This is a genomic window from Stenotrophomonas maltophilia group sp. Smal32 (assembly GCF_030237085.1).
Lineage (GTDB): Bacteria > Pseudomonadota > Gammaproteobacteria > Xanthomonadales > Xanthomonadaceae > Stenotrophomonas > Stenotrophomonas maltophilia_Q.
On sequence record NZ_JASJSI010000004.1, the window covers coordinates 56,507 to 105,592 of the forward strand.

Annotated in this window: 44 protein-coding genes (1 of these 44 running past the window's edge); 18 read left to right on the forward strand and 26 right to left on the reverse strand. The window is 65.6% G+C overall.

Annotated elements, in window-relative coordinates; all coding sequences use genetic code 11:
* From QRO91_RS01740 to QRO91_RS01780, 9 genes are all read left to right on the forward strand, one after another.
* A protein-coding gene (locus QRO91_RS01740) for an alpha/beta hydrolase (RefSeq protein WP_285310207.1) crosses the window boundary here: on the forward strand, window positions 1-698 show its 3' portion. The gene continues 331 nt to the left of window position 1, outside the view; 698 of the gene's 1,029 nt are visible here — the last part of the coding sequence; its start codon lies beyond the left edge, outside the window; the stop codon is at window positions 696-698.
* A gap of 122 nt (window positions 699-820) precedes the next feature.
* On the forward strand, window positions 821-2,197 hold the full coding sequence (locus QRO91_RS01745; RefSeq protein WP_197619142.1) for a YncE family protein: 1,377 nt from the start codon (window positions 821-823) through the stop codon (window positions 2,195-2,197).
* Between the two features lie 51 nt (window positions 2,198-2,248).
* Entirely contained in the window at window positions 2,249-3,295 is a 1,047-nt protein-coding gene (locus QRO91_RS01750) for a hemin ABC transporter substrate-binding protein (protein ID WP_197650002.1), read from the forward strand.
* Window positions 3,292-4,335 carry an iron ABC transporter permease gene (locus tag QRO91_RS01755; protein ID WP_197619147.1) on the forward strand — a complete coding sequence of 348 codons (1,044 nt, stop codon included), beginning with the start codon at window positions 3,292-3,294 and terminating at the stop codon, window positions 4,333-4,335. The genes QRO91_RS01750 and QRO91_RS01755 overlap by 4 nt, the downstream gene beginning before the upstream one ends.
* Window positions 4,332-5,093 (forward strand): heme ABC transporter ATP-binding protein, encoded by a 762-nt coding sequence (locus QRO91_RS01760; protein ID WP_100443516.1) that lies wholly within the window; start codon window positions 4,332-4,334, stop codon window positions 5,091-5,093. The genes QRO91_RS01755 and QRO91_RS01760 overlap by 4 nt, the downstream gene beginning before the upstream one ends.
* A 62-nt stretch (window positions 5,094-5,155) precedes the next feature.
* Window positions 5,156-5,905 (forward strand): hypothetical protein, encoded by a 750-nt coding sequence (locus QRO91_RS01765; protein ID WP_197650003.1) that lies wholly within the window; start codon window positions 5,156-5,158, stop codon window positions 5,903-5,905.
* A 426-nt stretch (window positions 5,906-6,331) separates the two neighbouring features.
* On the forward strand, window positions 6,332-8,368 hold the full coding sequence (fusA, locus tag QRO91_RS01770) for an elongation factor G (RefSeq protein ID WP_197650004.1): 2,037 nt from the start codon (window positions 6,332-6,334) through the stop codon (window positions 8,366-8,368).
* A 205-nt stretch (window positions 8,369-8,573) separates the two neighbouring features.
* The gene (locus QRO91_RS01775) at window positions 8,574-8,846 is read left to right on the forward strand and encodes a hypothetical protein (RefSeq protein ID WP_005409616.1); all 273 of its coding nucleotides are present in this window, start codon (window positions 8,574-8,576) and stop codon (window positions 8,844-8,846) included.
* 110 nt (window positions 8,847-8,956) lie between these two features.
* Window positions 8,957-9,712: a SapC family protein gene (locus QRO91_RS01780; RefSeq protein ID WP_012480151.1), complete on the forward strand. Its 756-nt coding sequence runs from the start codon at window positions 8,957-8,959 to the stop codon at window positions 9,710-9,712.
* On the opposite strand, the gene QRO91_RS01785 is transcribed toward QRO91_RS01780, so the two are convergent.
* The 12 genes from QRO91_RS01785 to QRO91_RS01840 all read right to left on the reverse strand — a co-directional run bounded on the left by QRO91_RS01785 (window position 9,713) and on the right by QRO91_RS01840 (window position 21,567).
* Window positions 9,713-12,019, reverse strand: a complete 2,307-nt coding sequence (locus tag QRO91_RS01785; RefSeq protein WP_285310208.1) for an ATP-binding protein — start codon at window positions 12,017-12,019, stop codon at window positions 9,713-9,715.
* Between the two features lie 14 nt (window positions 12,020-12,033).
* Window positions 12,034-12,660 carry a response regulator transcription factor gene (locus tag QRO91_RS01790; RefSeq protein WP_049429297.1) on the reverse strand — a complete coding sequence of 209 codons (627 nt, stop codon included), beginning with the start codon at window positions 12,658-12,660 and terminating at the stop codon, window positions 12,034-12,036.
* A gap of 261 nt (window positions 12,661-12,921) precedes the next feature.
* Window positions 12,922-13,428 carry a GNAT family N-acetyltransferase gene (locus tag QRO91_RS01795; RefSeq protein WP_049429301.1) on the reverse strand — a complete coding sequence of 169 codons (507 nt, stop codon included), beginning with the start codon at window positions 13,426-13,428 and terminating at the stop codon, window positions 12,922-12,924.
* 96 nt (window positions 13,429-13,524) lie between these two features.
* A complete protein-coding gene (locus QRO91_RS01800; protein ID WP_197650006.1) occupies window positions 13,525-14,058 on the reverse strand; it encodes a lipocalin family protein in 534 nt (177 codons plus the stop codon).
* A gap of 8 nt (window positions 14,059-14,066) precedes the next feature.
* Window positions 14,067-15,140, reverse strand: coding sequence for a cyclopropane-fatty-acyl-phospholipid synthase family protein (locus QRO91_RS01805; protein ID WP_285310209.1), 1,074 nt, complete (start codon window positions 15,138-15,140; stop codon window positions 14,067-14,069).
* On the reverse strand, window positions 15,137-15,922 hold the full coding sequence (locus tag QRO91_RS01810; protein ID WP_100443512.1) for a DUF1295 domain-containing protein: 786 nt from the start codon (window positions 15,920-15,922) through the stop codon (window positions 15,137-15,139). Before QRO91_RS01810 ends, QRO91_RS01805 begins: the two co-directional genes overlap by 4 nt.
* Window positions 15,919-16,467: a DUF2878 domain-containing protein gene (locus QRO91_RS01815; RefSeq protein ID WP_197619153.1), complete on the reverse strand. Its 549-nt coding sequence runs from the start codon at window positions 16,465-16,467 to the stop codon at window positions 15,919-15,921. Before QRO91_RS01815 ends, QRO91_RS01810 begins: the two co-directional genes overlap by 4 nt.
* A gap of 1 nt (window position 16,468) precedes the next feature.
* Complete coding sequence (locus tag QRO91_RS01820; protein ID WP_049429292.1) at window positions 16,469-17,728, reverse strand: cyclopropane-fatty-acyl-phospholipid synthase family protein; 1,260 nt, start codon at window positions 17,726-17,728, stop codon at window positions 16,469-16,471.
* The gene (locus QRO91_RS01825) at window positions 17,725-18,492 is read right to left on the reverse strand and encodes a DUF1365 domain-containing protein (protein WP_049429291.1); all 768 of its coding nucleotides are present in this window, start codon (window positions 18,490-18,492) and stop codon (window positions 17,725-17,727) included. Before QRO91_RS01825 ends, QRO91_RS01820 begins: the two co-directional genes overlap by 4 nt.
* Window positions 18,489-19,766 carry an NAD(P)/FAD-dependent oxidoreductase gene (locus QRO91_RS01830; protein ID WP_049429290.1) on the reverse strand — a complete coding sequence of 426 codons (1,278 nt, stop codon included), beginning with the start codon at window positions 19,764-19,766 and terminating at the stop codon, window positions 18,489-18,491. The genes QRO91_RS01825 and QRO91_RS01830 overlap by 4 nt, the downstream gene beginning before the upstream one ends.
* 1 nt (window position 19,767) lies before the next feature.
* On the reverse strand, window positions 19,768-20,718 hold the full coding sequence (locus tag QRO91_RS01835) for an acyl-CoA desaturase (RefSeq protein WP_197650007.1): 951 nt from the start codon (window positions 20,716-20,718) through the stop codon (window positions 19,768-19,770).
* Window positions 20,719-20,799: 81 nt separating this feature from the next.
* Window positions 20,800-21,567: a hypothetical protein gene (locus tag QRO91_RS01840; protein WP_197619157.1), complete on the reverse strand. Its 768-nt coding sequence runs from the start codon at window positions 21,565-21,567 to the stop codon at window positions 20,800-20,802.
* A 132-nt stretch (window positions 21,568-21,699) separates the two neighbouring features.
* On the opposite strand from QRO91_RS01840, the gene QRO91_RS01845 reads away from it, so the two are divergent.
* Genes QRO91_RS01845 through QRO91_RS01855 form a run of 3 tightly spaced genes read left to right on the forward strand, consistent with a single transcriptional unit; the run spans window position 21,700 to window position 23,701 of the window.
* Window positions 21,700-22,323 carry a sigma-70 family RNA polymerase sigma factor gene (locus QRO91_RS01845; protein WP_049429288.1) on the forward strand — a complete coding sequence of 208 codons (624 nt, stop codon included), beginning with the start codon at window positions 21,700-21,702 and terminating at the stop codon, window positions 22,321-22,323.
* On the forward strand, window positions 22,320-22,991 hold the full coding sequence (locus tag QRO91_RS01850) for a ChrR family anti-sigma-E factor (protein ID WP_049429287.1): 672 nt from the start codon (window positions 22,320-22,322) through the stop codon (window positions 22,989-22,991). The genes QRO91_RS01845 and QRO91_RS01850 overlap by 4 nt, the downstream gene beginning before the upstream one ends.
* A 17-nt stretch (window positions 22,992-23,008) precedes the next feature.
* On the forward strand, window positions 23,009-23,701 hold the full coding sequence (locus QRO91_RS01855; RefSeq protein WP_100443511.1) for an oxidoreductase: 693 nt from the start codon (window positions 23,009-23,011) through the stop codon (window positions 23,699-23,701).
* A gap of 2 nt (window positions 23,702-23,703) precedes the next feature.
* Here QRO91_RS01855 and QRO91_RS01860 read toward each other — a convergent pair whose 3' ends face one another.
* Genes QRO91_RS01860 through QRO91_RS01870 form a run of 3 tightly spaced genes read right to left on the reverse strand, consistent with a single transcriptional unit; the run spans window position 23,704 to window position 28,815 of the window.
* Window positions 23,704-26,103 carry a hybrid sensor histidine kinase/response regulator gene (locus tag QRO91_RS01860; protein ID WP_197650008.1) on the reverse strand — a complete coding sequence of 800 codons (2,400 nt, stop codon included), beginning with the start codon at window positions 26,101-26,103 and terminating at the stop codon, window positions 23,704-23,706.
* Window positions 26,096-26,563 carry a response regulator gene (locus QRO91_RS01865; protein ID WP_100443510.1) on the reverse strand — a complete coding sequence of 156 codons (468 nt, stop codon included), beginning with the start codon at window positions 26,561-26,563 and terminating at the stop codon, window positions 26,096-26,098. The genes QRO91_RS01860 and QRO91_RS01865 overlap by 8 nt, the downstream gene beginning before the upstream one ends.
* Complete coding sequence (locus tag QRO91_RS01870; RefSeq protein ID WP_285310210.1) at window positions 26,560-28,815, reverse strand: ATP-binding protein; 2,256 nt, start codon at window positions 28,813-28,815, stop codon at window positions 26,560-26,562. Before QRO91_RS01870 ends, QRO91_RS01865 begins: the two co-directional genes overlap by 4 nt.
* A gap of 266 nt (window positions 28,816-29,081) precedes the next feature.
* Here QRO91_RS01870 and QRO91_RS01875 point away from each other — a divergent pair, with 266 nt between their 5' ends.
* On the forward strand, window positions 29,082-29,375 hold the full coding sequence (locus QRO91_RS01875; protein ID WP_049429282.1) for a hypothetical protein: 294 nt from the start codon (window positions 29,082-29,084) through the stop codon (window positions 29,373-29,375).
* 16 nt (window positions 29,376-29,391) lie between these two features.
* On the opposite strand, the gene QRO91_RS01880 is transcribed toward QRO91_RS01875, so the two are convergent.
* Together QRO91_RS01880 and QRO91_RS01885 are read right to left on the reverse strand one after the other, a co-directional pair.
* Window positions 29,392-29,877 carry a TspO/MBR family protein gene (locus QRO91_RS01880; protein ID WP_049429281.1) on the reverse strand — a complete coding sequence of 162 codons (486 nt, stop codon included), beginning with the start codon at window positions 29,875-29,877 and terminating at the stop codon, window positions 29,392-29,394.
* Between the two features lie 74 nt (window positions 29,878-29,951).
* Entirely contained in the window at window positions 29,952-32,135 is a 2,184-nt protein-coding gene (locus QRO91_RS01885) for a hypothetical protein (RefSeq protein ID WP_049429280.1), read from the reverse strand.
* 582 nt (window positions 32,136-32,717) lie between these two features.
* Between QRO91_RS01885 and QRO91_RS01890 the strand changes: the two genes are divergently transcribed.
* Window positions 32,718-34,862 carry a serine/threonine-protein kinase gene (locus tag QRO91_RS01890; protein ID WP_197619159.1) on the forward strand — a complete coding sequence of 715 codons (2,145 nt, stop codon included), beginning with the start codon at window positions 32,718-32,720 and terminating at the stop codon, window positions 34,860-34,862.
* Window positions 34,859-35,419 carry a hypothetical protein gene (locus QRO91_RS01895; protein ID WP_049429278.1) on the forward strand — a complete coding sequence of 187 codons (561 nt, stop codon included), beginning with the start codon at window positions 34,859-34,861 and terminating at the stop codon, window positions 35,417-35,419. Before QRO91_RS01890 ends, QRO91_RS01895 begins: the two co-directional genes overlap by 4 nt.
* 17 nt (window positions 35,420-35,436) lie before the next feature.
* Here the strand turns inward: QRO91_RS01895 and QRO91_RS01900 are convergent, their stop codons facing one another.
* The 4 genes from QRO91_RS01900 to QRO91_RS01915 are packed head-to-tail and all read right to left on the reverse strand — an operon-like array spanning window position 35,437 to window position 39,878.
* Window positions 35,437-36,021 carry a phage tail protein gene (locus QRO91_RS01900; RefSeq protein ID WP_049429277.1) on the reverse strand — a complete coding sequence of 195 codons (585 nt, stop codon included), beginning with the start codon at window positions 36,019-36,021 and terminating at the stop codon, window positions 35,437-35,439.
* Window positions 36,018-38,828 carry a hypothetical protein gene (locus QRO91_RS01905; protein ID WP_285310211.1) on the reverse strand — a complete coding sequence of 937 codons (2,811 nt, stop codon included), beginning with the start codon at window positions 38,826-38,828 and terminating at the stop codon, window positions 36,018-36,020. Before QRO91_RS01905 ends, QRO91_RS01900 begins: the two co-directional genes overlap by 4 nt.
* On the reverse strand, window positions 38,809-39,216 hold the full coding sequence (locus QRO91_RS01910; protein WP_197650012.1) for a hypothetical protein: 408 nt from the start codon (window positions 39,214-39,216) through the stop codon (window positions 38,809-38,811). The genes QRO91_RS01905 and QRO91_RS01910 overlap by 20 nt, the downstream gene beginning before the upstream one ends.
* A 53-nt stretch (window positions 39,217-39,269) precedes the next feature.
* Entirely contained in the window at window positions 39,270-39,878 is a 609-nt protein-coding gene (locus QRO91_RS01915) for a hypothetical protein (protein ID WP_049429274.1), read from the reverse strand.
* A 280-nt stretch (window positions 39,879-40,158) separates the two neighbouring features.
* Here QRO91_RS01915 and QRO91_RS01920 point away from each other — a divergent pair, with 280 nt between their 5' ends.
* Both QRO91_RS01920 and QRO91_RS01925 read left to right on the forward strand, forming a co-directional pair.
* Window positions 40,159-41,688 carry a sigma 54-interacting transcriptional regulator gene (locus QRO91_RS01920; protein ID WP_157804744.1) on the forward strand — a complete coding sequence of 510 codons (1,530 nt, stop codon included), beginning with the start codon at window positions 40,159-40,161 and terminating at the stop codon, window positions 41,686-41,688.
* A gap of 118 nt (window positions 41,689-41,806) precedes the next feature.
* Complete coding sequence (locus QRO91_RS01925) at window positions 41,807-42,850, forward strand: ComEC/Rec2 family competence protein (RefSeq protein WP_049429272.1); 1,044 nt, start codon at window positions 41,807-41,809, stop codon at window positions 42,848-42,850.
* Window positions 42,851-42,939: 89 nt separating this feature from the next.
* On the opposite strand, the gene QRO91_RS01930 is transcribed toward QRO91_RS01925, so the two are convergent.
* The gene (locus QRO91_RS01930) at window positions 42,940-44,448 is read right to left on the reverse strand and encodes a S1 family peptidase (protein ID WP_285310212.1); all 1,509 of its coding nucleotides are present in this window, start codon (window positions 44,446-44,448) and stop codon (window positions 42,940-42,942) included.
* Window positions 44,445-44,897, reverse strand: coding sequence for a hypothetical protein (locus QRO91_RS01935; RefSeq protein ID WP_285310213.1), 453 nt, complete (start codon window positions 44,895-44,897; stop codon window positions 44,445-44,447). The genes QRO91_RS01930 and QRO91_RS01935 overlap by 4 nt, the downstream gene beginning before the upstream one ends.
* Window positions 44,898-45,290: 393 nt before the next feature.
* On the opposite strand from QRO91_RS01935, the gene QRO91_RS01940 reads away from it, so the two are divergent.
* Window positions 45,291-45,731, forward strand: a complete 441-nt coding sequence (locus QRO91_RS01940) for a hypothetical protein (protein WP_197650014.1) — start codon at window positions 45,291-45,293, stop codon at window positions 45,729-45,731.
* Between the two features lie 755 nt (window positions 45,732-46,486).
* On the opposite strand, the gene QRO91_RS01945 is transcribed toward QRO91_RS01940, so the two are convergent.
* The 3 genes from QRO91_RS01945 to QRO91_RS01955 all read right to left on the reverse strand — a co-directional run bounded on the left by QRO91_RS01945 (window position 46,487) and on the right by QRO91_RS01955 (window position 48,933).
* Window positions 46,487-47,038: a hypothetical protein gene (locus tag QRO91_RS01945; RefSeq protein ID WP_197650034.1), complete on the reverse strand. Its 552-nt coding sequence runs from the start codon at window positions 47,036-47,038 to the stop codon at window positions 46,487-46,489.
* 1,046 nt (window positions 47,039-48,084) lie between these two features.
* The gene (locus tag QRO91_RS01950; protein ID WP_197650035.1) at window positions 48,085-48,549 is read right to left on the reverse strand and encodes a hypothetical protein; all 465 of its coding nucleotides are present in this window, start codon (window positions 48,547-48,549) and stop codon (window positions 48,085-48,087) included.
* A gap of 72 nt (window positions 48,550-48,621) precedes the next feature.
* Window positions 48,622-48,933 carry a hypothetical protein gene (locus QRO91_RS01955; protein WP_197631968.1) on the reverse strand — a complete coding sequence of 104 codons (312 nt, stop codon included), beginning with the start codon at window positions 48,931-48,933 and terminating at the stop codon, window positions 48,622-48,624.
* Window positions 48,934-49,086 lie beyond the last annotated feature (153 nt).

The window sequence follows — 49,086 nt, forward strand, 5'->3', positions numbered from 1 at the left end:
GCAAGGCGCCGCCGGTGCTGGTGCTCATCGGCTACGACAACGATCTGCGCATCGATTCGAAGGCGCGCACCCGTGACTACACCGCGTGGATCGACCGCGCCGACGACGAGAGCGGCAGCACGCAGGCAGTTGGCGGCGGTGCAGCGGCCTTCCTCGATGTGATCGAGCGCCGCATCAAGCCGGAAGTCGAGCGCCGCGCACGCATCGATGCGCAGCAGCAAGCGCTGTGGGGCCACTCGCTGGGGGGACTGTTCGTGCTCAATGCGCTGTACACCCGTCCTGCCGCGTTCCAGTCCTATCTGGCCGCCAGCCCGTCGCTGTGGTGGAGCCAGGGCGCTGCGCTGGGCGATCCAGAGCAGCAGTTCGTGCAGAACGTGCATGGCCAGCAGGCGAAGCTGTGGCTGATGCTCGGCGGTGCCGAGCGCGTTGGTGATCGCGGCAAGCGCGACATGAACAACCCGCGCGTGGTCGCGCACCTGCGCCGCATTGGCGGTGCCACGCCGGATGCAGCCATGCAGTTGTCCGAGCGGCTGGCCAGGGTGCCGGGACTGAGCGTGCAGTACCGCGAGTTCGAGGGTCTGGGCCACGGCCCGATGCTGCCGGCCTCGTTCCACGCGGCGCTGCACGAGCTGTACGGCGTGACCGATCGCAGTGCCGGTGGCGGGGGCGCCACCGGCGGTGACAACGCCGCCGAATGAATCCCTTCGCACGCAATGCCGTGCGTCCCCACTACCCAGGCGAGGCTGCCGGCGTGCAGCGGCCCAGGCAACCGATGAATCCCGCGCCATGTGGCGCGGCCTACGTGTGCAAGGAGCCTTCCATGTCGTTCCGTCCGTCTTTCCGTCTCACCTCTCTCGCCGCCGGCCTGTTGCTGGCGGTGACTGCCACCGCGCAACCGGTGTTCGATCAGCCGGCCAACGCCACCTTCAAGGGTGAGGTCGTCTCACGCGGTGAGAACGTGGTTCCCGGAAGCACCGCCGACGTGGTCGGTCGTGGCTTCGTGCCCGGCCAGAAGGTCAGCCTGCTGCGTGGCGACAGCGTGCTCAACGCACAGCCGGTGGTGGTCGATGCCGATGGCAACTTCAAGACCCAGCTGAGCATTCCGGCCGATGCGGTACCTGGTACCCACCCGGTGGTGGTGCGCGCCAGCCAGCCGGCCGCGGCCACGGTGCTGAAGCTGCGTGTGTCGCCGCAGCTGCCGCTGTCGGGCCAGGCGCAGTTCGCCACCCAGTCCAACAAGCTGGTGCCGGGCCTGTACCAGTCCGCCTACAGCGCGGCCAGCAATGCCGTGTTCGTCACCTCGGCCGTGGGCCGCCCGCCGGTGACCCAGTCGCAGCTGCTGAAGCTGGACCCGAAGACCCTGAAGGTGACCAAGGCGATCACCCCGGCGCAGGTGCCAGGCAGCACCAACGGTGCGGTGTACGCGGTCTATGGCGTGGGCGTGGATGACACCAACGGCAATGTCTGGGTCACCAATACCCGCCAGAACTCGATCGCGGTCTATCGCCAGAATGACCTGTCGCTGGTCCACCAGTTCCCGGTCGACACCGTGCCGCACGCGCGCGACGTGGTGGTCGACGGCGCCCGCGGCAAGGTGTTCGCCTCGGCCACGGGTGAGGACCACCTGTCGGTGTTCGACGCCAGGACCTTCAAGGAGCTGCCGCAGGTGACGCTGGAATCCGGCGTCGATGACGGCAAGTTCACCCCGATGAGCCTGGTGCTGGACGAGAGAAGCAGCAAGCTGTTCACCGTCAGCATCGGTACGCCGGAAGCAGCGGTGATTGATGTGGCCAGCGGGAAGGTCGACAAGGTCATCGACCTGGGTAATTCGATCAGCGCCTCGGGCGTGGCCTTCGATGCGGCGCGCAATCGCCTGTACGTGGCTTCGCAGGGCACCGACAACCTGCTGATCGTCGATGTGGCCGCCGGCAAGGTGCTGCACGATGTCCCGGTCGGCGCCGGTGCGCTGAACGTCGCCTTCGATGATGCCTCCGGCCTGGCCTATGTCAGCAACCGCGGCGCCGGTACCGTCACCGTGGTGAACGGCGACGGCAAGGTGGTCGCCAACCTCGACGGCGGCACGCTGCCGAACCATGTCCGTGCCGATGGCAAGGGCAATGTGTTCGCGGTGAACAAGTCGCGCGGCGCTGAAGACCCGAAGGGTGACCGCATCACCCGCATCACCCCCAAGCAGTAAGTCACCCGGCGGGGCGGCGTGCACGTCGCCCCGCCAGCAAGGAGAACCTCCATGAACATCGCGTCCCGTCTGCGCCTGTGTGCGCTTCCGCTGGCTGTTTCGTTGGCGCTGGCTGCCTGTGGCGGACCCTCGGCTCCTTCGGATGCCGCGAAGCCTGTCGAGCCGTCGGCCACAGCGTCGGCTGCGGAAACCGCGTTGCCGGCAGGCTGGCAGCGCGTGGCCGGTGCCAAGATGCCGGCGGTGCACGACCAGAAGGCCGTGCTGCCGGCCAAGGTGCATTCCGATGATGGCGCCGACGTCCAAGTGGCCGACACCAGCCGGATCATTGCCGGTGGCGACGATGTCATCGCGGTGATCGAGGCGCTGGGGCTGGGCAGGCAGGTGTTCGCTGCGCCCACCAACACCACCACCCAGGCTGGCCTCGCCGCGCCGCACCAGTTCCTGTTCAACCGCACCACGGGCGTGGAAGGCGTGCTGAGCCTGAAGGGCTCGCTGTTCCTTGGCAACAGCCTGCGCCGCCACACCGAGCTGGCGAAAAAGCTGCGCGAGGTGGGCGAGCCGGCGGTGGTCATCGATGACCTGCAGCCGGCGCCGGACAAGGTGCGCAAGGTCGCCGCGGCACTAGGGCTGGCCGAAGCGGGGCAAACACTGGCCACGCAGGTGCAGCGGCAGCTGGACGAGGCTGCAGCGATTGGCAAGGGCCTGGGCCATGCGCCGCGAGTGATCCACGTCTCGGCCACCGGCGCCGGTGGCTCTCCGACCGTCGCCGGTGCCGACAGTGCGTCGGCGCAGCTGATCGCACTGGCCGGTGGCGTCAACATCGGCACCGAAGCCGGGGTGAAGAACTACTCGCAGCTGAGCAACGAGGGCGTAGTCGCTGCGGCACCGGAGGTGATCCTGGTGACCGAGCATGACCTGCAGCTGTTCGGCGGCGCCGAGGGCCTGTGGAAGGCGTACCCGACGTTGAAGCAGACGCCGGCCGGGCAGGCCAACCGGGTCTGGGTGATGCCGGATGTGCAGCTGAAGTACACCAGTGTCGGTTCCGGTGCTGGCGCACTGGCGCTGGCCAAGGCCCTGGCGGCGTTGCCGAAGGCATGAGTCCGGCGGATCGGCGCCGCCGTCGCGGGCGGACGATGTTGATGGTGGCGTTGCTGGCACTGCTGGGGGCAGTGCTGGCGTCGTTTGCCGTGGGGCCGCTGCGCTTGCCGCCGCTGGAGGTGATGCAGGCGCTGGCGGTGAAGCTGGGCCTGCTGGATCCGCAGGCAGTCAGCAGCCGCGATCTGGCCGTGGTCTGGCAACTGCGCATTCCGCGTGCCCTGCTGGGTGCGATGGTGGGCGCGTCGCTGGCGATGGCCGGTGCCAGCCTGCAGGGCCTGTTCGGTAACCCGCTGGCGGATCCGGGCATCGTCGGTGTCAGCCAGGGGGCTGCACTGGGCGCGGTGGCCGCCATCGTGCTGGGCGCGGCGGGCGCTGCGGGTTGGCTGGTGCCGGTGGCCGCGTTCGCCGGCGGTGCGCTGGCGATCGGCCTGACGTATGCGTTGGCCCGGCCCGGCAAGGGCATGGGTAACGCCACGCTGCTGCTGGTCGGCATCGCGATGGCCGCGTTCTGCTCGGCGCTGATTGGTTTCCTCACTTACATCGCCAGCGAAAGCGAACTGCAGTCGCTGGTGTTCTGGCAGATGGGCTCGCTGGCGCGTGCCAACTGGGCCGACGTGGCGGCGGTGGTGCCGTTGTTCGCCATTGGCGTGTGCGCATTACAGCGGCTGGCCACGCCGCTGGACATGCTGGCGCTGGGCGAGCGCCAGGCACAGCACCTCGGGCTGGATGTGGCCCGCACGCGTCGTCGCCTGGTGGCGTTCAGTGCGCTGCTGGTGGGCGCGGCGGTGGCCTTTGCCGGTTCGATCAGCTTCGTTGGCCTGGTGGTGCCGCACGTGGCGCGCCTCCTGGTCGGCCCCGGCCATCGCTGGCTGCTGCCACTGTCCGGCCTGCTCGGCGCGCTGCTGATCGTGGTGGCCGATACTGCAGCCCGCACGCTTGATCCGCCGGCGGAGATTCCGCTGGGCCTGTTCTCGGCTGCGCTCGGCGCGCCGTTCTTCCTCTGGCTGGTGCTGCAGCAGCGCCGCAAGGCGACGCCATGAGCGTGTTGCTGAAGCTGCACGACGTGGTGGTGCGTCGCCAGCAGCGCGTGATCCTGCATGGCATTTCGCTGGCGTTCGAGCCGGGTACGGTGACGGCGCTGGTTGGCCCGAATGGCGCAGGCAAATCCACGTTGCTGGCGGTTGCGGCCGGCGATCTGCGCGCCGATGCGGGCGAGGTGAGCCTTCTGGGCAAGCCGCTGGCCAGCTACAAGGCCGGGCCACTGGCACGTGAGCGCGCGGTGATGCCACAGGAGCACGGCGTGCGGTTTGCCTTCAGTGTCGAAGAGGTGGTGGCGATGGGGCGCCTACCGCACCCGCCGGACGCGGTGGCCGATGATGCCCAGGTGGAAGCGGCGATCGATGCCGCTGAACTGCAGGCATTGCGGCTGCGCGAAGTGCAGCAGCTGTCCGGTGGCGAATCCGCGCGGACCACGTTCGCGCGCGTGCTGGCGCAGGACACCCCGTTGCTGCTGCTGGATGAGCCGACCGCCGCATTGGACCTGCGCCATCAGGAGCGTACGCTGCGCAGTGTGCGTGCCTGTGCCGAGGCAGGTGCCTGCGTGATCGTGGTGCTGCATGACCTGAATCTGGCGGCCGGCTATGCCGATCGCATCGTGCTGCTGGAGCAGGGCAGGGTGGCGGCCGATGGCACGCCCTTGCAGGTGCTGACCGAAGACAACCTGCAGCGCGTCTACCAGCAGGATGTAGTGGTGCTGGAGCATCCTCGGCGCGGGGTGCCGCTGGTGGTGGTTGCCTGAGCGAAGGTCGCCAAGTTGCTCCGGTATCATGGTTGCTTCGTTTTCTTCAATGGACTGATGCCATGATCCGTACCGTTACGCGCGGCGTGCTGCTTGCTGCGATGGTTGCTTCGGTGTGCGCTGCCAATGCAGCGTCGACCTCCCAGGTTTCGCTGGCCAATGCGGCCGAGAACGCCTCGCTGATCGAGACCCGGCATGCCACTGGCGAGGGCGCTGCCGTCACCTCGATCAGGACGCAGTACTTCGCCAACGAGGAAATGTCGGTGAGCTGGGACGACCAGCAGGTGCTGGTGCTGTGCAAGGAGGCGGCGTACCTGAAGATTCCTGCTGCCAAACTGGAGGGCGGTGCGCTGACCACCGAGCAGCGGCAGATGATCGTCTATCAGGCGCTGATGTCCGGTCTGGGGGCTGTCGCGGGCATTGTCGGGCCGGCAGGCGAAGTGGTGGCCGTGGCCGATGACGGTAGCGAGACCCGCAGCGTTGGCGAAAATAGCTGGGCCTACGGTGTTGAGCGATACGAGGTGATCACCCAGCGGCTGCCGGACGGTGCACTTCGGGTCCGGACCCGCAAGACAGAAACCGTGAATACCACGCCTCCGGCGGGCCCGGACGATATGTTCAGCACCGAGGACGACCAGGCGGCGCGCTTGTCCGAACTGGCGCCGGTGGGCAGCTGGACCGAAGTAGTGGTGCGCGGTGGCGCGCGCCAGCCGCATGTGGATCCGGCGATGTCGCTGCAGGGCTGGGTCTCGATGGGGGATGACCGGGCTGCAACGGTGGCCGAGGCGCGCAAGCTGCACGGCTGCAAGTGAGGGCTGCCAGGGGTCAGATCCCTTTGCCAGAGGCAAAGGGATCTGACCCCGATCGTTGTCGGCCTCATCGTTCTATTTATGTTTGCAATATCCACTTGCGCGCCAGATTGGCAGGTCTAGAATGCGCCCCATGAACCGGATGCCGCTCCTGAAGTTTTTCACCCTGACCCGCGCAAGCGCGGAACGGGCGTGTCTGCCTGGAGCCCCACGGGGCCGTTGAAACGGCCATCGATGGACCTTCGACAGAGCGCCCTCCGGGGCGCTCTTTTCGTTTCTGCTTTCCCGGAAGTCGACCAACAGTCGACTCTACCCAGTACCCAAGGAGAACGTGCCATGCACCAGATCGCCGAGACCGAACGCTAGCCGCGCACCCTGTCGCCAACCGGGGTGCGCGGCCCCCGAAGTTGGCTTTGCAGGAATCCTTACATGAACACCCAAGTCCTTTCCCGCCGTCGCAACCTTGGCATCATTGCCCACATCGACGCCGGCAAGACCACGCTGACCGAACGCCTGCTGTGGAAAAGCGGCGAGATCCATCGTGTCGGCGAAGTACACGACGGCAACGCGACCACCGATTTCTCGGCGATCGAGCGAGAACGTGGCATCACCATCGGCGCGGCCGCCGTGCAGGCGCAGTGGGCGCCGCGCGACCTGCCGCCGCATCGGCTGACCCTGATCGATACGCCCGGCCACATCGACTTCGCCATTGAAGTTGAGCGTTCGCTGCGCGTGCTCGACGGCGCCGTGGCCGTGTTCTCGGCCGTAGACGGCGTGCAGCCGCAGTCGGAGACGGTGTGGCGCCAGGCGCGCCGCCATCGCGTGCCGCTGATCGCCTTCGTCAACAAGATGGATCGCGTCGGCGCCTCGTTCGAGCGCGTGCTGGAGCAGTTGCAGAGCAAGCTGCAGGCACGCCCGTGGGCGCTGGGCGTACCGCTGGGCAGCGAAAGCGCGTTCAACGGCTGGGTCGATCTGGTCGATGAGCGCGTGCTGCAGTGGCAGGAGGGCGACGCAACCACGGTGACCCCGTGGGACGAAGCGGCGCGGGCCCAATGGCAGGCCCAGCGCGATGCGCTGGTCGAAGCTGTGGCCGATCATGACGAAGAACTGGCCGATGCCTGGCTGGAAGGTCGCGTGATTGGTGCCGGTATGCTGCGCGCGGCGATCCGCCGGGCGACGCTGGCAGGTGCAGGCGTGCCTGTGCTGGCCGGTGCTGCGTTCAAGGACAAGGGCATCGAGACGCTGCTGGATGCCGTGGTCGATTACCTGCCGTCGCCGCTGGATCGCCCTGCTGTCAGCGCCGAAAGCGATGAGGGCGAGGTGGTGCTGCCGCCGGACCCGGAGGGCCCGCTGGCTGGCCTGCTGTTCAAGATCACCCACCAGCAGCACGGCGCGCTGAGCTTCGTGCGGCTGTATTCGGGCACCTTGAAGGTGGGCGATGCGGTGGCCAGCTCGCAGCATCCGCATGGCCGGCGTGTCAGCCGGCTGGTGCGGGTGCAGGCCGACCAGACCCACGACATCGAGCAGGCCGTGGCCGGGGACATCGTTGCGGTGCTGGGCTGGAAGGATGCGGTCAGCGGTGAAACGCTGAGCGACCGTGCACAGCCGCTGCGCCTGGAGAATATCCAGGCTCAGGCGCCAGTACTGGCCTGGCGGCTGGAGCCCGCGCGTGCGGCGGACCTGATCCGGATGGCGCAGGGACTGGCCAGCCTGGCCCAGGAAGATCCCTCGTTCCGCGTCGAAACCGATCGCGACACGGCGGAGACCCTGGTCTGGGGTATGGGTGAGCTGCACCTGGAGGTGATGGTCGAGCGCCTGCGCAGCGAGTGGAAGGTTGATGTGGGCGTGGGTGCGCCGCGCGTGGCCTACCAGGAGACACCGATGCGCGCGATGTCCGGTGTAGTCGGGCGGCTGGTCAAGCAGACCGGCGGCCAGGGCCAGTTCGCGCACGTGGTGCTGGATGTGGCGCCGCGCGACGACGACCAGGTGGTGTTCAACGACCGCATCGTCGGTGGCGTGGTGCCGCGCAGCTTCATCGCGGCGGTGGAGAAGGGTGTGCGTGCTGCGCTGTCGGAGGGTCCGCAGGGCCATCCGGTGGTCGGTATCGAGGTCAGTCTTGTCGATGGCCAGACCCATGCGAAGGACTCCTCCGAAATGGCGTTCCATCGCGCGGGTGCCGAGGCGATCAAGGCGGCGCTGGCCGAGGGTGGCACGCAGCTGCTGGAGCCGGTGATGGCGGTGACGGTGCATTCGCCGTCGGCGTCGGTGGGTGACGTTGTTGGCGACCTCAACCGCCGCCACGGCCGCATCACCCGCATCGACGACCAGGAAGGTCGGGCTGAGGTCAGTGGCTTCGCGCCGTTGGCGCAGCTGGTGGGTTACACCACCTCGCTGCGTTCGCTCAGCCAGGGACGCGCCAGCAGCGAAGCGCACCTGCATGGCTACGAGCCGGTGCGGGTTGCATGAGGAAGGCGAGGGGAGCCCGTGCGCGGGCTCCCTTTTTTGTGGGTGTTGATGGCGTTTCGTGTCCACGCCATGCGTGGATGAATTCGTCGGGTCGCTTTCTTTTTTGCACTGCACTGCAACAAAACTGCAGAAAAAGCTGGATTAAAGTGATGCCTCACGATAAATTGCGCACCCCCCGTTGCTCGCCGCCGCCCGCACCCCTCTCATGCGTGATGACAAAGACCCCGGAACCCTGGAGCTGACCCTGCCGCGAAAGCGCGGTCGTCCGCCCAAGTTCGGGTACGCCATGAGTGATGCGCAGCGGGCCGCACGCTATCGCGCGCGCCGGGCGGGGCAGGCCAACCATGCCGATGTGCGTTCCTGCTCGGACATGGTGCTGCTGGACAAGATCCGCGCGGCGGTCAGCGCCCGCGACACTGAGCTGGCCGGTTTCCTGGTGCATGTGCTCTGGCAGCGGTACCCCCTGCAGCTGAAATAGGCCAACGATGGGGTGGCCGTTGTCATCGAGCTTGTTGATAATGCGGGATTCAGGTTGTTCCCGCTGGCGCGCCCGGGATGGCAGGCGCGCATGATCGAACGGTTCCCAAGATGACCACCACCAGCGACACCACCACCGAAGCGGCGCCGAGCAACGCCCCCCTGTTCTACACCCGTCCGGTGCCGCTGCAGGCCGATGTGCATGCCGACCTGCGCATCCTGCCGGGCAGGCTCGAGTTTGCCGCGGGCAACAACGCCATTCCGCTGGTGCTCGGCGAGTTCTCGCTGGCACTGCACCACTTCCCGATCCTGTTCGCTGGCCCGACCGCGGTGCCGATGGCCGCCGTTGGCGTGTCCGACCAGAACCTGTTCATCAAGGACGGCCTGTGGGAAGACGAGGCCTATATCCCGGCCTATCTGCGTCGCCATCCCTTCATCTTCATCGACACCGGCTCGGACAATGATTTCCTGCTGGGCATCGACGAAGAGAGCTCGCGCGTGGTCAAGGGCGGTGACGAAGGCCAGCCGCTGTTCGTCGACGGCAAGGCCACCGACATGGTGCAGCAGGCGCTTGAGTTCTGTGGCCAGTTCACCCGTGAGCACGAACAGACCCAGGCCTTCTCCAAGGCCCTGATCGACAACGGCCTGCTGGTCGAGCGCAATGCAACCGTGCGTACCCCGGATGGCCGTGAGTTCAACCTCAATGGCTTCCAGGTCGTCGACGTCGAGAAGTTCGTCGCGCTGCCGGAAGCCACCGTGGTCGAGTGGCACCGCAGCGGCTGGCTGGCCCTGATCCACCAGCACCTGATGTCGCTGGGTCGCTTCAACGACCTGACCCGTCGCCAGGTCGAGCGTCTGGCGGCCTGATCAGGCCCTGGGCACGGCTTCCGCAGTGCGGGAGCCATGCCATTGCTGCAGGGCTTGCAGCAGGCGTCGCGCATCGACCCAGTCGGGCGTGGGCTCGCCAGCCAGGTCCCACAGGTCGGCCGCAGTGTCGGCCTGCGCGGCGGCGCCGCACATCTGCAGTGCGCCCTGCAGGCGATGGGCATGGTGGCAGAGGGAGGCTGCATCAGCGGCTTCCACGGCCTGTTCAATCTGCGCCAGTTCGTGGCGGATGTCTTCCCGATAGATCAGATCCCGGCAGGCAGGGGCTACGGACCGCTCGGTGTAGCCGTCAATGGGCAGGTCCAGTGCCAGCAGCAGGTCCGCGACCTGCAACGGCTTGGCCAGGCTGGCATCGAAGCCAGCCTTGCGGGCGCGTATTGCGTGCCGGGGCCCCTTCCTTGCTGATAGCGCAATCAGTCGCAATGGCTGTTGTGCCTGACGGCGCAGCTGTGTGGCCAATGCATAGCCGTCCATGTCCTGCAGCCCGATGTCGAGCAGCACCACGCTGCGCGGTTGTGCGGCCTGCTCGGCGAGCGCGCTGGCGCCGTCGGCAAGCGCGCGCACGTCGGCGCCCAGCCGTCGCAGCTGCTCGCCGATGATCCGGCGATTGAGCGCATGGTCCTCGACCAGCAGCAGGTCGAGTCCAGCCAGTGGCGTGTCGCTTTCGGGCGTGCCGACCGGCCCTTCGCTCTTGCTGACTGCCTGCACCGGCAGGCGCAGGGTGAAGCGACTGCCACGCCCATGCACGCTGTGCGCGGACAGATTGCCGCCCATCGCCCGGCTGAGTTCATGCGCGATCATCAGGCCCAGCCCGCTACCGCCGCGCGCCTGCCCGCCTTCACTCTGTTCGAACGGGCGAAAAAGAAGGGGCATCTGCCTGGCCGGGATGCCGATGCCACTGTCGATCACATCCAGCAGCAGCTCCTGCGGATGGTCAGGCGGTGTCAATTGCAGGCGTAGCTCGATGCCGCCGATATCGGTGAACTTCAACGCATTGCCAAGCAGGTTGCCGACAATCTGGCGAAACCCCTCCCGATCAAGCGCAACAGCCGGGGCGGGGTCGGGCTGGCACTCGAAGCGAAGCGCCAACCCCTTCTGTCGCGCGTGTGGCCGCAGGGCATCCAGCGATTGACGGCAGAGCCGGGCAATGTCGCAGGGTTGTGCCTGGGGTCTGTAGGTTCCGCTGGCCAATCGTGAGAATTCCAGCGATCGATTCAGCAGGCCACGCAGCGAATGCCCAGCCGCATGCGCGGCCGCGAGTAGCTCACGCTGCCGCTTGGGCGATGGAGACTGGCCGAGCAGGTCGATCGAGGCCAGCACGGCCTGCGCAGCATTGCGCATCTCGTGGCTGATCATGCCGACTGCGCGCGCGTGGCTCCGTCCCTTGCGGGCCCGGTGGCTGTGCACCGCGCGCCACAGCAGAGGGGTGCCGGCCAGCGTGGCAAGCAGGGTGAGCAGCCAGGGCGAAGAGGGCGCGCGCATCCAGTCCAACGCGCGCTCGACGGTCGCTGGCACTGCCTGCTGAGCCCATGCCTGCAACAGACTGGCATGTTCTTCCAGTGTGATGTCGCGCAGGCCCTGCTCGATGCGCAACAGCAGTTGCCGGTCCTCGTTGCGCGTAAGCAGGTGAAGGTCGGTGGAAAAGTCGCTGTCGAACCGCTGAAGCTGCAGTTGCCCGCGGAAGTGATGGCGGATCAGGGGCCGCAAGGTCGTTTCCAGGCCGATTGCGACGTCGGCGATGCCGCTCTCGACCGCCGCCAGCGCGGCATGCCGATCGGCCAGGTGCAGCCGCTTGATGCTGGGATGGTGCAGGGCAAGCCAATCGGCGTAGGGCCCGCCTTCGACGACGGCCAGCACCCTTGTTCCCAACTCCACGATATCGTGCGGCAGGGGTTGGCCGGCGCGTCCGGCCAGCATGGTTCTTCCTCCGGGAAACGCGACCGACTCCAGCAGCCCGGGGCACGGGCGTGGCTGCTGGCGGGACTGCCCCATTACCAGTACCAGATCGGCCTTGTGCTGGCAGACCGCGACAACCGAGGCGCTGCCGCTGGGATAGGCCTGCTCCAGGAAGCGCAGCCGTGCGTGTCGTTCCACAAGGCTGGCATAGCCATGTGCAAGGCTCGGCATCGGCGCCGAATCGGCGAGGGTGGCGGGCATCTGGCGCAGGGCGGGTGCGGTGGCCACCCGGACCTCGCGGCCGGACTCCCATGGCCGGATTGGCGCGTCTTCTGCGGAAGCCACAGGCAACAGAAGCAGCGCCAGCAGCAGGGCCGGCATGTGCAGGCGCATTCGACTGGCCGTTCTCACATCGCCTCCAGCTGTCGTCGCATGGCGTAGATCTCGGCATCGTTGCGCAGCCCGAGCTTTCGCAGGGCCGCGGTCTTCTGCGTGCTGATCGTCTTTACGCTGCGATGGCGTTGAAGCGCAATCTCGGAGACGGTCAGGCCTGCGAGCAGCAGATCGAGCACTTCACGCTCGTTGCGGCTGAGTTCGTCGAAAGCGGCCGGCAGCGTGCAATCGGGAGGCAGTCGTGACAACCCCTGCGACACCCGCACGATGGCATCCGAAAGCATTGCCAGCGGTTCGGCCTTGCTGACAATGCCACTGATGCCGCTGGCGATCAGCTGGCTGACGTGCGTGGTGGGCGAGAGGGTGGCGAAGGCGAGCAGGGGCACGCGAGCGAAGCAGTCACGCAGCAGGCTTACCAGTTCTGTGGCACTGCGGTCTTCGCGGCCCAGTGCAAGGTCGATGATTGCGACGTCCACGGACATCTTCCGCAGGCTGCCGATGAATTCGTCGCTGCACGCATGGCTGGCGACGATGCTGAAACGGTCATCGCCGGACAGGTGCAGGGCGGTACCACGACGAACGACTTCATGGTCGTCCAGGAGCGCCAGCCGCAGCCGACGCGGTGCAGGAATTCCATTCATGCGCTGGGAGGTGATCGGCGCCCGTGGGGCGTGATGATCATTCTGGCGCTGCTGTCGCGTCGAACATCGAAATTGCTTGATTTTTGCGATTATTCCTAAGAGTCGATGTGCTGCATCCATCGATTCCGGGCTATCCATCGATGGTATGGATTGCCAGGCCGGGGGCAATCCGTTTCCGCAAGCGAGATGGCGCCTGGTGCGGATGTCATCGGGAAACATCTGGGGCAGCACGGCGCCGATCCGCGCCCACCGGGATCGACTTCATGGTGTCTGATCGTTGCCGTGCAGGCTGCGCGCCATCTCGCTGGTTCCAGCCCAGCCAAGGTCGGCGTACAGTGGCGCCCCCTGCGCGGTGGCATGCAGGACTGCGTAAGTGGCGCCACGTTCGGTGAAGGCGTCGTCTGCCAGGGCCATCAGCTTCCGGGCGATACCGCGGCGGCGATACTCCGGTTCCACGTAGACGTTGAGGACGTAGCCGCGGTAGCCCTGGTCCGGATGGGCAGGGTGGGGCGGCCAGTCGATCAGCATCAGGCCGATGCCGGCGATGGTTCTGCCGTGGTCTGCAAGGACATGGCCGAAGTACTCGCCAGAGGCCAGGCGCGGCGCCAGCCAGGAACGGAAAGGAGCCGCCATCGCCCGCAGGACCTCCTCGGTTCGCCCGCTATCGCGGAACATGGCTTCGCGGTGGGCGCAGATTGCATCCAGGTCGCCCGCACGGATCTGCCGCACTTCAAGCCCGTTCCATGTCGCCTCTGCGTGGCTGCCCATCATGCTGATCCCCGGCTCAGGTCTGTCCGGCAATTCTGGCACCCTCTGCCGGGCGATGCATGACGAAGAACGCAATCGGCACTTCGCTGCCATGCACTACCGGATGGACTGCGGCACACGCCGCAGTTGGTGGATGTCGTAGCCCATGTCGGCGATGCGCTGCACCGCCTTCTGGTAGTCGCCATCGGACACCTGGGGCGTGCGCGCCATGTACCACACATAATCGCGTTTGCTGCGCGCCACGATGGTCTGTCGGTAGTCGTCATCCAGCCAGGCGATGATGTACTCGGCCTGGATCGGCCAGATGAACTGCATGCCCCAGACTGCGCCATGGCCTTCCTCTTCGACATGGCCGATGGGATGCATCGACTTCGGCGGGGCATCGAAGCTGCCCTTGCGATAGGTGAAGGTGGTCTGGATGCGCCCGTCCGGCTTCAGGGCATAGCTTTCCACCGCATCGTAGGCCTCGCGCTCGGGCCAGGACGGAATATGGGCGATCACATACCAGTCGCCCATGAAGCGCGGCACATCCACCGAGGGCGCACGCGGAAGTGCCCGGGTGTCGCTGGACGAGCAGCCCGAGCCGAACAGGCCGACCGCGATCAGCGGAAGCAGCGAGAACATGCGCATGTCACACCTCAGCGGGGACGGAACAGGTAATGGGCCACCAGCCATTGCTGGCCATCGTCGTAACCGAACAGCTCGGCACACGCCATCCAGAACATCCGCCAGCGTTGCCACCAGATGCGCGCAGCCGCAGGCCCATAGGTCGCCGCCAGCACCGGCATCACCCGATCGCGTGCCGCGTCCTGATTGGCCAGCCAGTGTTCGGCAGTGCGCTGGTAGTGGGTGCCGTCCAGCAACCAGCGCTGATCCAGCCGCAGGTCGCGCTGGAAATGCAGCAAGGTATCGGCGGCGGGCATCAGGCCGCCGGTGAAGAAGTGGCGGCCCATCCAGTTGTCGCCGCCCTCGGTTTCGAACGGGTACATCAGCGTGCGGTGGGCGAAGATGTGCACGAACAACGCACCGTCCGGCTTCAGCCACTGTGCAATGCGCGCCAGCAGGCGCTCGTAGTTGCGCACGTGCTCGAACATCTCGACCGAAACGCAGCGATCAAACTGCGCGGTGGGCAGTTCCAGCTGGTTCACGTCACGGGTGAGCACTTCCACATTGGGCAGTCCGCGCGCCTGGCATTGGGCCATGATGTGTTCGCGCTGGCTGTGTGAGTTGGACACGGCCGTGATCGTTGCGCGCGGGTAGCGCTCGGCCATCCACAGCGTCAGCGAGCCCCAGCCACAGCCCAGTTCGAGAATGTGCTGTCCATCGGCCAGGCCAGCGCGCTGGCCGTACAGCTCCAGCATCGCCTCTTCAGCCTGGTCCAGCGTTTCGTGGCCGGTGGGGTAGTAGCAGCTGCTGTACTTCAAACGCTTGCCCAGGCAGGCCTGGAAGAACGCCGCAGGCACTTCGTAATGCTGGCGATTGGCTGCATCGGTATGCAGTGCCAGCGGGCTGTCGGCCAGTTCGGCGATGCGGCGGGCGAAGCGCGCGGACTGCGCTTCGATACCACCTGCCGATTCTTCCTGCAGGCGCTGCGCGCACAGCCGTCGGATACCGGCACGCAGCGCAGCGTCCGGCACCAGGCCGCGTTCGGCCCAGGCGGTCAGCCCGGTTTCTGCTTCCTCGGCCGGATTCAGTGACGGTATCGCGCTCATGCGGAATGCTCCTTGGAAGGGTGGGGGAACCAGGGGAAGAACATCGGCGTGCTGCGCTGGTAGGCGCGGTAGTCGTCGCCGCGGCTGCGCAGGGCCTGCTTTTCGGTGAACGGGATGCCGCTCAGATAGCGCAGGAATACATACATCAGCACGGGGCCGAGCCAGGCCAGCCACCACAGCGGGGAGCCGACGGCCAGCAGCACGTAGGTGAACCAGTGCAGCCACTCGAAGAAGTAGTTGGGGTGGCGGGAATACCGCCAGAGCCCATCACGGCAGGTACGGCCTTTGTTGGCCGGGTTCGCGCGGAACCGGGCCAGCTGGCGGTCGGCCAGCGCTTCTCCGCCCACGCTCAGCAGCCAGACGAACGCGGCCGCCAACGCCCAGGGGGGGGTGCCAGCGGCTTGATTGGCAGCGACCGCGACGAAGGGCAGCGCAAACAGCACCACCAGCAGTGCCTGCGCCATGAAGAACGCGAAGATCTTTCCCTGGTGTCCCTGCCAGTGCTCTCGGAGGTAGCGATAGCGCCCGTCCTCTGCTTCGTGCCGGACCCGATGCCAGAGATGAAGGGCCAGGCGACCGCCCCACAGGCCGCCGAGCACAGCCAGCGCCACCCGTGGCGTCACCGCACCATCGCCCAGCAGCGCCAGCAACAGCGCGGCGGCAGCCACGCCTTTGGCCCAGAGCACATCCACAACGCCGATGTTGTGGTGGCGGCGCTGCCAGGCCCAGCCCCAGCTCATCACCAGTAGCGCGTAGAGCAGCACCCAGAGCAGGTTGATCATGATGACGCTCCGGCGAGAGGGGGTTGTGGCGTAGTACGCGTGCCGCCAAGGGCGGCGCGGCACAGGAGGGAAAGCGCAATGGCCCAGCCCGTGCCGAGGACCAGGACGCCATGCCACGTCGGGCTGTTGAACTGCACCGCGCCGAATCCACGCGCGGCCGACAGGTAGGCCAGTGGCGCCAGCACCAGGCCGAAGAGGGGCGGCAGGGCAGGGTGTCGCTGCAGGAAGCGCATCGAGGTGCTCAGGGTCATGGCGAATGAAGCCCACAAGGCCATGATCCAGGGCGGCGGCGCCCATCCCAGCGGGGCAGCGGCGTAGCGCACGGTGCCGCTGGCGGCAGCGCTGGCGTCGACCAGCCAAGCGCAGGCCAACGCTAGCAGCAGCAGCCGCAGGTCCAGTCGGGGATGCGCCGACGTCAGCAGCTGGCTGCCGATATACAGCGACGCGGCCAGCAACGCGGGCCACTGCCAGCCGCGCCCGGCACCAGCCACCGCGCACAGCCAGACCAGCTGGTTGCCAAGCAGGTTGGCCCAGAACCGGCGCATTTCAGTTGCCTTCGCCAGCCGGGACCGCGGGTCGATGGCCCGGGCGCGCCAGCAGCAGATGCGAAACACCGATCGAACGCTCCAGGAAACCGCCTTCGCAGTAGGCCAGGTAGAAGTCCCACAGGCGGCAGAAGCGCGCATCGAACCCCTGTGCCTGCACGGCGGGCAGCTGTGCGAGGAAGCGCTGGCGCCAGGTGCGCAGGGTCAGCGCGTAGGAATGGCCGAAATCCTGCTGGGCGATCAGCTGAAGGTCGCTGGACCGCGTCTTGGCCGCCATGATCGCGTTGATGGAGGGAATGAAGCTGCCGGGGAACACGTAGCGCTTGATGTAGTCGACGCTGCGCCGGGCCTGCTCGTAGCGATGGTCCTCGATGGTGATGGCCTGCAGCAGGGCAACGCCATCGGGCTTCAGCAGCCGCTGCAGCGTGGCCATGTAGGTGTCCAGGTACTCGGCGCCGATCGCTTCGATCATTTCGATCGAAACCAGCTTGTCGAACCGGCCCTGCAGGTCACGGTAGTCCTGCATCAGCAACGTGACCCGGTCCTGCAGGCCGGCGGCCCGAACGCGCTCGACGGCCAGCGCATGCTGTTCGGCGGAGATGGTGGTGGTGGTGACGTGGCAGCCATAGTGCTGCGCCGCGTGCACCGCGAAGCCACCCCAGCCGGTACCGATTTCCACCACCCGGTCACCCGGCGTGAGTTGCAGCTGCTGGCAGATGCGGTCCAGCTTGCGGCGCGAGGCAGACTCCAGCGATTCGGATTCGCTGGTGAACAGCGCCGACGAGTACATCAGGTCCGGCGACAGGAACAGGGCGAAGAAATCGTTGCCCAGGTCGTAGTGGGCGGCGATGTTGCGCCGGCTGCCCTCGCGGCTGTTGCGGTGCAGCCGGTTCCAGCCGCGCAGCAGCCAGCCAGCCACACGGGCCGGGCCCTGCTCCATGCCATCAAGCAGGTCGCGGTTGCGGACCAGCAGGCGTATCAGAGCCACCAGATCATCGCAGTGCCATTCGCCCTGGATGTAGCTCTCGCCGGCGCCGACGCTGCCCTGCGCAGCGACCTTCCGGTAGAACGCCGGGTCATCAATGGTCACCGTCACCTGCAGCCCGGCATGGGCGTTGCCCAGCCGGACCTCGCCAAGGGCATCGCGCACGCACAGGTGGCCATCACGCAGGGGGGCAAGCTGTGCCAGCAGCCGGCGGCGCAGGAAGGCGTCCAGCGCGCTGGGGCGCGGCAGGGTCACCGAAGGTGTCATCGAGTTCATCGCGGTTTCCCGGCAAGGGTGGGGTGGTCGTGTACGGGGTTGCGCTTCAGCCACAGCCGCAGTGCGTGCCAGTGGATGGCGGCCACCACCTGGGTGGTCATCAGTGGATAGCAGGCCAGAACCCGCGCCAGGCCGCGGCCATCCAGAGGGCGGCGTTGCAGCGTCTGGGTGGCATCGAACTGGCGAATGCCGTCTCGCCAGACCTGCATGTGCACACGCAGGTCCTCATCGGGGCTGTTGAAGCGCCAGTCGTAACGGCAGTCCATCGGCATGAACGGCGAGACGTGGAATCGCTTGTCGAACTGCCAACGCAGTGACGCACCTTCGTGGACGGCCGTGGCGACCGGCAGCACGTACGCGTGCCGCTCCTTCCAGGGCGTATTGGTGATCTCGGCCACGATGCAGTCCAGCGAACTGCCGTCGGCCTGGTAGCAGTAGTAGAAACTGACCGGGTTGAACACATGCCCGGCAAAGCGAAGGTGCGTCAGCAGGCGTACCGGCCCCGAAGGTCGATGGCCAAGCGTCTGCGCGGCATGGTCGCGCACGGCGTCTGCCAGAGGCTGTGCGGGATCGCCGAAATAGTCGCTGCGCCGGAACTCGGCAAGGTTGCGCCGATTGACCGACCACAGCCAGCGCCCGGCAAACACGGTCTCTAGTTCATCCAGGTCGAGCAGCAGTTGTGCAACCGGATAACGGAACGTATGCGGATGCGGGTGATGCCGGCGATGCATCACCTGCCCGAAATAGAGTGCGCTGGCGCTCATGCCGCCACCTCGCGCGCCAGCGATACCTGGCGATGCGGTGCGCAGGCCAACAGCGCATCCACCACGCGGCGGGCGCTGCGAATACCATCCTCATGGAAGCCCCAGCCCCAGTAGGCCCCTGCGAACCAGGTGTGGCGATGGCCCTGCAGGTCTGCCCATCGCTGCTGCGCGCGAACCGCAGCATGATCGTGCACCGGGTGTGCATAGTGCAGCGTGCGCAGCACCCTGGCCGGGTCGATGGCTTCGCTGCGGTTGAGGGTGACCACCAATGGCGTGCTGCCGGGCAGGCCCTGCAGCAGGTTCATGCAGTAACTGACCGTGCAGGGCGCGGTTGGATCCCGCGGTACATGTGCATTCCAGGCGGCCCAGGCCTTGCGGTTGCGTGGCAGCAGCGAGGCATCGGTATGCAGTACCGCTTCGTTGGATTGGTAGCGGATGGCACCCAGCACCTCGCGCTCGACGGGGTCGGCATCACCCAGCAGGGCCAGGGCCTGGTCGCTATGGCAGGCCAGGATGACTTCGTCGAAGGCTTCGACGCCGGCGGCACTGTGCACGCGTGCGCCCTCAGGCGTGCGCTCCACCCGCTGCACCGGGCACTGCAGGCGCTCATGCACCCGCCAACGGCGGCGCAGTGCATCCACGTAACGGGCCGACCCGCCGGTAACGACCCGCCAGGAGGACCGCCCGGTCATCTGCAGCATCTGGTGGTTGGCCATGAACTGGGCCAGATAGCGCGCGGGGAAGTCCTGCACCGTGGCGGTGGGAGACGACCACAGTGCCGAGGCCATCGGCAGAAGGTGCTCTTCAATGAAGGCCTCGCCGTAGCGCTGATCGCGCAGGTACTGGCCCAGCGTTGGGCCTTCGTCCTCGCCCAGCAACAGCGGGGCATCCCGATAGAAGCGGCGCAGGTCGGCCAGCATGCCCCAGAAGCGCGGCGATACCAGGTTGCGTCGCTGGCAGAACAGGCCATCCAGCGAGGTGGCGTTGTACTCCACGCCGCTGCGCTCGCTGTGCATCGAAAAGCTCATGGTGGTCGGCTGCGAGGCCACGCCCAGCTCATCGAACAGTGCCGTCAGCAGCGGGTAGTGCCGGGGATTGAAGACAATGAAGCCGGTGTCCACGGCCATGCGCGTGCCGTCTATCTGCACGTCGTGGGTATGGGTGTGGCCGCCCAGGTAATCGTTGGCCTCGAACAGCGTCACCTGGTGCCGCTCCTGCAGCCACCAGGCGCTGGCCAGCCCCGAGATGCCTGAACCGATGATGGCGATGCGCATGTCAGTACCTCGCCTTTGCCAGCACCCATTCGGGGACGGGCTTGAGTCCCTTGACCAGGCCGAACGCCGCCATCACGCGCAGCCCGTACCAGGTCAGGTCGATCTCCCACCAGCGGAAGCCCTGGCGTACGGTGCCGGGGAAGAAGTGATGGTTGTTGTGCCAGCCTTCGCCGAACGTCAGCAGGGCCAGCCAGAGGTTGTTGCGGCTGTCGTCGCGGGTCTCGAAGCGGCGACGACCGAAGCGGTGGGCCAGCGAGTTGATGGTGACCGTGGCGTGGAACAGCACGATGGTGGAAATGAAGAATCCCCACACCAGCAACTGCGGGCCGGAGGTGTGCAGGCCCGGCGCCCAGTGTTCCAGTGCTGCGCCCAATGCATAGAGGCCGATGGCCAGCAGCACGGAAATGGCGGTGTCGAAGCGGTCCAGCCAGCGCAGTTCCGGGAAGCGCGCCAGGTCCGGCACCCGCGACAGGTCGGTGGCGAAGGCTTCGCGGGTCAGGAACCAGCCCATGTGGCTGCGCCAGAAGCCTCCCTCGCGCGGCGAATGCGGGTCCAGTGGCTGGTCTGCGTGGCGGTGATGGTGGCGATGATGGGCCGCCCACCACAGCGGGCCGCGCTGCACGCTGGCCGCGCCGATCACCGCGAACACGAACTGCACCGCACGCGGTGCCTGGAAGGTGCGGTGTGAGAAGTAGCGGTGATAGAACGCGGTGATGGCGAACATGCGCACCGCGTAGAGCGCTGCGGCCACGATGACAGCCGTCCATGAGACACCTACCCAGATCACCGCGATGCACGCCACATGCATCAGTGCGAACGGCACCGCACGCAGCCAGTCGATGCGGCCCGACTGTTCCGCGCCAACGTCCGCGGCTTCGCCGGTATCAACCCAGCGCTGCAGGGTGCGCAGCAGGCGCCAGCGTCGACGGGGGAGGGGCGATACAGAGGCCATGGCGGATCTCGGCGGGTGTCGTGTCTTCCTGTACGCACCAGAATGCGCAATGGATGCGACGTGTTGCGGTGAATGTTGGCTTCACGTGTTCGTAACAGGGCAGCGGTCGACCAGTGGCTGCGCCCATGCCTGTTGCCACTCAGACGCGGGGCGTTGCGCGGGAGGTGCGCTGAAGCGCACCGTCACCCGCGGATAGGTGCCGCGTGCATCGCGCAGGTTGCTGGTGCCATTGAATTCCAGAAGGCGCCTGTCGGCGTTGGCATAGACCAGCGACAGGCGGGGTGCGACGCCGCCATACCAGGTGTCGAGGCTGACCTCGATCGACTGGGCGTCGATGCCTTGCCAGCGCAGGGCGCCGGTATGCCGCACCTGCACCGGGAAGTAGCGCTGCCGCCCGGGCACCAGGAACGGCATCGACACGCGCTCGCCCTGCATCAGCGCTGTCCAGTGCAGGCGCACCGCCGCGTCGAATCCCGCATCGATCACCGCATCCGGCGGCAAATCAAGCCTGCGCTGCCGGGGCGGGCTGGCGGCATCCTCCTTCCAGACGACGGACACAGCGCCGCTGGCGGCCTCGATCTCGGCCGTCTGGCCACTGCGCCGGTCCTGCAGCGTATAGCCACGAGCCTGCGCCAGGGGGCTGGCCGGCAGGTGCTTGCGGGCGAACGGCTGGCCACCGGGGCACTGGTACAGCACCCAGTGCTCGGCCCCCTCGCTGGCGTCGCGGCGCCAGTGAACTTCGTGGTAGAGGATCCGGCCCTGCGAGGACGTCGCCACGCCCTCGCTGCGCAGCCAAGGGGTCGCCAGTCCGGCGTGGGGCAGGCACAACAACAGCCAGGCGATGCGCATGGCATTCATCCGTAAGGGCGGGTCCAGGTCGTACGGCGGGCGGGGCGGGTTGGATGCGCAATGCGGGCTGCATCCGATTGCCATTCCCGCGCGTACAGGGGACAGACCTTCACCCGCCCGCCGCGAACGCAGATGTATCCTGACGCCGCCAGCACCCTCGCCAACTTCAACAGCGCACGCATCGTGTCCAGCTCCCAGCAGCCCAGCAGCGAGCCGAAAAACTGGGCCGGCGACATGGACGGTGTCGCGCGGCTGCGCGACCGCGACTGTTTCATGCGGATCTACGACCATTTCATGCCGCGCCTGTGCGTCTATCTGCGCGGGCTGGGCGCGCCCGAGGCGGTGGCCGAGGAGCTGGCGCAGGAGTGCCTGCTGCGCCTGTGGCTGCGCGCGGCCGACTATGATGCCGCGCAGGGTGCGTTGAGCACCTGGCTGTACCGCATCGCCCGCAACCTGCATATCGACCGCGTGCGCCGCGAGCGCAGCTGGATGCAGGTACAGGTGGCGGTGGAAGACGCGGCAACGATGGACGTGGTCGAGCGCAGCAGCGCCGAACAGTTCGCCGACCAGGCCCGGCTTCGCCAACGCATCAATGAGTTGCCGGCAGTGCAGGCGCGGCTGGTGCGCATGTCCTACTTCGAGGCCAAGAGCCACAGCGAGATCGCCGAGGCACTGGGCATGCCGCTGGGCACGGTGAAATCGCACCTGCGGCGTGCGTTCCTGCAACTGCAGTCGAAAGTGGGAGGTGCGCTGTGAATCCGCACCACCATCTGCACGAATCCACACTGATGAGCTACGCCGCAGGCGCGCTTCCGGCGCCGTTGAGCATCGTGGCGGGCGCCCATCTGGAGCAGTGCCCGCACTGTCGCCAGCGCCTGCGCGAGGCCGAGGCGATCGGATCGGTCTTGCTGGAACAGACCCAGCCATCCACGGGCGATCTACGCCGCGAGCAGTTGCGCGACGCGATGTTGATGCGCCTGGCGACGGATGTGCCTGCCGCGGCAGTGTCATCACGGACCGTTTCCAGAGAGCGCCCCGAAGCCGATCCGGACCATCTTCCTGCGTCACTTCACCCGTATTTCGGCGCGTCGCTCAGTGGCCTGCGCTGGCGCTGGATGGCGCCGGGCGTGCACTGCATCCGTGCCGAGCAGATGCCTTCGCTGATCATGCTGAAGATTGCCCCGGGCAAGTGCCTGCCGATGCACAGCCACGGCCGAAGCGAGCTGACCCAGATCCTGCGGGGCTCGTACAATGATGCGTTGGGGTTGTTCGCGCCCGGCGACGTGGCGGACCTGGATGGGGACGTGGAGCACCAGCCGGTGACCGCGCCAGGGGTGCCGTGTATCTGCGTGTCGGCGCTGGATGCACCCCTGGTGTTCAGTGGCTGGCTGGCGCGGAAGGTGCAGCGTTTCGTGAAGCTCTAGCGGGGCGGGAGAGGGTGATGGCGAGGGCAGAAGCATTGCGTGTTCTGTTGACCGGCGCCGCCGGGTTGGTGGGGCAGGGCGTGGCGTTGGCCTGCCAGCGCTCATCGCAGGTCGGCCATCTGACCGCGCTGGTACGGCGTCCGGGCAGCCTCAGCGGTGCGGGAAGCGAGCGGGTCGTGCCGGATTTCCTGCGCATCGATGAGCAGCGTGACGATCTGGCTGGCTTCAACGCGTGCTTCTATTGCGCGGGCGCGCCTCCGGTGGGCACCGCCGAAGCCGAGTACCGGCGGGTGACGCTGGACACCACACTGGCCGTGGCCCGCGCGTGGGCGGCAGTGAATCCCGACGGTTGCTTTCTGTATGTGTCCGGCGCCGGCGCGGACCCGCAGAGCCGGGTGATGCCGCTGCGGATCAAGGGCGAAATCGAACTGGCGCTCCGCAGGATGCCGGTGCGTACCGTGATGCTGCGCCCGGGAGGCGTGCGGCCGGTATCGGGAACCGGCACGCGCCACGCGGTGCTCAAGCCCCTGTACTGGGGTGGCGCGCCGCTGATGAAACTGGCGGGCGCACTCGTCCCTTCACTGGTCACCAGCAATCTGGCGGTGGGCCAGGCGATGATCGCACTGGCAGGAAGAGAGCATCCGCCTGCCACGGTGGAGTGCGCGGACATCAACCGGATCGCGGCAGGCACGCGTGATCCGGCGGCGTGAGCTCAGTGCGCGGCAGCGTCCAGCGCGGTGCGTACCGCCTGTGCAAGGTCACTGCGGGTAAACGGCTTCGGCAGCAGCGCAGCGAACCGACCCTGACTACCCACCGCCTCGTGGTCGCGTGGATAGCCCGAAGTGAACAGCACAGCAACTTCAGGCCAGCGCTCGCGGACCTCGCGGACCAGTTCCCAGCCCGACATGCTGGGCATCACCACGTCGGAGAACAGCAGGTCGACCCTCGTGTCCGGGCGCTCCAGCAATCGCAGCGCGGACGGTCCGTCATGCGCTTCCAGTACGCGGTAGCCCAGCAGGCGCAGTGAATCAACCGTGTGCGCGCGCACATCGTCGTTGTCCTCGGCCACCAGGATGGTTTCCTCACGCGGCGCGTAGCCGGCCAAGCCAGACTGTGGCGCACGCGCTTCGCTGGGCAGCGCCAGCGGCGAGCGCGGGAACATCATGGTGATGCTGGTGCCGCCGCCTTCCACCGAATCGATCAGGACATGACCGCCGGACTGCTTGACGAAGCCGTGCACCATCGACAAGCCCAGCCCAGTGCCACGGCCGACCTGCTTGGTGGTGAAGAACGGTTCGAACACGCGCGCCAACGTGGCTGCATCCATGCCGTGCCCGTTGTCGCGCACGCGAAGCATCACGTACTCGCCGGGTTCGGCATCGGGGAACAGCGCGGCGTAGTCATGGTCCAGGTGGCTGTTGTCGACCTCGATGACCAGCCGGCCACCGTGAGGCATTGCATCTCGGGCATTGACCGCCAGGTTGAGCACAGAGGCCTCCAACTGGCTGACGTCGATCTCCACGCACCAGATGTCCTGGGCGCTGCGGATCTCCAGTTGCACCAGTTCGCCCAACGCACGCTGCAGCATGTCGTGCATGTCCAGCAGGCGGTCGTTGAGGTTGGCCGCCTGGCTATGCAACGGCTGGCGGCGGGCAAATGCCAGCAACCGCTGGGTGAGGCTGGCGGCACGTCCCACGCCCTTCAGGGCATTGTCCAGGGCGCGACCGACCAGCGCGGCCGGTTCACCAGCGCGCTCGCTGAGCAGCATGGCGTGTTCGACGTTGCCGGAGATGACCGTCAGGATGTTGTTGAAGTCGTGGGCGATGCCACCGGTCAGTTGGCCCACGGCCTCGATCTTCTGCGACTGGCGCAGCGCGTGTTCGGCCTGCAGCCGGGCGGTGGTTTCCACCGCTTCGGAGACCACGGCCGTAACCGCACCGTCTGCGTCCAGCAGGGGGCGGAACGAGAAGTCGAAACTGCGCCGCCCGGTCGGCAGCTCGATATCCAGCGCATGCAGCGAGCTGTGGCCGTGCACGGCATCGGTGACGGCCTGATCAACGGTGGTGGCAACCTCGTCGGTCGTGGCGAACCACGGCGACTGCACATAAGGCTGGCCCACCACATCCTTCTTGTCGGCCAGCACGGCGGCCAGCGAGGCGACGTTGGCATCAACCACGCCGCCGGAAAGATCGAGCAGTACCTGGTGCTGGAAGCTGGATTCGAAAATGGCCTGCAGGCGACGCTTGCTGGCCCTCAACTCGGCCGTGCGCGCCTGGACCTGCCGCTCCAGTTCCTGGTTGTCTTCGCGCAGCGCCAGTTCGGCCTGCTTCAGCAGGGATACGTCGCTGGCCATGCAGATGTAGCCAACCACACTGCCGTCGGCCGCATGTTCCGGCACGCAATCCATCTGCACGAATCGTGACTGGCCACTGCGATGGATCAGCTCCACCTGGAAGCTGGAGCGCTCGCCCTGAAGCACGCGCTCCAGGCTGGGCAACGCATGTTCAAACGCAGAAATGCCACTGACTTCCCGTGCGGTGCGGCCCAGCAGTTCGGCAAGGCTGAAGCCATGCCAGTCCAGAAACGCCTTGTTGGCAAACCTGTAGCGATGGTCCTTGTCCAGCTGGGCGATCAGTGCAGGAACGGCGTCGGTCACCTGCTGCAGCTGGGCCTGGCTGTCGTTCAGCGCGGCCTGCGCATTGGCAAGCTGGGTGCGCTCGTGCGCCTCCTGGCGGGCGCGGCGGATCGCATCGGGCAAGCGTTGCAGGCGTTGCTTCACCACATAGTCGCGGGCACCGCGCGTGAGAGCCTGGACCGCCAGCTCCTCGGTCAGCGTGCCGGAGACAAAGATGAAAGGCGTCTGTGGCACGCGCTCGCGTGCCAGGGCAAGTGCAGCGTCGCCATCGAAGCCAGGCAGGACATGATCGGCGAGGATCACGTCGAACGGTCGGCTGTCGATTGCCTCGATGAAGGCGTTGCGGGTCCACAGGCGCTCGGCCTCGAAGTCCAGGCCGGCGCGCTGCAGCTGTGCGGTGATCAGCTCCGCATCGAGCGCACTGTCCTCCAGCATGAGGATGCGCAGGCGCTCGCTGCTGCGCGATCCATCATGCATTGTGCTGCCCCGTACCGGAGGGGCGATGTGGCGGTGGCTGGTTGGTGATGCCCCAGAACATGCCCAACCCCTGGATCGCGTCGAAGAATTCCTTGAAGTCGACAGGCTTCACCACGAAGGCATTCACACCCAGTTCGTAACTGCGCACGAGATCCTGCTCTTCGCGGGAAGAGGTCAGCATGACGATCGGGGTGCTGCTCAGCTGCGGATCTCCGCGAACCTGTTCCAGCACTTCCAGACCGTTGACCTTGGGCAGCTTCAGGTCCAGAAGCACCACCACGGGGCCACCATGGTTGGCCCCGGCGAACTTTCCCTCGCAGCGCAGGTAGTCCAGCGCTTCGGCGCCGTCTCGTACATGGATGACGTCATTCAGCAGCTGGCAGCGCGACAACGCGGCCAGTGTCAGTTCGGCATCCTTTGGGCTGTCCTCGACCAGGAGGATCGGCCGCAGGTCCCTCATGGGTAATCTCCTGTGGAACGGGGTAGGGTGAAGTGGATCGTGGCGCCCTTGCCGGGTTCGCCTTCGGCCCAGGTGCGGCCGCCGTGGCGGCCGATGATGCGACGCACGTTGGCCAGGCCGATGCCGGTGCCTTCGAATTCCTCGACGTGATGCAGGCGCTGGAACACGCCAAACAGTTTGTCCACATAGCGCATGTCGAAGCCGCAGCCGTTGTCGCGCACGAAGAAGTGATCTTCATCGTCGCTGCGTTCGTGGCCGACCTCGATCACCGCCTGGTCGCGCTCGCGGGTGAACTTGACCGCATTGGACAACAGGTTCTGCCAGACCAGGCGCAGCATGGTCGGGTCGGCTTCCACCTCCGGCAGCGGCGCCATCGTCCACTGCACATCGCGACCGGCGTAGTCCAGCGCCAGGCTCTTGCGGACATCCCCGACCAGCGCAGCCATGTCCAGCCGCACCCGTCCCAGCGTGGAGCGTCCCATCTGCGAGAAGCTGAGCAGGTCGTCCACCAGCGTTCCGGCGGACTTTGCCGACTCGACGATGGTGTCCAGGAAGCGGCGCTCGGTCTCGTTGAGGCGTTCACCGGCCGAGCTGCCCAGCAGCTCCGAATAACCGACGATATGGCGGAAGGGGGCGCGCAGGTCGTGGCTGACCGAATAGGAGAATGCCTCCAGTTCCTTGTTGCTGCGCAGGAGCTGCTCGTTCAGCTCGGCCATTTCCTCGGCCTTGCGCAACACGACGTCGACGATGGCGGTTCGCATCTCGTGCGCGGCATCGCGATCGGCGTCACCCCATGGCAGGCTGCGCTGCTGCACGGTCTCCTTCCATGCCTCAAAGGAATGGCGTGGAGACAGCACGACATCCGGCGCTGCGGTCTTTCGGGGATCGCCACCCCAACTGACAGTACGCACCACCTCTGGGCGGAACCACATCAGGTAGCTGTCATGCAGCTGCGAGATGGAGACCGCCAGCAGGCCACTGGCCACCTCCGCCAGGCGAGCGCCCTCCGCCCAGTCGGCGGCCAGATGATCAGTGCAGTAGATTTCCTGGCCGGCATGCTGCGCGGACAACCAGTCGGTCAGCGCCAGGACGTCGCTGGCAGAAGGGCACCGGCCAACGCGCATGCAGTCGCCCTTGTGCACGATGGCCGCGCCAGCGGCACCGGTCAGCGACAGCAGGCTGGTCTCATCCAGGCGCAGCGCGGCAATGAAGTCCTCGTCACCGGCCATGCGTCCCAGCAGCTTGACCAGCACGGAACGGCGAACCACGCGTTCCTCGATCGCGCGCGCACGCTCCTTCAGGGCAATCTGCAGCGACAGGATCTGGCCCATGAACTCGCAGGCCGTGCGCACGTGGTAGGGCAGGCGGCGCGGCTGCACCGTATGGCACGACATCAGCCCCCACAACTGGCCCTCATGGACCAGCGAGACCGACATCGACGCCCCGGTGCCCATGTTGCGCATGTACTGCAGGTGCACCGGGGATACGCTGCGCAGCACCGCCAGGCTCAGATCAGTCGGCGGTGCGTCGCGATGCTCCTCGGCCCGCATCAACGGGGCAGGGGTGTAGTTGTTGTCCGCGATCAGGCGCACCCGGTTGCGGCGGTAGAGTTCGCGTGCCTGGGCGGGAATGTCAGATTCAGGAAAACGCAGGTCCAGGTACGAGGGCAACAGGCCATTGCCTTCTTCCGCCACCACGATGCCGTTCCAGCCGGCGTCGAACTGATAGACCAGGGTGCGATCGAAGCCGGTGAGCCGGCGCATGTGCGCGGCGGCCAGCTGGCACAGGTCTTCCACCGTCGAGGCCGATTCGATGGCGGTCATCAGCTCGCGGATGGCCGGATACAGCTCTTCAAGAGAACCGGGCTGGCCCGCAACCGGCGCTTCCAGCTCGACAAGGAGGTCGGTGGCGGAGCGATGCACCAGCAGCTGATGGCGGCCGTGGCCATCCAGGTGCACGGCGCCCACATGCGCACTGCTGCCGATGGTGGTCTGCCGGAGCAGCGCCTGGAAGGGCGCCAGCACGCCACCGAGTACCTCACTGACGTGCTGAAGCAACGGCTCGCCGAACTGCTGAAGGACGCTCGGCTGATGAAGGACGCTCGGCTGACTGATGGCGCGCTCGCGCACCCGCAACGACTGCGGCTCCAGCACCAGAAGCACACCGTAGGGCTGGATCGCGCCGGGTGTGTGGATGGGTTCGCGCGCACAACGGGACAGCGCAAGGTCGGGCGTGGACTGGGCAGAAGGCATCAACGGAGGGGCTCATGTTTCATGGATGGCTGGAAAAGCCCAGCGATACATCCGGCTAGCAGGGATGGTGAAGCAAAATCGCGCATTCGCCTACCACCTGATGCCCGTGAAGGCCGTTTCATTCAAACCTGAATTCTTCATCTACACAGCGGCGGACGATGTGTAAGGCGCCCGTGCAGAGGTTTTGCATCCAATGCATATCGGCTGCACGCCAGCTCGACAGCGATTGTCCTAGGGTGAATCCACCTCCAACCGTTGCCACGCCCGTGAACCTGCAGACGCTCCCACCTCTTCCGTACCGCATGCTGCCTGACAGCTGCCAGTTTGAACTGCTGGATGTGGATGCCCTGCAGGATCCTGCCAGCGGTCGTCTTCTGCACCTGTACTCGCTGGTGGCCCGCTGCCTTTCCTGCGAAACGGTGTTCAAGGCAGAGGAAGGCCAAGGGTTGGTGAGCCATTCTGCAGCCAGAGTGGTGCGCTGCCCCACCGGCTGTGGTCAGCAGGCCTTCAAGTCGTCGCTGTTGCGGGCGTGGCGCCCGCAGGCCATTGCCCAGGCTTGACTCAGATCTGTTGCGCTCACAGCAGTGCGGGATTGGCGCGCCACACCGCGTAGTTCAGCGCGCAGGCAAACACGATCCAGGCCAGGTAGGGAAGCAGCATTACTGCCGCAATGCGGCTGACGCGCGCAAACCTGACGATCGTGGCGCACACCAGCGCAATCAGCAGAAGAATGTCCGCGAACGCAAGGGCGCCAAGTTTCCAGCCGAAGAACAGCCAGCTCCACAGTGCGTTGACGGCCAACTGCAACAGATAGAGCCGCAGTGCCGGTTGCGCGCCGCGCCAGCCGCGCTCGCGCCAGACCCGCCAAGCCGCAACCGCCATCAGCGCATAGAGCAGCGTCCACACCGGGCCGAACACGCCGGCCGGCGGCGCCCACGCGGGCAGGGCAAGCGTGGTATAGAAGGTGGCCGCCGATGAAGATGCCCACGCGCCCAATGCGGCCGCAGCGAAGGTGATCGCCAACCAGCCCAGAAACCCGGAAATCTGTGTGCCGCGCTTCATCCCGATACCGCTCCATGCTCCGTATGCCCCTGCATACGCATGAACGCGGCATATGGATGCAGATGCCGCGGCATTCAGTCTGAGGATCCGCCAGTGCCTGTTGGCAGCAGGGAAGGGCGCTCGTCAAACCACTCGCGCGCCTTGGCCAGGTGCCACTGGCGCTGGTCGCCATCCAGTTCGATGCCCGCGCCCAACAGCCCCCAGCGCAGATAAAGGTCGCCGCGCTTGCGCTGCTCCAGCAGATCCAGTCGCGCGCGCACCGACAGCCGATCATTCTCGGCCTGCAGGCCATCAATCACCAGATGGCCCGGGCGCCAGCGCAGCCTGGCCTGCGCATCCACCTGGCCGGAGTCCAGCAGCGACAAGGTCCAGCGCGGGTAGTCCGTGCGCTCGGCGAACAACGCCAGCAAGGGGCGCGCATCACTGAGCGCCAGGTCGGTGGTGGCGTCCACCTGGAAGGGCGATTGCGCATCGATGCGGCCGCGTCTGAAGGTGGCACGCCCTTTCCACGCCGTCGAGCGTTCCGTGCCGGCCACCTGCACGTTGCGTAGCTCGACCGTGGTGCCGGACAGGTCGAAATGACGCTGGTTGAAGTCGCCCCGGCGCAGCGTTGCGTTCACGTCCACATCGCCGCCCATGTCCAGCCCTGCCACCCTCGCACTGGTGCCGCGCCCCTGCAGGCGGGCCGTGCCATGGCCAACGCGGCCATCGGTATCGAGGGTGGCATCACCGCTGAGTAAGCCGGTGCCGCGCAGCAGGCGCACCTGTTTTGAACCGAGATAACGGTTGTAGGCGGACAGATCTGGAATGGTGGCTTCGCTGAAGCTCAGGTGCGCGCGCACGCCCTTGCGCAGTTCCTGCAGACGACCGTCGCCGGTCAGGTCCAGCGCCAGATTGCGGCCGTCGAACAGCCGAACGTCCTTGGCATCGGTGGGACGCGCGGTGAAGCGGGGCAGGCGGACCGCAAGCAGCGCCTGATTCGGAGTACCTGACTTCAGTTCCCCATGCGCGCTGGCGGTACCGGCAAGCCGGACGCCGGCGACCTCGGCAACTGCTTCGGCAGAGGGAATGTCCACCGTGCTGCCTTCGCTCAGCTCGCCATTGTGCAGCCGCAGGTCGGCCTTCAGCGTGCCGCCGCCGTCCAGTTGCAGCCACGGCTTGCGGACGAACAGGGCAGGGATCCAGTTGAGCGAGGTGAATGTCCATTCGCCGCGTACCGTACCTGAACTGCGCTCCAGCAACTGGCCCGGATCCTGGAAGGGGATTTCACGGCCGGTGATGTGCAGGTCCGCGTCCACTTCGCTGCCTGAGTCGGGCCGTGGTGGCAGGCGTGCCTGCAGGCGCAGGTCGTTGGCCACGTTGAGCTGAAGGGCCAGCACGCCGCGGTCTGGAGCCCCGTCGCCAAGATAGAGCGGCACCTGCCAGAGAGCGCGGTCGCCGGGTTGCAGCTGACCATCGATCAGGTGTGCCGAGAGCTGCAGGCGGCCCGGCACCGGGGCGCTGGAGATCTTCGGGGTGGTGGCATCCGTATCCATACGCAGGCCCTGGCTGCGTGCATCAACGTCCAGCTGGGCATGCAGGATCTTCAGTTTGGCCAGCCCAGGCGCCTGGTCACGGTAGTGGCGTGGGTAGCTGAAGCGCGCAGCCAGGTTCATGTCGCCCAGCAGCTGCACGCCGTCGAAACTGGTGTCTGCACCCTTGAATGTGACTGTTGAATCCAGCAGTTCCGAAGGACCGCCGCGCAGCTGCTTGACGAAGCCGACCGTGCCCTGGCCCTTGCCGATGATCAGCAGCTTGCCGAAACGGGCGCTGCGGATGCTGTCGCTGTGGATGGCATCGAACCGCAGCGTCCAGCCCTGGTCGCTGCGCGGGGGCGGCGGGATGGCCTCTTCAACACGGCTGATCTCGGCCGAGACGCCCGTGGCCTGCAGGCGCGGAACCCGCACTTCGCGCTGGAACAGCGGCAGGACTGCCAGCCTGGCGCTTGCCCGGTCGGCATGCAGCACGTAGACGGTGTGGTTGACGTGGCCGCGCATGTGCACGTTCCAGGCGATCACGTGGCCGGGCAGCAAGGTGAGGGCTGGGCCCGTGGTCATCACGAACTTGTGCGGCTTGCGGTTGGTGACCTGGTCGAACAGTGGCGTGTTGAGGAAGATGTTGCCGGCCAGCAGATACAGCAGGTAGATGCCCAGCAGGACGTAGCCAGCGACGCGCCATCGGCGGAGCCGGTGCGGGATGCGCGCGGAAGTAGGGGGCATGTACTGCTCTAAGGGCCGGAATTCACTCAACTATTGCCGAACCGATGGCGGTGGCGCGTGAAGCGGGTGCGGGGCGCTTGCTGGAATCTGCTAGTACCCGGCCTGGTCACGACCACAGATCTGCAGTAGACGCATGGAGATCCGGCCCGCCCGTGCAGGCGATTTCGACGTGATGTGGGGCATGCGCGACGCAGGATGTGCTGCCTTTTCAAGACGGCCATTCGCGGGCGCTTTTGAGGGCAGCACGTTTCGCACGCATTGGTTCCAGGCCCAGACACCCCCACGCTGCTTCCACGTACCAGGAGGTCGCCAGTCGCAGCGCGGCATCGCTGCCACGATCGCACAAGATCATGGGTGGCGTGCGCCTGATCGGTGCAGCCATGGCGTGCAGCGGCGGTGGCAATGCTGGTGGCTTCTGCAGCCAGCCTGTGCAGCGGCGCCTGTCAATTTTCTGGCAGTGTCTGCTGCGGTAGGGTGACGCACCCGGCACGTGGAGGACTGCAATCGCACACGCGCGTTCAACCCCGTGAAGTCGCGAAAAGTGACTGATCCTTGCTCCCTCTCAATCAATCAGGAGTGGGAATGGACAACGTTGTGGAGCAACCCTCTACGGGGGCGGGACAGCAGTTCAGTCACTATCGGATCGGAGGCACGCTGGGCGAGGGGGGCTTCGGTCGGGTTTGCCTGGCCTGGGATGAGCGGCTGGCGCGCGAAGTCGCGATCAAGTTCTCGATAGGCGATGAATCCGGCCAACGAGGTCTGCGCTACGAGGCCCAGCGGCTGGCCGCGCAGGCGCACCGTGCTTTTGTAACGGTCTATGCATTGGAGGAGCACGCCGGTCAGCTGGCGATGGTGATGGAGCGCATCCGCGGCATCACTCTGGCGCAGGCGTTGGACCGGACCGGCGCGTTGCCCGCCGAGCGTGTGCTGCGTCTGGGTGCGGCGGTGGCCGAAGCCTTGGCTGTGGCCCATCGCCATGGCTGGGCGCATGGTGACCTGAAGCCCTCCAACGTGATGCTCACCGAATGCGGGGACGTGCGCATCCTGGATTTCGGTGCTGCTGCGGCCATCGACCCCGAGCAGACCGTCAGCACGGTGACTGCCCAGAGCGCGGCAGGGACGCTGGCTTACCTGGCCCCCGAACGCCTGCTGGGCGCGCGCGCGGGCGCATCCGGTGACATCTATGCGCTTGGGCTGGTGCTGCACGAGGCGCTGAAGGGCAGCCGTGATTTCGAGGCCAGCGCGGCGTGGGGCGGATTACATCGACGCCTGCATGGTGGAGCGGCAGGGCGACGGCTGCCGCGCGGTACCGACGCCGCGCTGACCGATCTGGTCGAGCGGATGACGCGCCGTCACGCGCAGGACCGTCCACGCTCCATGTCCGATGTGCACAGGGCGCTGCTGAAGGCGCAGGAGCAGCGGCACGAGCGAAGCCGAAAGCGTGCGGAGCAGCGTGGGGTGCTGGGCTTGATCGTGTTGTTCGGACTGCTCGCTGTGTTCATCCAGGCGCGCGACGTGCGCCTGGCGGGGGCAGAGGCTGTGGCGGAGGCCGGTGCTGCGATCGACCCGTTGGTCCGCGCGGAACGCCTGTTGGCTGACTTCGACCAGGCCGGCACTGTAGCCGAAGCGGTGGCGCTGCTGGAGCAGCGACTGGCCAGCGACCCGCACGATGCCGGTGCCGCAGCGCTGTTGGCCATCGGGTATTGCCTGAGCTACGCCGGTGATGAGCGCGATGAGGTCTGGTTGAGTCGCGCACGCGCGGCAGCCCAGCAGGCCGAGCGTGAGGAACCGCAGCGGGCCATCGTGCAGGCGGCGCGAGGCTGGGTGGAGGAGTATCTGAACAACAAGGCCGACGCAGAAGCCCACTATCTGCGGGCGCGGATGCTGGACCCGGGCGATCGCCATGCGTTGCTGGGCCTGGCGCGCCTGTACGCGCAGTCGGGCCGCGCAAGCCAGGCCCAGCAGGTGCTGGCCGACGCCATGCGGCGGCTCCCTGCCGACCGCGGCTTTGTCGACACCCAGGGGACGCTGCTCTACCAGCAGGGCGACCTCGCCGGTGCCGAGCAGGCGTTCCACCGCAGCATCCTGCTCAAGCCCAATGGCGTGCAGGCCTACGTCAGCTTGAGCGGCGTGCTGCTGCGCGCGAACCGTCTCGATGAGGCGCTTCATGTGCTGCAGCAGGGCCTTCGGCAGGGCAGCAATGGCCGCCTGTATGGCAACCTCGGCACCCTGTTGTACATGCGGGGTGACTACGCTGAGGCCGCCACGGCGTTCGAGCGTGCATTGTCCGATGCGAAGGGCAGCCCCAACGACTACCTGAAATGGGCCAATCTGGGCGATACCCTGCGCTGGTTGCCTGGCCATGAAGCGCAGGCGCGCGCGGCCCACCAGCGCGCCCTGCAGATGGTGGACACGCTGCTGCAGCGCAGCCCTGACAGCGCAACGCTGCAGAGTCGCAGCGCGCTGTACGCCGCCCGGCTGGGACAGGCTTCGCTGGCACGGCAGCGCATCGACGCCGCACTCGCCGGTGGCAATAACAATGCAGACCTGCAGTTTCGCGCAGCGCTGGTGGCCGAACTTGGCGGCCGTCGCGAAGCTGCGTTGGCTCACCTGCAGGACGCTATCGCGCGCGGCTACCCCCCGCATATGATCGCCGGGGAGCCGGATCTTCTGGCTCTACGCCGGGATCGGCGCTACCACCGCATGCTTACAGGGAAGACAGAATGAGTGTGAACATCACCCCGCCCGCGGCCGATGCCGCGATCATCCGGGTCAGCTTCGATATCGACCAGGTCAGCTCGGACCTGTTGTGGCAGGCTGCCGTCGCAAAGACGCACCGAGATCTCTATTCGCCGGTCGGCCGCTATGCCGGTGCCGTGCATTTCCGTGAAGGCGATACGGTCAGCGTGGAGGTCACCGGCTTTGGCCGCAGCGGTACGCTGCTGTCAACCAATATCCTCGATGCGATGCTTTACACGGTTCCGCACACCTCGGGCGAACGGTTCTCGGCGCCATCGCCGTTCTCAAGCGTGCGAGCCACCACGCCGATCGAGCAGTGGCAGCCGGCCCGGATCGAGCATGACCGTGAACCCGGCTTCAGTGCGTCGGTGCAGCACTCGCTGACCCCGCTGACCGTCGTGCAGGACGACGGCCGCTGGAAGCTGTCATTGATCCTCACCGTGGTGATCGAACGCCTGACCAAGGCGGGCCCGCAGCAGGAAATCCGGGTGTTCTCGTTCGACCCAGAAGCCGAGGTGGGGTCGGGCACCGAGCCGCCGGTCTAAGCCCCTGGCGGTCACCACTACTCAACACGGATGATGTAGTGGACGGCCATGTTGCGTGGGCGTGTCTCATGCACGCTCACGCGACCGGTGACAGGATCGGTGGTCTTCTGGGGCTTGGCTGGCAGATTGCAGGCCTGCGCTGCATCGCCGGAGACCGTACTGCCGGTGGGTTCGCTGTAGTCATGCTGATGCGCCTGCAGGGCATCCCACTGCAGCGAGCCGACACCGGAATAGTCCGGGTTGCCGTCCGGGGAACGACGCTGGTCGCGGTCCGGATCCACGCCGGCGCCGTCGTCAACCCCGCGGACGAACATGCCGCGCAGGTCGGGCAGGTTGAAGATGCCGCGTTCGTACTGGCCGCCGTACAGGCAGCCGAGCGCGGCAAACAAGTCCGGGTAGCGGGAGATGCGCATTTCGCGGCCATCGCAGGGCATCCAACCGAGCGGTTCCAGCAACGCGCGGAGTGGGCCATCTGTGCGGCTCGCGGCGGACGCGGCAACGGCACTGTCGCCGCTCGACCAGGCCGGATTGGGGGCCTGCGAAACCTGTGCAAGGTCGCCGAGATAGAGGCAGACGCTGCCGATGGGCTGGGCGGTGTTCATGCCTCGTCCTTGAAGTCGGGCAGGGCTTCACCGTCTTGCAGGACGCTGATATCGGTGGCCACCATCAGCTCCCACGCCTCCCGCTGAGGTGCTGGGGCCGGCGTGGCCGAGATCACCTTGAGATCGTCCGCCAGGTCCAGGTAACGCAGCGTCGCAGGTTGGTTAGCGGGGGCTGCCTCCAGTGTTGCCTGGAACGTAGGCACCAGCGCGTCATCACCCAGCCACATCATGCCTGTAGCGAGGAAGTACAGCAGCGCGTTCTCATGGCCCGGCGCGACCGGCAGCAGTACCCGTGCCTGCGCGGCCTGCAGGAACGGGGTCAACCCGGCGTCATCAGGATCCGGCGCGGGTGCAGCCTCCGGATCATCGATCAGGGTATGGGTCAGCTCCGGCCACTCCAGCGCTTGGTCCAGCCATAGCTGCAGGGTGGGCGCCACCTGCTGGTCAGGCGCATCGGCACCCGTGCGCCGGCGGGACAGGCCAAGCAGCCCGCGCACTCCTGCCCGTTGCAGTTCAAGGCGGATGCTGCGCTGTTGCGCCTGCCCGTCGGGGTGGCGCCGGGGCGATGCACCGGCGGCATCGAAATAGCGGAGCAGCTCGCGCCGCCAGGCCTCGATCAGCCGATCGTAGAGTCGTGATTTCCAGGCCGCGAGCAGCTCCGGCGTGCTGGCCAGGCGTACATCGATGTTCAATCCATAGACGGGCAGCGGCGTTGCCGTCGGTGCAGGGTCGGACGGCTCCTCCGCGCCGGCAGGTGCGACCAGGACGATGCTGATGGGCAGCGCGCCGGTCTGCCCGGCCAAGGCAATGTCCGGCAGGACGGCTGATGCATTCCCCTCGGTGGTGAACCCGGCCGTGCCGATGCTGCCTCGCATGCTCCAACCCTGGCTGGCACTGGCCAGGGCGATGCTCGCCGAGACCGCCTGATAGCCCGGCGGCAGCGGCAGCTGCTGGCTCAACAAGGGTGTGCCGCTCTCGAACACCGTACAGGCATGTGCCTCGGGCGTGGGCGGAAGCTCGGTGACCTCCACGCCGTAGCGTGCCGCCAGCGCAGCGTAGTAGCAGGGGCTCTGCGGATCCAGCGAAAGGTCATTGAACTGGCGCAGGCCCAGCTGTGCAGGTGCCAGCGGCTGTTCCAGCGCCTGCCCATACTGGTCACGGCGAGCGTGCACCAGCCGCTCGCCCGGCCGCGGGACACGGTATTCCAGCATCAGCCGATGGCCGACGGAGACCACCCAGCACCGGTAGCGGGCATTGAGCCAGCGGTAGACGCCACGCTGGTTGTTGGCGCGGCCGCGACGATCGAAGCACTGTGAGACTTCATTGCGGCGGGTGTGACGATGCCGCTGCAGCCGCTGCTCGCCCAGCTGGGTGGTGACCCGTTGTGCGGCACGCTGGACGATCCGCCGCGCCAGCGTCGCGCTGTCGGCCAGGCGATCACGGGTGGGCTGGGTGTCCACCGGCATCAGCGTGCAGCTTCCGTCCTGCTGGCACTGGGTGGGCGGACCGTAGGTGGTTGAATACTCGAGCTTGAACTGTTCGCGCAGCGCGTTGTGGACTTCCGACTCCAGCGTGCTGGCGAGGCCGTCGCGCAGATCCTCATGGGTATCGGCCACGCCTGTCCGAGCGCTATGCTCGCTCAGCGTGTCAGCGCGCTCATGCCGGGCGCGCACCTTGCGCTCATCGGCCATCACGCTCTCGATGTGGCTGACTTCTCCCAGCGCGTAGCCCAACAGGCGGCGCTTGACCTGCTGCAGCTCACCGATCGCATAGGGCTGGATCGGGATGCTCGACGGCTCTTCGGCCCGGGCGGGCCCGGCGGCGGGCAGCGGGAAGACGGGAGAAGGCAACAACAGGGTGGCGGCCAGGCCATTACGCAGACGTTCTGGTGGCCAACGCCCCTCGAAACCCGGTGCGGTATCGCGCGACAGGCGGCCCAGCAGTGTTGCCGCCTGGAGGGTGCGGGTGAGTGCGTCGCGCTGGCGACGGTCATAGCCAAGCACACAGTTCAAGGCGAACACGTTCTGCCAGATCCGATCAAGCGTCTGCGCGAATTCCGTCGAGGCCATGGCCTCGGTGATCGCCGGCCAGGGTTGACCCCAGAGCTGCACGATCAGATCGATCAACGCTTCGCGGCTTGGCAGCGGAATCGCTGCAGCGGCCAGCGCGAAGCGCTCCAGCGCAACAGCGTCCGGCCCCAGCACGGCAATCGTGGGTACGCACTGGCCGGTATAGGGCGCATCGCCCTGCAGGAACATCACCGCCTGCTCAAGCATCTGGCTGCGCGCACTGTCTCCCGCTGGAAGCAACGCGGCCAGCTTGCAGTACAGGCGCGGGTCGGCGGTCGTGCAGGTGCCGGAGTAAGCGATGAAGTTGTCCTCCTGGGTCCGGGTCGAAGTGCCCGGCCACGCCCGGAGCTGGATATAGGGGAACAAGTCGCCCGCCTCCTCGAGCCGCGACTGCACCACTTCGCCCTGCGCCGATTCCGGCACCGGGGCGGGCGGCACTGCTTCGCCCAGCAGTTGCGGCGGGGCGCTTCCGCCGGGATAGCGGAGCTGGTCGAGCAGAAGTGCGGCGCGACTGGCATCGAAATGCAGCTGCCCGACGATCATCATGCCCGGCGAGGTTTCGCCGCGCGCATCGAACGCCAGTATCGGATCGTTGGATACCAGATGCTTGCGTGCGAGCAGCTGCCCCTGCCAGGACACATCCACATCGCAGGCCAGCGCATCGGCGCTGAAGGTCCAGTTGATGCGCACCGGCCCCTGCTCGAAAACCCCCGCGTTGTCAGTGCCCGGCATCGCCATGCGCGCCTCCTTCGAAGGGACCAGCAATCCTTGCGAGATCGGTAAAGCCGCCGGGATAGCCGGTGTCCACCAGCCAGACTCCGATGCAGCCGTCAGCATCGACACGACGCTCGATCCGTCCCCACAGGATCCGGTTGTTGGAATAGGGGTCCACAAGCGAGAACGTCAATCGTGGGGTGGTGCTGTCCAGAATGCTGCGGGCGATGAGGTTGACCGGGTCCATCGAGGAGATGGCCCGGTCGATCAACAGCAGGGCGACATCGAATGCACCATCCACGGGATCACTCCAGTAGATCTCGATACTGGCGTCTGGCGAGGGCGCCCAGATGTTGCTGGGCAGGGGGAGCGAGTCGGCACGGAGCGCGGGCAGCGAAGGCGCAGTGGTCATGATGGAACTCCTTGGAGTGGAGCGGGACGGGCCAGGGCCCGACCCGCTGCGGATCAGGCCTTGGTCAGCGAGTAGCCCTTCCACTTGGACCCAGTGACGATCAGCGAATCGCCCTCGAGCACCTCGAGCTGGGTCTGGCTGATTTCTTCCTGCACCAGGCGCTGGCCCTTGTAGGTGAACTGGGAAACCACGGCGACGAACATGCTCGCGCGTACATCTTCCATGAACAGGCCGCCCGGCCAGATGACCTGCGGCTCGTAGATCGCGTCCTGGCCGCGCAGGATGGAAGCTTCCACGCCGATGCTGAAGTTGTTGACCACGCGCACCTCATTGAGCACCAGGTCGGTAAAGCTCTGGTTGATCACCGCACCATTGGAGCGGCGGTCCTGCGAGGCGACGCTGTCGATGGTGAACGCGGCGGAGGTCTCGGCGAAGGAGGCCGGCTTGGCCGAGGTGTCCAGCTGGTCGGGACGGGAAGCATCGTTCGAGTAACGCACCTGCAGGCCGAAGTCATCCGGGATCTGGATGACCGAGTTGCCACCCGGCGGCGGTGCGGCAACCTGCCAGGCGATCGTGGCCAGGGTCGGGTTGCTCACCGGCTTCTGGAACACGGCCAGTCGAACGGTTTCGCCGGTTTCGTTGATCAGAGTGATGGTCGACATGAAGGACTTCCTTGAGATTGAGGGTTGATGGGCGAGACGCAGCGTGCGCCTCGATGAGGGCGTACACACAAACCGTGCCAACTCCACCGAACCCGCCATGGCAAGGGTTCGCGCCAGCCCGGACAGGCCATGGCCAGGGCTGGCGGGTCGGCTGACATGTCGGCTGACATGCCCGGCATGTCCCTCCGCGGTCCGCGCCGACATCAGGTACGATCCGGCAACGGCCACGGAATGGGGGCAGGGACCGGTGTCGCGACGCACAGCTGACAGGGAAGCCACGTTGTCCGCGCCGATCGAGGCGCTGGCGGCACAGGCCACGGCAACGCTCGGATTGACGGTGCTCTGGCATCCGCGTCGGCGTCGCATTGGTGAGCAGGCAGCCTTGCTCCTTGAGCGTGGCGCGGCCGAATTGAACCGGAATGCGCCCGCGTTCTTCGCCGCCGCCAGTGACGTCGGCGAGGCGCTTGAACATCAGGGCGTTTCGAGGCAATCCCTGTGCTTTCGTGCAGGCGACGACGGCAGTGTGCTGCTGAGCGCCCCGGCATCGACGATGCGCGTCGAGATCGACGGTGTGCCGATCAGCGAAGACATGCGCGGGACGCCCATTGCATTCGACACGACGCGGCTTCGCCGTGGGGTGGTACTTCGATTGGGTGGCAGTGTCCTGCTGTGCCTGGGCTATATCGGTATCGGCAGCGCCGGGCAGGGCGGCAGTGCACTGGTCGGGGTGAGCCCGGCGATGACGCGGGTACGTGCAGCGATCGCCCAGGTCGCGGCAACCGACATGCCGACCCTGATCCTGGGGGAGACCGGCACCGGCAAGGAGCTCGTGGCGCAGGCCATCCATGCCGCCAGTGCGCGTTCGCACCGGATGCTGGTGAGCGTGAACATGGCCGCCTTGAACGAGTCGCTGGCGGCGGCGGATCTGTTCGGCGCGAACAAAGGGGCCTACACCGGAGCACAGGTGGCGCGCGAAGGCTATTTCGCCGAAGCCAACGGCGGAACGTTGTTCCTCGATGAGATTGGCGACACGCCTGCGGCGGTGCAGCCGATGCTGCTGCGGGCGCTGGAAACCGGCGAATACCGACCGCTTGGAAGTGCACGCAACGAGCGCGCCGACGTGCGCCTGATAGCGGCCACCGATCGGGATCTATCCACGCCAGGCTTCAACCAGCCGTTGCTACGTCGCCTTGAAGCCTTCGTGATTGCAATGCCGCCACTGCGCGAGCGTCGCCAGGACATCGGTGTTCTGATCGTGCAGCTGCTGCAACGTTGGCAGGGCAGCGACGCTGCACCGGTGGAGCTGCCTGGCTCGGTGGTGCAGGCGTTGTGCCTGTATGACTGGCCCGGCAACGTCCGCCAGCTGGCACATGTGCTGCGGCGACTGAGCCTGGCGGCACAGGTACAGGAATGGCCGGACATGCAGGCATTGCTGCCGGCTCCCGTGCCCGCGCCCGTCTCCCTGTCTGCGCCTGCGATGGACGCAGGCCAGGTGGCCGCTGTGGCGCCGGCAGTGCGCTATCGCTCACCGTCGCGGGTCGGCGAGGACGATGTGATTGCTGCACTGGAAGCACACCAGTGGTGTGTGCGCAAGGCGGCCGAGCATCTCTGCGTCTCGCGTGCTTCCTTCTACGTGCTGCTGGACGCATCGCCGAGCATCCGCCGCGCCGATGACATTCCGCTGGACGAGATAAGCCGCGCGGTCGCGCAGGCCCCTGACGATCCGGGCCACTGGGCCTCGCAGCTGCGCACGCCGCGCGAATCCCTGCGCCGGCGCGTGCGCCAACTGGGCCTGGCCAAGCGCCTGTAGACCACGCGATCGCGGTGCGAACCGGTGTGCTGCAGGCAGACCGATGACTTGGCATGGATCGTGCGTTTATCCCTCGTGACAGCCATCCGGCCTGTCTCAACCCAACGAGGGTCATCCCATGACACGCATCGACTTCGTCGGTCGCGGGCTGCTGTTGTCCGCGATCCTGTTACTGGCCGCCTGCAGCACAGGCAGCATCAAACCCACGCCACCACCACTGGTGGGCGCTCCCGTCGTCAACGTGGTGGATCCTGGCAATCTGGTCGTGCATACGCTGCCGATCGGTGCTGGAAACTGCCAGATCGCTCAATGCCCTTCGGGTAACCGCTTGGTGGTGATGGACTGCGGCTCCAAGGGCGCCGGCACCCAGGACTGGGACGCGGGCAAGGTAAAGGGCTACGTCGAAACGCTGATCGATGACAAGAGCGAGATCACGGTCAGTATCAGCCATCCCGACGAGGACCACTACAACTACATCGCCCCGGTGTTTGCCAACATGAAGGTGACGTCGTTGTATCTGGGCGGTGACTGGAGCCAGTACAACAGCACCTTCCAAGACTGGGTCAAGACGCAGAGGATCAAAAGTGCGGCGCAGGTCAACATGTACACGGGGTTCTACGCATCCGCCACGCCCGAGCCGGGGTTGAGCTGTTGGAAGCCCGAGCACGGGGGTAGCAGCATGCAGGTGGCCAGCTACATCCTGGGCGTCAACGCGGGCACCACCAAGAACGATGGAAGCATGGTGGTGGCGATGCGCTATGGAGACTTCACCACGACCTTCACCGGTGACATGACCCAGGCGACCGAGAACAAGCTGCAGCTGCCGAACGGTCTCAAGAGTTTCAAGGCCAACCTGCTGACCGGAGCACATCACGGCGCGTCCAGCCAGGGCAGCAATTCGGTGGAGTGGGCCAAGGCGACCAGCCCCGATTTCGTGATCTTCAGCGCCGGGCTCCGCTACAGCCACCCGCGCTGCGACGCCGTGGATCGTTACACCACCGTGGGCGCTGCACTGCCTGAGCACGAGTACTTCTGCGGGAACAGCGGTACGGGCGAGAACCGGAAGACCACGGACAACATCCTGGTGACCGACTCCAACGGACTGATCGTCATCGAAGCCGATACCCACGGCGCGATGAAGGTGCTGCCGGTGAAGTTCTGATCGACGAAGCGGTGCGCTGAACGAGGCGGCTGCCGGCGGGCAGCCGCCTCGGACGGTCTCACTGTCCATCGCCATCCGCCTCAAGCAGGCTATGGGCAATCAGGGCATCCGCTGCAGTGCAGGTTGTACTCCACCGGCTCGGCCGCAATTCCAGAGGCATCCTTCAAGGTCACCCGTTCCCTCCAGGTCAGGGGCGGAGGTGGGATGACCGGTGGCGGGTACAGCACGATTGGATAGAAGCAGACCCAGGTGTAGTTGAGAGGAGAGGGCGTCTTCTCGGACAGCGTCTCCGTCGCAGGTTCGCAGGGGCCGCTGGGGCATACGGGACGCTCGAGCGTCAGCTCGATCGGGAACTTCGGCACTCCCTTGTATGTCACCGGAACGGAGAATGGCCTGAAATAGTTTTCTGTACGATCAGCGATGCCGGTAACTTCAAACGCCTCTGTCAGCACGGAAACGCCCAGTACCGAAACCCGCTCGATGGGCATGTAGTACAAGTCGTTCTCGAACCCGGTCCCTTCCCCCCCGCGGCCATGAATGATGCCAACGGCTGCGTGATTGGAGAAGACTGGTCCTCCGCTGTCGCCTTCGACGCTCAGCGGGCCTGCGGAAAGGTTGCGCGCACGAATGTAGCGCCCGATTACTCCATTGTAGTTGGACATTGAGTTCATGTCCTGGATGGTGCCGCACGCGTAATGTCCGCTGATTCCGCTCTTGCAGACAACATCGCCCAGATGCATTGCCGTCGAGGGGAGTACGCTGGTGATCTCGAGGGTCGGCGACGGTCCGTTGATCAGGGTGATTTCATTTGCCTGTGGCTGGCGTGGCCCGGTGGCTGATTCCTTGTGCCACTGGACATCGTAGTCGCCAGCGTCCTGCTCCGCCTGGAATACCATAGGCGCTGCGACACCCTGATAGCTGGCGGCATTGTCACAATGGCCTGCGGTGAGAATGCCAAGCTCACGCTCTGCGTCGAAGACGTTGAAACCGGTGGTGCACGCAATGGTAGCCCCGGCAATTCTGTTGCCGCCCTGGATCGCTGTGGTGACAGTGAACCCTTTGACCACCTTGATCTTCACAAAATCGACTGCACCGAGCAGCGGCCGTAGCGTACGCCTGGCGGCGACCTCGTCCTTCACATAGAAGGTCACCAAAGACCGTTTGACATCAAGCCCCGACTCGAACTCGACACCTCTTGCCTGGAGCTGGGCGCCGCCCTCGGCCTGGGTAGCCAGCAGCATCTCAAGGGATTGGGGGGACGTGCCAGCGACAAAGACAGGATCCTGAGTGTACTTCGCCAACGTCTCGGCAGGCTTCCTGGTGAAAATGACGACGATTCTGAAGTCTGGTTGGTGTTCTACATACAGGCCGCCAAAGGTTGCGGGTTCCGCTGCTTGGATCCTCGCCTCCAAGGGCGCTGCAGCGACCGACTTCAACGATCGATACCTGGCCTCGGCCTCAGACACGCCGAAAATGCGCGAGTACGTATAAGCGGAGGGGTTCTCAACTCCCGCACGCGCATGTGAACCGAATGCAATTGAACTGAGCGCCAGCCATGTCAGCAGGCGGATGCAGTTGTTCGGAATCAGGTTGATCATGGCGACTCCTTTGCCTGGCGAATCAAGTGCATGGTCATCATCGGGCCGCTGCAACCGGCCGGGATGTTGGTGGCAAGGCTCGATCGGGGCAGTTCAGCCGCGTGGCCACCCCCGAAAGAGGCTGCAACCCCGAATTTCAGGACCTGTCCTGATCCCGCGCCCTGAATGCCGATCGGCGTCCCTCCATCCAGCGCCAGCGAGTAGCCATAAGGCCACGCCGCGAGGTAGGCCGTGCCATTCTGATCAACGAAGTAAACACAGCCGTTGATGGGCTTCAGCCTGCCTCTAAGCAGGCCTGTGGCGAGGACTGCGCTGGCCGCGGGCGAAAGCCTGACCAGCACGACCGACCGGGTCTCCCGGGCCACTGCCGATGGGTTGGTTGAAATGCCGGCAGCGATCATCGCAAGCGTGAAAGCTGCCCGTCTGATTGAGAAACGCCAGGATGCCATGCGCATTGCCCCTCCGCTTCAAGCCATTTTGCCAGGCTGGGAATATCAGAGTCCCGTTCCTGCTAAATATAATGCTGATGGATCAAACATTAATTCCCCTCACGATTGGCAACCGTGACTTTTCTCACAAACGCGCATCGCCCTTTCAGGGCTTACGCCAGGCACGGCTGCCTGCGTACCGTGGAGCGGCACAGCTGATGGCCGGCGTGCTGTCGTGCCGGCGGCGCGGTGAAGCGCTCAATATCCAGGCCCAGCCTCCGCCGCTACTGCGTGAGTTCTGGCAGGTACCCATCACTGAAAGCCATTTGATTCTTCGATATTAATACCCGATCCCGTCCCTTACTGGTTCTGCACGAGAATCTGCGCACATGTCCAGCACGTGGCTGGTTGTCGATGGCGCGGCAAGCCGGGTCGCGCGGCCTCACCTGCGCACTGGGCGACTACGAACTGGCATTGTTTGTTGAAAAGCTGGGGGACGGAACCAGCTTCGGCCATTGCGGCGGTAGCGATGGCTTCCGGACTCAGCTGTATGGCGACACGCATACAGGGCAGGGTGCGGTAGTGATGACCAACAGCGACAATGACGCCGCACTGATCGACGAGCTTTTGATCAGCATTGCCGCTGAATGTGGCTGGCCGGAGTTCAACGTCATCGAGAAGACCGCCGTCACGCCGAATCCCAGGTTCAACGCGGCGGATGCAGGTGAGTATCAGCTGCGTGACAAGCCTGCACATGTCATCACCGAGGTTGACCGGCCCTGTTTCCAGAGCGATCGGTTTGGCGCGGAGCGAATGGAGCTGTTCGCACAGTCGGATGCAGCCGGGCCTGTATGAACTCCAGCGCCGCCCGGACCCGAGCGGTGACCGAATGGCGGTGGCTGTAGGCGCCAAGCAGCTGCAGGGGCGCTGGCTTCAGATCCAGCTGCACGTTCTGCAGTCGTCCCGCTGCGAGATGATCCCGGCAAGGGTGGGCAGCTGAGCAGCACTCCCAAATACGACGCCTGACGGTCTATGGGCGTTTGCGGCAGAGCCTCAAGCGCATTGGTGAGACCTTTCCTGCAGGTCCCGGGGGGCTACTGAAGGTTGGTTCGTGTCGGCTGCAAGCGACTCGGCGTCGGACCAGGTATCAACACCGATGATCACACAGGCCCACGGCCCGGCCAGGTTGCGGTGACCCACAATCAAACGCCAAGACTGAGCAGGTGTCGAGGCTGAGGCAGGAAGCATGGCAGTCCCTCGTCGTGCTTGGAACATAATATACATTATGCGAAATGCCGTATCTGGCCTGATACGGTTCGTGGGCTCCGCGTGGCAATGGCTCCGGCTCTGGCTTGGTGATGATGGCTGAGGTAGCTCTCTGGGCCTCGACCGCTCGGAATGCTTCGACTGCCGTGAAATCCAGCGTCATCTAACTAGCCGAAGTCCTCAGAATTCACCGGGAACGGCAGTTGGGCATGGGCAATCCCGATTCCGGCGCCGAGCAGTACGTGCCCTTGAAGTGCCTTGTTTTGAGCTCACTGGATGTCGAAGGTCCATGCACAGAACTGGCCCCGGGAACATGCAAGCAAAAGCGCCGCCGGCGAAGCAGGTCAGTCACCGGGCGCTGGGATTCTAGCTATGCTCTGTGAAGCAACTACTTCTCCGCTCTCGGATGGGCAAATTGTAGTTGGAGCCAACAAAGCTTTGCCAGATGCTGAAGTTTGTCGGTTGATCTCGCCAGCCACGACGAAGGTGCCAAGAATCGCCAGAAGCAGCGTGATCAGCCCAAATCCACGAACAATGACGATCAGTAAGGGCTGCCCCTTGACACTGAATCGGTGGCGGGCATAGATCAGGGCAGAGGCCATTCCGGCGGAAAGTCCCAGCACCGCGCATGCCCACGGGCCGATGACGCGCAAGGCAGTTGGCATGGAGCTGTGCATAACGATGAACGCTCCACCAAGCACTGCCAAACCTAGCGTGAGGCCCTTCATCAGTTCTAGAAAGTCCCGCAGTTCCTTCTCAAAATCATCGTCCTTTGTAGTGACCTTGGGGGCGGCGCTGGAGTTGTCACCGTGGCCCCATGAAGTGGCACTACTTGGCCGCTGATTCACCTTTCTCTTCTTGCCCATTCGTGCGTACTTCTGGAAGTTGAAAGGCATTCATCGGCCGAAATCGCGCTACCTTGAGGCTATATTCGACGAATGCACGGCCCGCAGATGTTCGGTCCAAAGGGCGAAACGTCCGCCTCAAGAGCTGTGACGCTGGAATCAGGCCGCAATAGACCCTCCCCTTGCCCGCGCTCAGCATTGGGTCGTGTATTCGCTAACAGGGAAAGGGCCTGACATGGCGACTGAGATGAACACGTTTTACTCAGCTGGGCCACACACGGGCGCCCAGGCGACATCGCAACTGGGCAGAGCATTCCCAGCTTCGGTCGGGCGGCAGTTGAATTGAGGCTGTTAGCCATTGAAATTGCTTGGTCGTCAGGGGCGGGCTGCTTTTGGCACACCGCTGCCGAACGGCTGCTTAGGGTCGCATTACGCCCAGCTTCTCGAGCCAGGCGAACGCTGGCCAATCCCTCTATCAGAAGCTCGTCCTGCAGAAGGTCGAGGATCGGCCAAAAGCGGAGACTTGAATTACACCTTCCAGACTTTGCTGCCTATGGGCACGTCAGTCTTATCGAGTCCAGGGAGATGGACGATCAGTTTGTAGCCTCCAGGTCGAAAATGGTCAAGACGCAGCTCCGCCTGTGCTTGCAATCTAGTACCGCTCGGACACTCGACGATGACGGTAAAAACGGGGCTGCTCTCACTATACTGGAGCGGTAAATCGGGCGCCAGAACCAACCCTCGACCGCCGAGCAAGAAGCGGTCCTCGACACTTAGTAGAAGTTCCATGAGATCTCTCTCGGAATCATGCGTGCGACCGCTTTGCGCCGAAAGGGGACTTTAGCACTGCAGGTACGCCGCGTCCGGCCAAGCGCCCGCTTCCAGTCATAAGTGGATACCTGCCCCAGTCCAGTATAGATCGCTGACTCGCTCCTCGACAATCAAGAACTCAAGGCCTTTGAATGTCTCGCGGAAGAGCAGTACAGGGTACATGTGGTCGGCGACAGCTGCCGCCAACCGGTGAGCAGCAACGCGGGCGCGCCGCCAGTCAGAGCCCGGCTGCATTCGGCCTTGTTCGTTCTCTAATATAGGCGCCATCATTCCGGTCGCCATTCAACATATCGATCATACGAAAAGTACAGAAGACAGGTAATGGCAGCGTGCACGAACGCAAATGGCACGTATAGCTTCCAAAGAAGCATCCATCCGAAGCCCGCCCCTGGTATCAGGTAGATCGCAAAGATGGTTTTCCACTTGCCGTCATGTCCAGCTATCAGAGATTCGCCATTCTTAATGGCCGCTCCTGAGACGAGCCATGCCAGCACAAACGCTGCGATCAGCATCGCCCAGAATGGCGGATTGGTCCTGCCCTCAAAGAGGTCACCCCCCAAGTATCTCGCCAGCGTGATCACGAAAAGCGCCTGGAGGACCATATAGAGTGCAACAATGATGGAGGCGCCAATGCGTCGCCAACCTCCGTCGAGATCAGAAAATATCTCCAGGTTGGCGGCAACGAGATAGGCGTACGAGTACGGAGCGCGCAGCATTCGCAGCATCTTCATGATGATTCCATTGATCCCCATGTTGCTCTTCTGTAGCCATCGTGAGCGCGGCAGCAGCGGCGACGCCTAGTCTCAGATACTCGGCGAAGCCTGCATCTTTGTGAAGGCGCGCTCGACCAGACGCAGTACAGCATTCCTGATGAAAGAACGTGCATCTTCCTCCCCATCAAACTCTTCCACATGGCAATCGTCATTCCAGAGTGCCGATTTCCAGGAGAATTCGGAATCGCTCAAGCTCTCGTAGAGCTCCCGCCGTACGCCTTCCCTGTACACCTGTACCTGTTCGAGCCGCTCTTCGAACAATTCAATCATTCCGGGCCAATCACCGGTTTCGACCGAGTAAAAGGACTCGACCGCCAAAAGGACGATGTTGTACGGCCTCATTTGATCATCTCCGGGTAAAGGTCGATCCAGGCTGGAGAACGGGTTGATAAGTTGGAGGTGCAGTTCCGCGATGTACCGTCTGATCTGATAGTGACATGCGGCAAGGCGCGTTGCAGGAATCGCCTCATTAACGTGACGCGTCACGCCCACTCA

Coding starts and splice junctions, on each gene's coding strand:
- QRO91_RS01745 (WP_197619142.1), top strand. CDS start 821: ATGTCGTTCCGTCCGTCTTTCCGTCTCACCTCTCTCGCCGCCGGCCTG.
- QRO91_RS01750 (WP_197650002.1), top strand. CDS start 2,249: ATGAACATCGCGTCCCGTCTGCGCCTGTGTGCGCTTCCGCTGGCTGTT.
- QRO91_RS01755 (WP_197619147.1), top strand. CDS start 3,292: ATGAGTCCGGCGGATCGGCGCCGCCGTCGCGGGCGGACGATGTTGATG.
- QRO91_RS01760 (WP_100443516.1), top strand. CDS start 4,332: ATGAGCGTGTTGCTGAAGCTGCACGACGTGGTGGTGCGTCGCCAGCAG.
- QRO91_RS01765 (WP_197650003.1), top strand. CDS start 5,156: ATGATCCGTACCGTTACGCGCGGCGTGCTGCTTGCTGCGATGGTTGCT.
- fusA (WP_197650004.1), top strand. CDS start 6,332: ATGAACACCCAAGTCCTTTCCCGCCGTCGCAACCTTGGCATCATTGCC.
- QRO91_RS01775 (WP_005409616.1), top strand. CDS start 8,574: ATGCGTGATGACAAAGACCCCGGAACCCTGGAGCTGACCCTGCCGCGA.
- QRO91_RS01780 (WP_012480151.1), top strand. CDS start 8,957: ATGACCACCACCAGCGACACCACCACCGAAGCGGCGCCGAGCAACGCC.
- QRO91_RS01785 (WP_285310208.1), bottom strand. CDS start 12,019: ATGCGCCTGCACATGCCGGCCCTGCTGCTGGCGCTGCTTCTGTTGCCT.
- QRO91_RS01790 (WP_049429297.1), bottom strand. CDS start 12,660: ATGAATGGAATTCCTGCACCGCGTCGGCTGCGGCTGGCGCTCCTGGAC.
- QRO91_RS01795 (WP_049429301.1), bottom strand. CDS start 13,428: ATGGGCAGCCACGCAGAGGCGACATGGAACGGGCTTGAAGTGCGGCAG.
- QRO91_RS01800 (WP_197650006.1), bottom strand. CDS start 14,058: ATGCGCATGTTCTCGCTGCTTCCGCTGATCGCGGTCGGCCTGTTCGGC.
- QRO91_RS01805 (WP_285310209.1), bottom strand. CDS start 15,140: ATGAGCGCGATACCGTCACTGAATCCGGCCGAGGAAGCAGAAACCGGG.
- QRO91_RS01810 (WP_100443512.1), bottom strand. CDS start 15,922: ATGATCAACCTGCTCTGGGTGCTGCTCTACGCGCTACTGGTGATGAGC.
- QRO91_RS01815 (WP_197619153.1), bottom strand. CDS start 16,467: ATGCGCCGGTTCTGGGCCAACCTGCTTGGCAACCAGCTGGTCTGGCTG.
- QRO91_RS01820 (WP_049429292.1), bottom strand. CDS start 17,728: ATGAACTCGATGACACCTTCGGTGACCCTGCCGCGCCCCAGCGCGCTG.
- QRO91_RS01825 (WP_049429291.1), bottom strand. CDS start 18,492: ATGAGCGCCAGCGCACTCTATTTCGGGCAGGTGATGCATCGCCGGCAT.
- QRO91_RS01830 (WP_049429290.1), bottom strand. CDS start 19,766: ATGCGCATCGCCATCATCGGTTCAGGCATCTCGGGGCTGGCCAGCGCC.
- QRO91_RS01835 (WP_197650007.1), bottom strand. CDS start 20,718: ATGGCCTCTGTATCGCCCCTCCCCCGTCGACGCTGGCGCCTGCTGCGC.
- QRO91_RS01840 (WP_197619157.1), bottom strand. CDS start 21,567: ATGCGCATCGCCTGGCTGTTGTTGTGCCTGCCCCACGCCGGACTGGCG.
- QRO91_RS01845 (WP_049429288.1), top strand. CDS start 21,700: ATGTATCCTGACGCCGCCAGCACCCTCGCCAACTTCAACAGCGCACGC.
- QRO91_RS01855 (WP_100443511.1), top strand. CDS start 23,009: ATGGCGAGGGCAGAAGCATTGCGTGTTCTGTTGACCGGCGCCGCCGGG.
- QRO91_RS01860 (WP_197650008.1), bottom strand. CDS start 26,103: ATGCATGATGGATCGCGCAGCAGCGAGCGCCTGCGCATCCTCATGCTG.
- QRO91_RS01865 (WP_100443510.1), bottom strand. CDS start 26,563: ATGAGGGACCTGCGGCCGATCCTCCTGGTCGAGGACAGCCCAAAGGAT.
- QRO91_RS01870 (WP_285310210.1), bottom strand. CDS start 28,815: ATGCCTTCTGCCCAGTCCACGCCCGACCTTGCGCTGTCCCGTTGTGCG.
- QRO91_RS01880 (WP_049429281.1), bottom strand. CDS start 29,877: ATGAAGCGCGGCACACAGATTTCCGGGTTTCTGGGCTGGTTGGCGATC.
- QRO91_RS01885 (WP_049429280.1), bottom strand. CDS start 32,135: ATGCCCCCTACTTCCGCGCGCATCCCGCACCGGCTCCGCCGATGGCGC.
- QRO91_RS01890 (WP_197619159.1), top strand. CDS start 32,718: ATGGACAACGTTGTGGAGCAACCCTCTACGGGGGCGGGACAGCAGTTC.
- QRO91_RS01895 (WP_049429278.1), top strand. CDS start 34,859: ATGAGTGTGAACATCACCCCGCCCGCGGCCGATGCCGCGATCATCCGG.
- QRO91_RS01900 (WP_049429277.1), bottom strand. CDS start 36,021: ATGAACACCGCCCAGCCCATCGGCAGCGTCTGCCTCTATCTCGGCGAC.
- QRO91_RS01905 (WP_285310211.1), bottom strand. CDS start 38,828: ATGGCGATGCCGGGCACTGACAACGCGGGGGTTTTCGAGCAGGGGCCG.
- QRO91_RS01910 (WP_197650012.1), bottom strand. CDS start 39,216: ATGACCACTGCGCCTTCGCTGCCCGCGCTCCGTGCCGACTCGCTCCCC.
- QRO91_RS01915 (WP_049429274.1), bottom strand. CDS start 39,878: ATGTCGACCATCACTCTGATCAACGAAACCGGCGAAACCGTTCGACTG.
- QRO91_RS01925 (WP_049429272.1), top strand. CDS start 41,807: ATGACACGCATCGACTTCGTCGGTCGCGGGCTGCTGTTGTCCGCGATC.
- QRO91_RS01930 (WP_285310212.1), bottom strand. CDS start 44,448: ATGATCAACCTGATTCCGAACAACTGCATCCGCCTGCTGACATGGCTG.
- QRO91_RS01935 (WP_285310213.1), bottom strand. CDS start 44,897: ATGGCATCCTGGCGTTTCTCAATCAGACGGGCAGCTTTCACGCTTGCG.
- QRO91_RS01940 (WP_197650014.1), top strand. CDS start 45,291: ATGGCGCGGCAAGCCGGGTCGCGCGGCCTCACCTGCGCACTGGGCGAC.
- QRO91_RS01945 (WP_197650034.1), bottom strand. CDS start 47,038: ATGCCTTTCAACTTCCAGAAGTACGCACGAATGGGCAAGAAGAGAAAG.
- QRO91_RS01950 (WP_197650035.1), bottom strand. CDS start 48,549: ATGAAGATGCTGCGAATGCTGCGCGCTCCGTACTCGTACGCCTATCTC.
- QRO91_RS01955 (WP_197631968.1), bottom strand. CDS start 48,933: ATGAGGCCGTACAACATCGTCCTTTTGGCGGTCGAGTCCTTTTACTCG.